Genomic DNA, 54,565 nt, shown 5'->3' on the forward strand with positions numbered 1-54,565 from the left:
ACTGCGGTGACATCCGCGCTGCAGGCCAACGCCGATGACTACACCTGGGTCGCGGCAACCATCGGCAGCAACAACGCGGCCGGCCTGCAGCTCGCGACCGAGGAACCGGTGATGCCGATCGGCGGTTTCAACGGCAGTGATCCGTCGCCGACACTCGCGCAGTTCCAGAGCTACGTGAAGGCCGGCAAGATCCACTACTTCCTCGCTGGCGGTGTCGGCGGCGGGAGCCAGATGGGCGGCTCGAACGTCGCGCAGCAGATCACCAACTGGGTGGAAGCGCACTACAAGAAGGTGACGATCGGGGGATCGACCTTCTACGACCTGACCCAGCCGACCAGTTCCTCGTCCGCGAACTGAAAGGCCTGTGATGAAAACCGCGATAACAGAGTGTGATTCAGGGCGGGACCGTGGCCGGTGGGACCCGCGGCACACGGTCCTCGACGTCGTCATACCGGTCCACAACGAGGAGCACGTGCTCGCGGCGAGCGTGCGCACGGTGTTGCACCTGCTGCGCGAGCAGTTCCCCTATCCGTTCCGGATCACGATCGCCGACAGCGGCTCGACCGACGGGACGCTGCGGGTGGCCCGCCGGCTCGCCAGCATGGTGCCGGAGGTGCGGGTGCAGGTCATGAGCCGGAAGGGGCGCGGACTCGCGCTCAAGCAGGCATGGTCGACGTCCGACGCCCTGATCCTGGCCTACATGGACGTCGACCTGTCCACCGATCTCAGCGCGTTGTTCCCGCTGGTGGCGCCACTGATGTCCGGGCATTCGGATCTGGCGATCGGGTCGCGTCTTACCCACGGCTCCCATGTCGTTCGCGGGGCGAAGCGCGAATTCATCTCTCGCAGTTACAACTTCATCCTGCGTCAGTCGCTCCGGGTGCGCTTCACCGATGCACAGTGCGGCTTCAAGGCGATCCGCAGCGACGTGGCACGTGCGTTGCTCCCGCTGGTGCAGGACGACACGTGGTTCTTCGACACCGAGTTGCTGACTCTCGCCGAGCGGGCGCGACTGCGGATCCACGAGGTGCCGGTCGACTGGTATGACGATCCGGACAGCCGAGTGCACATCGCAAGCGCCGCACGCGACGACCTGCTGGGTGTATGGCGCCTGCTCCGATCCCGCTCAGAGGCTGACCCGCAGCTCCAGAGTCTTCGAAAAGACTTGGGGCGACTGGGCATCGACGAGTCAGTACCCACTATGTAGCACCCGGTTTCAGACACGTCCGGCAACGGGCGGCTCAGTCGGGCTCGGGCGGCTCCTCGGCTCCGTCGCGTTCGTCCCGCTCCGCCCACTCCAGCAGGGTGTCCAGCCGGAACGCCTCGTCGTCGATCCCTTCGGTGAGGTCACCGCGCTCGGCATACCGCTGCGGCACCGTCGCAATCGTGCACTCCTGCGGCTCGATGTCGTCGAGTTCGTCCCAGGTGAACGGCGTCGAAACGGTGGCCGAGGCGTTGCCGCGCACGGAGTAGGCCGCCGCGATGGTGTGGTCGCGGGTGTTCTGGTTGTAGTCGACGAAGACCATCCGCGGGTCGCGATCCTTGCGCCACCAGGTCGTTGTGACGTCGTCCGGCATACGTCGCTCGACCTCGCGGGCGAAGGCAAGGGCGGCCCGGCGAACGTCCTGGAAGCCCCACTCCGGCTCGATGCGGACATAGACGTGCAGTCCGGAGCCGCCCGAGGTCTTCGGATAGCCGGTGATGCCCAGTTCGTCGAGCAACTCGTGGGCCACTCGTGCCGTTCGCCGGACCCTTTCGAATGGCGAGTCCGGCATCGGGTCGAGGTCGATCCGCCACTCGTCCGGGCGTTCGACGTCGAACCGCCGCGAGTTCCACGGGTGGAACTCCACGGTGGACATCTGCACCGCCCAGATCACCGAGCCGATCTCGGTGACGCACAACTCGTCGGCCGTGCGGTTCCATCGCGGGAAGTGAATCTCGACTGTTTCCAACCAGTCCGGTGCACCGCGCGGCACCCGCTTCTGGTGCACCTTCTCCCCGCTGACCCCCGTCGGATAGCGGTGCAGCATCGTCGGCCGGTCCCGCAGCGCACGAACGATGCCGTCGCTCACCGACAGGTAGTAGTTGGCCAGATCGAGCTTGGTCTCGCCGCGCTCCGGGAAGTAAACCCGGTCCGGGTTGGAGATCCGGATGGTGTGCTCGCCGGCTTCGACCTCGGCGGCGGGCTTGCTCCGCTTGGCTGCCATCCGCCCAACCTAGTCCGCCCGGTCGTTTTCCGCCGCTGCTCGGAGAGCTTCCAGCCGGTCGTCCCAGGACTCGGCAAGGTCACGCAACCAGGACGAGGCGGCATACAGGGCGTCGGGCACGACGACATACCGTATGGCGCGCCCGGCCCGTTCGCGGCGTACGAGCCCCGAGTCCTCAAGAACGGCAAGGTGTTTCATGACAGCCTGCCGACTGATCGGTAGCGCCTTCGCAATGTCGCTCGCCGACCCGCCTCCGTTGCGGGCGACGAAGGTCAGCACCGAACGCCGACTTGCATCGGTCAGTGCGGTGAAGACCTTCGTCGCGGCCGGTTCCTCGCTCACGCGGCCTCGGACGCCTCGCGCAGGGCGCCCAGTTGGTTCTCCCAGCCGCTGGTGTTGTCGCGGAACCCGGCGGCGCGAGTCTCGTCGTCGACGGCGAGTGCGGCGAAGCCGGTCTCCAGCACCCGCACTGTGACCACGCCTTCGCTCTCGGCGAGGAAGAACTCGATGAGTGTCGAATTCGCTTCGGTGAGAGGTATATCCGGCGTTGTCGGCGCCCACCGGAACGAGCAGTAGTCCTGCGGCTGGTTCTCGACGGCCTGCACCGGATAGCGCTTCTTCGTCGCTTCCGGCGGGTCCTGAATGCCGTCGGGCCCGTCGCCCAGCCACCAGCCGGGCGAACTCACCAGCGTCCACACCCGGGCCAGCGGTGCGTTGATCTCGACGACGTTCTCGATGCGGTCCGGTGTTTGTGTCATGCCGGTCATGGTGGCTCCTCGGATCGTTTGATGTAACCCGATGGTTGCACAACCTTTCGCGATAGAGCAACCAGTGGGTTGCATATCGCTGGGCGGCCGCTCCTTCGCTCAGCCCACGACCTCACCGGCGGCGTGTGTGGCAGCCAGGTCGACATACACCGAACCGTTCAGCTGTATGCCGGCACGCTCCTCGTCGCTCAGCTCGCGGCGCACCTTCGCGGGCACGCCGGCGACCAGCGACCCGGCCGGCACCTGCATGCCCTCGGGCACGACCGCACCTGCCGCGATCAGCGAACCCTCCCCGATCACAGCGCCGTTCAGCACCCGCGAACCCATCCCGACCAGGACGTCGTCGCCGATCGAGCAGCCGTGCAGGGTCGCGTTGTGACCGACCGAGACCCGCTCGCCGATGCGCAGCGGGCTGCCCGGATCGGCGTGCAACGAGCAGTTGTCCTGGATGTTGCTGCGCGCCCCGACCGCGATCGACTCGATGTCGCCGCGGACAACGGCGCCATACCAGATGCCCACCTCCGCGCCGAGTTTCACGTCGCCGATCACGGTGGCGTCCGGCGCGATCCACGCGGAGTCGTCGACGGTGGGTGTCTTGTCCTGGATGCGGATGATCGTCATCCCGACACGGTATCCGCCGGCGACAGGTGCACCCGCTCGTGCGACCAGCGTCGCCGGATCCACCGGTCATGGCTGGCGAGTATGACGGTGACCGGGCTCGCGTCCAGCGCTTGCTCCAGCTCGTCCACGAGTGCCAGGGACAGGTGGTTGGTCGGCTCGTCCAGCAGCAGCAGGTCCGGTTGCCGGGCGATCAGCAACGCCAGCTCGACCCGGCGTTGCTGGCCGAGGCTGAGGTCGCCGACGGGACGCGAATGGTCCCGCGGATGCAGCAAACCCAGTGATGACAACGATATTCGCGCATCCGTGCCCTCGAAGAGCGCGGCTGCCGTCGCCGACGGGTCCGGCAGTGACACGTCCTGCGTGAGCAGTCCGACCTGCCTGGCGCGCACCTGGACATCACCGGTGGCCGGTGTGCACCGCCCGGCGATCACATCGAGCAGTGTCGACTTGCCGGCTCCGTTGATGCCGGTCACCAGCAGGTGCTCACCGGGCGCCACGTCGAGTCGCTCGCACCGCAACCGGCCGGGCACGACCACATCGCGCAACAGCACGTTCGCGATCGGTTGCCGGTCGAAGGACCCCGAGAACTCCATCACCGCAGGAGGTTTCGGGATCCGCTCGCGCTCCAGCAACTCGATGCGCTGCTCAGCGTTCCGCCGCCGGCGACTCACGGTCGCCTGCACCCGATGACCCTTGAAGGCGTAGATGAACTTGTCGTTGTCCCGCGGGCCGCGGTTGTGCGCGATGTCGGTATTCGTCGTGCGAGTGGCCGCGCGCAACGAGTTGAGCTCATCCTGCTGAGCCTCGAACTCCTCCTGCCACCTGTCCCGCGATGCCTGCTTCGCAGCCAGGTAGTCACTGAAGTTGCCGGAGAAGAGCCGCCCGCCGCGACCGTCGGTGCCGAAGTGCGACGGGTCGAGGTCGACGATCGAGGTGCACACACGGTCCAGGAACACTCGGTCGTGCGACGCGACCAGCGTCGCACTGCCTGTCGAATTCAGTTCCTGCTCAAGGAAATCCAGTGCGTCGTCGTCGAGATGGTTGGTCGGTTCGTCGAGCAGCAGCACCTCCGGGCGCCTGGTCAACAACGCAGCCAGCGCCAGCCGAGACCGCTCACCACCGGACATCGACCCGACCGTGCGCTCCCGGTCGAGCGTTCCCAGCCCGAGTCGATGCGCCGCGACCTCTGCGCGCCGGTCGGCGTCCCACGCGTCGTGCAGTATCGCCCAGTCCAGCAAGCGCGCGTAGTCCGCGGCCGCGTCCGGATCGTCGTCGAGTCGAGCGGCGAGTGACTCCAGCCGCTCGATGCCCTGGTGCAGTGGAGCGAGGGCGGCATACATGACCTCGGCGATGGTGGCCGACGGGTCCAGTCCGCTGTCCTGGCTGAAATAGCCCGCGTCCTCCGGGATGCGGACCTCGCCGCCGTCCGCGTCGTGCAACCCGGCGACGACCCGCATCAACGTCGACTTGCCCGAGCCGTTCTCACCGACCAGACCCACGGTCGCACCGGGTATGACGGACAGGCTGACCCCGTCGAGGACGCGACGATCGGCATACGAGACAACAAGGTCGGAGATCTGCAAAGACATGAGGGATCCGTTCCACGAGATGTGGCGAACTCGCCGGGCAGCAGGCCGCGGACGCGAGCGATGACGGATCAGTGCTTCATAGCGGGAACACCCTGACACGTGAGCCGGTAGCGCACAACCGGATTACTTTCGACGGAGAGCCAAACGCATGGTTACTCGTGGGTATCGTGGGTCACAGCCGGGAGCCTGGGAAAGCAACAAGGAGTTCAGATGAGTGCACAGACACGGCAGCGCGTCAGCCTGCTCGACCTCGGCAAGGGGGCGCTCGGCATCCTGCCGGACCTGCCGCTGCTGGCCAAGGAAGCTCCCGGACTGCTGCTGCGCAAGCCGACCGCGAAGAACTCGCTCGGGCTGATCTTCCAGAAGCGCGCGGCGCAACACCCGGAGCGTCCGTTCGTCAAGGGCGAGGGTGACGACGGCGGCGTCCGCACCCTGACGTATGGCGAGGCCAACTCGATCGTCAACCGCTATGCCCACGTGTTGCAGGCGCACGGCGTCCAGCGCGGTGACGTCGTCGGGCTGATGGCGCACAACTGCATCGACAACCTGCTGGTCTCGCTGGCCACGGTCAAGCTCGGTGCCATCTCCGGTCTGATCAACTACAACCAGCGCTCCGATGTGCTCGCCCACAGCCTCGGCATCCTCGATGCCCGTGTGGTCGTTGTCGAGGACGCGTGCACCGACAGCTTCGCGACGGCGGGCGACGCAGCGGACGCCCAACAACTGCTGACTTTCACCGATCTGCAGGCCGAGGCGGAGGCGCAGGCCGACGACAACCCCGCCGCATGCGAGCAGATCGTCGCGCACGAGAAGGCGTTCTACATCTTCACCTCCGGCACCACCGGCATGCCGAAGGCGTCGGTGATGAGCCACTTCCGTTGGCTGAAGTCCTACAGCGGCCTGGGCGCTCTCGGTGTGCGGCTGAAGTCGACCGACACGATGTACTGCCCGCTGCCGCTCTACCACAACAACGCGGTCACGGTTGCGCTCGGCGCCGTGCTGGTCAGCGGCGCATCGATGGCGATCGCGCCGAAGTTCAGCGCGAGCCGTTTCTGGGACGACTGCATCCGGTATGACGCAACGGCATTCGTCTACATCGGCGAACTGTGCCGTTACCTTCTCGCCCAGCCGGAGAAGCCGGTCGACAAGCAGCACAAGGTCCGGGTGATCGTCGGCAACGGCCTGCGCCCGGACATCTGGGACGACTTCCAGAGCCGTTTCGGCATCCCCAGGATCGCGGAGTTCTACGGCGCGAGCGAGTGCAACATCGCGTTCATCAACGCCTACAACCTGGACCAGACCGCCGGCACCTGCCCGCTGCCCTACCGGGTCGTCGGCTACGACATCGAGACCGGCGCGGCGCTGCGCGACGACCGCGGTCGGCTGCGCAAGGTGAAGAAGGGCGAGGTCGGGCTGTTGCTGGCCAAGGTCACCGAGCGCGTGCCGTTCGACGGATACACCGACGACGACGCCAGCGAGGCGAAGCTGCTGCGGAACGGCTTCAAGGACGGCGACGTGTGGTTCAACACCGGTGACCTGGTGCGTGATCAGGGCTTCACCCACGTCGCGTTCGTCGACCGGCTCGGTGACACCTTCCGCTGGAAGGGCGAGAACGTCGCGACCACCGAGGTCGAGGGCGCGATCGACGGGCTGCCCGAGGTCGACGACGTCACCGTCTACGGCGTCGCCGTGCCCGGCACCGATGGCAAGGCCGGTATGGCGGCAGTGGTCCTGCACGACGGCCACGACTTCGACGGGACCGAGTGGGGCTCCCGACTGGCGGGGTTGCTGCCGGCATACGCCATGCCGTTGTTCATCCGGGTCACCGACTCACTGGAGCACACGACGACGTTCAAGAGCCGCAAGATCGAGCTGCGCAACCAGGGCTTCGAGCGACCGGGTGACGACAACGTCTACGTGTTGACCGACGCCGCCGGCGGCTACGTGCCCTACTACGACGGGTATGCCGCCGACGTCGCGTCCGGTAAGTACCCGCGCGTCTGACCGACCCGGCTCGCGTCAGCGGGCGGTGACGAGCTTCGCTTCCGGCAGGTGCCCGATCTCGTTGTAGGTCAGCAGCTGCGGGAGGCCCTCCTTGTCCAGCTGCAGCTTGGTGACGCCGGTGTTGTAACCGGCCATCGAGGTAGCCCGCCAGATGTTCTCGATCGCCTGGTCGTTGGTGTCGGGACGGTCGGGGTCGCGCACGTCGCGGTCCCACGGCTCGCGGACCAGGATGCGGGCGACGATCCAGGAGATCAGCCCGACGCTGGAGATCACCAGGGTGCGCCCGGCTTCGTGCTCCAGCAGGGCCGACATCGCGGTGCGGACGCGATGGTCGAACTCGGAGAACGTCTCGGTGTAGTCCTCGTCGTGCTCGCCGCCGGCCCAGCGCGCGATCGCCTGGGTGAACATGTCCTCGAACGCCGTCCGCGGCCGCAGCGTCCGCACCATGTCGGCCTTGAGCACCAGCATGTTCTTGTATGCCGGCTTGAACTTGTTGATGATCTCGACGTGATCCAGCTCGTTCCAGGCGGCATCGACGTCGGTCGGCGTGAGCCAGCCGGCCGCGACGCACATGCCGGCCGCGGTCTGCCGCTGCCGGTGCAGGCTGCCGCTGACGATGCGGTCCGGGGCGAGCTCGCGGGTGCTGAAGAACTGACCCAGCAGGCGTGCCTGGGTCCGGCCGAGCTCGCTCAGCTGGTCGTAGTCGCTCTTGCCGAACGACGCTTGACCGTGGCGCACCAGGAGGATCGAGCGGGTCATGGCATCAATTTAATGGACCCGCGAGCAGCAGGTGGACGCGCACTGCGCCGCAACTCGGGCTCAGATCAGGCGCGTCAGCCGGCCGTCCTCGCCGACGACGAACCGGGCGGCCGGCGAACGGGATTCGGCAGGCAACGACGTCGGCCCGTTCGCCGGCGCCGAGTGCTGTGCTGTGACCGCGCGCAGGCCGGCAGGTCCTGCCCCGGTGGCGGCGTGCGCGGCCGGAGCGGCACCGGCCCCGACGATGAGGATGGCTGCACTGCCGAGCAGGGTGCGGCCTGCTCGGCGCAGGAACCCGGAGCCGTGGTCTGCCTCTGAGTGCAGGAGTGCGGTGGTGGCGTTCATGAGGACCACTCAACCGTCGCCCGGTATGACGAAGCTGTGCGCGCTTCGTGCCGACCCGATGGGTGTCGGCCGGAGCGCGCACAGCTTGTGGTCAAACGATGCTTGCGATCAGACGGTGCTTCCGGTCAGACGGACCGCTCGACCGGCTTCGGCAGCGCGAGGCGAGCCGCGCGGCGCTTGGCCTTGTTGGGGGAGTAGACCGCCTTGACGGTCTCCCACTTGTTCTCGTCCGGCAGCGCCAGCTGGCAGATCTTCTTCCAGGTCTGGAAGAGCTGCTTGGGCAGCGGGCCCGTGGTGTAGGGCAGGCCGTACTTGCGGCATACCTCACGCAGCTTGGGCGCGACCTCGATGTAGCGGTTGGACGGCAGGTCGGGGAAGCAGTGGTGCTCGATCTGGTGCGACAAGTTGCCCGTCATGATGTGGAACAGCTTGGATCCGGAGAGGTTCGCCGAGCCGAGCATCTGGCGGATGTACCAGTCACCGCGGGTCTCGCCCTCGATCATCTCCTCGGTGAAGACGTCGGCGCCGTCGGGGAAGTGGCCGCAGAAGATGACCGCGTGCGCCCAGACGTTGCGGATGCAGTTGGCTGCGACGGTGCCGACCAGTCCGCGCTTGAAGGAGTTGCCGGCGAGCAGGCCGGCAGCCGGGGTCGCGATGTAGTCCTTGGCGACCATCCGGATCGCCTTCTTCTTCAGGGCGGCGAGGTCGGTGTCGAACTCTTCCTTGGTCTTGAAACCGGCCTTGACCATGTCCCACTCGAGGTCGTACGACGCGATGCCCCACTCGAACAGCGGCGCCAGCGCCGCGTTGACGAGCGGGTTGAAGACGTCGCGCGGCTGCCACGGCTGGTCGTCGCTGACGCGCAGGATGTTGTAGCCGACGTCCCGGTCCTTGCCCAGCACGTTGGTCCAGGTGTGGTGGATGTCGTTGTGCGTGTGCTGCCAGCCGCGAGCGGGCGCCACGAAGTCCCACTCCCAGGTGGTGGAGTGGATGTCGGGGTCGCGCATCCAGTCCCACTGACCGTGCAGCACGTTGTGCCCGATCTCCATGTTCTCCAGGATCTTGCAGAGCGCGATCGCGCCGGTGCCGAGCGACCAGCCGAGCTTGCTCTTGCTGAAGGCGAGGGTGATGCGGCCGCCGGCGTCCAGCCCGCGGGCGATGCGGATGACCCGGCGGATGTATGCCGCGTCCGACGCGCCGCGCTCGGCGATGACCTCGTCACGGATGGCGTCCAGCTCGACACCGAGCTGATGCACCTGTTCGTCCGTCAGGTGTGCTGCCGCGTCGGGCCTGGCCAACGGCGCGCCGGTCGTCGGCAGGACACCGGTGCGCTTCTTCGGTGCCGCGGTGGTGTCGGTGGTTTCGGTCGTCAGTTCGGATGTCACAGTCACGATCTTGGGGATCCTTGATCTCGCGGTCAGATATCGAGGTGGCAGGTCCCGGCGGCTGCCGAGATGCAGGTTTGGATGAGGTCGCCTTCGGTGTCGTTGATCTCGCCGGTGCGCAGGTCGCGCACCCGGCCGGACAGCAGTGGGGTCAGGCAGGTGCGGCAGATGCCCATGCGGCAACCACTCGGCATCAACACACCGGCTTCCTCGCCGACCTCGAGCAACGGGGTGCTCGCGTCGGCCTCGACCTCGCGGTCGGACTTCTCGAAGATCACCGTGCCACCGTCGCCGGAGACCTCGGCGAGCTTCGCCGTCTCGAAACGCTCAACGGTCAAGCTGTCCGGAAGGTTCGCGTCCCGCCAGAGTGTCTCAGCGTCGTCGAGCATGGCGGCAGGTCCGCAGACGTAGGTCTTGCGGCTGCGCCAGTCGGGGCACAACGCGTCGAGCTCGCTCATCGAGCCGAAGTCGATCCGGCCGTCCTCGGCGGTGTAGCGGTGTATGACGTGAAAGCCTTCGTGCCGCTCGCTCAGGTCCGCGAGCTCCTCGCTGAACAACGCGGACTCGCGATCGCGGGCGGAGTGGATGAGGACGACGTCGGCGTCGGACCGCTTCGGCAACAGGGTGCGCACCATCGACATCACCGGGGTGATGCCGCTGCCGCCGGTGAGCATCAGCAGCGGGCGCGGCCCGGTCGGCAGCACGAAGTCACCCTGCGGCGGCGCCAGGAAGAAGATGTCGCCGACGCGGGTCTCGTGCGCGAGGTGCGAGGAGACCTTGCCGCAGGCGGTCACGGTGATCTCCGGGTCGCCCCCGGCCGGGGCGGACAGCGAGTAGGAGCGCCACTGACGCACGCCGTCGATCTCCACGCCGATGCGAGCCCACTGCCCGGCGGCGTGCGGCGACCAGGTGTCGCCCGGCCGGAAGGCGATCGTCGTGGAGTTGGTGGTCTCGGGCCGGACCGCGGTCACGACGCCGCGCAGCTGGCGGGCCGACGACAGCGGGTTGATCAGCGCGAGGAAGTCGTGCGGGGGCGCCGGATGCGTGAACACGGACGCAGCACGCATCGCAGCCGACTTCAAACCCATGCCCCCACTGTAATTGGCTTGCGACGCTGATTCATCCGTCCGCCGCCTACAATGAGACGCACATTTTTATCGCGCCGCGATAGTTCAGAGCAGACAGTAGGTCGAGTATGACGACACCAGCAGGGCCGGCTGAGAGCAAGCTGATCGGTTCGGAGATGCCGTGGTCCGCGTTGCCGCGGGAGGTCAGCACCCTGCTGTCCGACTCCTTGCCCGAGGTCGTGGAGGAGATCGTCTCGCGCATCCCGCAAGAGGTCCCGGAATACTCCCGGCCGCTGGAGGGCGAGTTCGGCGCGGCGGTGCGTCGCGGGGTGGAGATCGCCCTCGCGCGTCTCTTCATGGATCTGCCCGGTCGGGACGAGCCGGCCCTGAAGCCGGACACTCGCGCGGTCTATCGGCAGATCGGTGTCGGGGAGGCCCGCACCGGCCGCTCGCTGGAGGCGCTGCTGTCGGCATACCGGCTGGGCGCGCGGGTGACGTTCCGCGCGGTGTCCGCTATAGCCGACCGGGTCGGACTCGAGCCGCGGCTGATGCTGCCGCTGGGCGAGTCGATCTTCGTCTACATCGACGAGATCTCGGCGGCCAGCATCGAGGGTTTCACCGAGGAGCAGTCGCGTCAGCTGGGCGAGCGCGACCGTCGCCGCGAGTCGCTGCTGCGCCGGATGCTGACCGGCAACCTGCCCGAGGTCGAGGCGCGGCGGCTGGCCGGCCGCGCCGGCTGGACGATCCCTGCTCGGCTGGTCGCCGTGGTCGTGCCCACCGAGTATGCCGAGGGGCTGCGTGCCGCTCTCGGTGACGATGCGCTGATCAGCGGACGCACCGGAGAGGCCGTGGCGCTGCTGCGTGCTCCGGAGACCCGGGCCGAGCGGGACCGGCTGGCCGCGAGGCTGGGACGCCGATCGGCCTGGGTCGGTCCGGTCCGCGACTGGGACAAGGCCGAGGAGTCGCATCGAGCGGCGACGGTCGCGGCAGTGTCTCCGGCGCTCGCGCGCGACGGCGCCGCCGCGGTGCGCTGGGTCGACGATCACCTGACTGCCATTGCGCTGCAAGCGGATCCGCTGGTGATGGCGGACCTCGCGGCACGATGTCTGGCGCCGATGGAGCAGCTGCGCCCCGAGCAGCGGGACCGGCTGGCCGACACCTTGCTGGTGTGGCTGAAGCACCGTGGCGAACGTGGCCGGATCGCCGAGGAGCTGCACGTCCACCCGCAGACGGTGGGCTACCGGCTCGGCCAGTTGCGGGACGTCTTCGCCGACGACCTGGACGACCCCGACCGGCGCTTCGATCTGGAGCTGGTGCTGCGCGCCGGGCACCGTCCCGGTTGAGAGGTGGTTGAGCTTGTCGAAACCTGAGGTCGTTGAGCTTGTCGAAACCTGAGGTCGTTGAGCTTGTCGAAACGACGGTTGTGACCTCGACAGGCTCGGCCATCTCGGGGAACAGGCTCGGCCAGCATGTGGGATCCGGTATCGAATCGTGTCGGGCGCGGGAGCCGCTGAGGGCCGTCGGTCTCGTAGGTTTGGGGTGTGACCACTGCCAAACTCCGTGAACGATATGTCGACCTCGACGGCGTGCGCGTGCACTACGTGACCGAGGACGGCCCGAAGGACGGCCCACGCTTCGTGCTGGTGCACGGACTCGGAGGTTCTTGGGCCAATTGGGCCGACGTGATGCCGCGGCTGGCCGAGCACGGCCGTGTCGTCGCTCTCGACCTCGGCGGGCACGGCCTGACGCGGACGACCCCCGAGCAGTCCACCGTCCCAGCCAACCTGGACCTGTTGGACCGATTCGTGCGCAGCATCGCCGACGACAGTCCGATGATCGTCGTCGGCAACTCGATGGGCGGACTGCTCACCGCACAGCTCGCGGCGCTGGACCCGCGCACGGTCGCCGGGGCGGTGCTGATCGACCCCGCCATACCGCCCACGCCGGTGAGCCGACCGGACCCGCTGGTGATGGCCGGCTTCGGCATCGGCGCGATGCCGGTCGTCGGTCCCCGGGCGTTGGCCGGCCAGGCCAAGCGCGTCGACCTCGAGAAGCAGGTCGACTTCACGATGAAGCTGGTCACGACGAATGTCGACCGGATCAGCCCCGAGCTGCGCAAGCTGCACCTCGATGACGCCATCGCCCGCCGCGAGCGGCTCGGCAACACCGACGCGCAATACCTGGCCGCGACCAAATCCGTTCTGTGGCAACTACTTCGACGCGGCAAGTTTGCTCGGACGATGCATCACATCATCCAGCCGGTGCTGCTCCTGCACGGCGCGCACGATCGGTTGGTGCACGTGCGCACAGCCCGCGCGCTGGCCGAGGCGCACCCGCACTGGTCGTATGTCGAAGGCGCCGACCAGGGCCACGCGCCGATGCTGGACTATCCCGACTGGGTGGCCGACAACGTCCTGTCGTGGGTCGATGCGCACCCGGCGATGACCTCGCGCAGGGCACTGTCCGCCGGCGCGTGACCGGCGTCACGCGATTTGGCGAGTGACAACGGCGACGGGCATTCTGTTCGAATGCGCACTACCCAGGCCCACGTCCGTCGACTGAGCGTCGTCGCGGCTGCTGCATGCAGCCTCGTCGCGCTGAGCGCCTGCTCCGGCGGCAGTTCATCGGACGCAGGATCGTCCGCCACCACCGCCGCGTCGACGACGTCGAGCAGCTCGACCAGTAGCTCGACCAGCAGCTCGGTCTCGAGCAGTGCGAGCTCGTCGGCCTCGAAGGCGTCGAAGTCGAGCTCCGGCAAGTCCAGCTCCGGCAAGTCCAGCGCCGGCAAGTCCAGCAGCAAGTCGAGCTCGGCGACGTCGAGCAAGAGCAAGGCGCCGAAGACCGACCCGGTCGCCGCCTGCAAGACGGCCAACAGCAAGAGCAACGCGGCGATCAGCCAGTGGAACACCGCCGTCAGCGCCGACTCCAAGTCCAAGCGCGACGCCGCCGCGCGCAACATGCGCGACACCGCCACCAGCTTGCGCAAGCTGCCCAAGAAGGCCGGGCAGAAGAGCTTCACCGTGCGGGTCAACGCCGTGGCCAAGGATCTGGAGACGATGGCCGCCAACAGCGCCGCCGGCAAGACTGTCGACCCCAAGGACTACAACACGCACTCGGAAGAGCTGCGGTCCTACTGCCAGAAGGTCCTCACCTCTCAGTAGCCGCCGCCTCGGCAGTGGCGAGCGACTCCTCGGCCGCAGCGCGTGCCGCGGCCGCCTGCTCAGCGCGGGCACGCGTCTGCTCGGCCGTATGCCGCGCCGCCGCCAGCGCACGCTCGGCGAGTTCGGCCGACTGCACGGCAGCGTGTTCGGCATCCTGCGCCGCCGTCAGCGTCGCTCTGGCCTCGTTCAGACGCTGCTGCGCGGCCAGACCCTGCCGCGCAGCCAGTCGCTGCGCCTCGGCTGCCTCGGCTGCCCGGTCCGCTTCGTCCGCGTCCGCTCTCGGAGCCGCCACCGCGTCCTGCAGGTCGACCTCGCCGAATCCGCTGTACCGCAGGCCGGTCACCAACCGGCCGCTGTTGACCGCTCGGGCGGCGTCGGCATCGGCGACGGCTGCGGTGAGGGTGTCCGACAGCTGCTCGCGCAGCTGTCCGGAGACGGGTCCGCCGGACAGCGCCGCGACGTCGGCCAGCAGTGCCGCGATCAGCGAATTGCGTTCGGCGCCGAGGCTTTTCATCGCTGCCGGATCCAGTCTCGACTGGGCATCGCGCAGCCGCTCCCCGAGGTCGAGCAAGGCATCGAGGGCGGTGTGATCCGGGCTCCTGCGCAGCCTGTTGATCAGGACCGCAGCCGCCGTCGGGCGGCGCAACTGCTTGATCCGGGCGGCGAGGTCCTTGTCGCCGTCGGCCCGGGCACTCTTGACCGCGGCGTCCCGGCGCGCGACGAAATCCTCCGGCGCACCGGCATACAACTGCTCGACGGTGGTGTCGAAATCGTCGACTGCCATGGCACCAGTCAACATCAGGCGCGCTCGGCGCGGGGGCGAGCCACACCCGGCATACGCCGGCCGGGGAGTACCGGCTAGTAGGTTGGAGCTTCGCGACTTCGAGAGGTGCACCCATGGACGCTGACGTCATCATTGTCGGGGCCGGACTGGCCGGACTGGTCGCCGCCGGCGAGCTGATCACCGCCGGCAAGAAGGTGGTCATCGTCGACCAGGAGAGCGCCGCCAACCTCGGCGGGCAGGCCTGGTGGTCCTTCGGCGGACTCTTCTTCGTCGACTCGCCGGAGCAGCGCCGGATGGGCATCAAGGACTCGGTCGACCTCGCCTGGCAGGACTGGCAGGGCAGCGCGGGCTTCGACCGACTGGACGACGAGGACAGCTGGGCCGCCAAGTGGGCTCGGGCATATGTCGAGTTCGCGGCCGGGGAGAAACGGTCCTGGCTGAAGCAACGCGGCATGGGCTGGCTGGGCATCGTCGGTTGGGCCGAGCGCGGCGACGGGCGCGCCGGCGGCCACGGCAACTCCGTGCCGCGCTTCCACATCACCTGGGGCACCGGGACCGGTGTCGTCAAACCCTTCGTGGACGCGGCGCTCGCAGCGGTCGAGACCGGCCATGTGCGTTTCCTGCACCGCCACCGCGTCGACGAGCTGATCCGTGACGGTGCCGCCGTCACCGGAGTGCGCGGGCGAATCCTCGCTGATGACAACGCTGCTCGCGGTGAGCAGTCATCGCGGGAGGCGGTCGGAGACTTCGAGCTGAGCGCGCAGGCGGTCATTGTCAGCAGCGGCGGCATCGGCGGCAACCACGACCTGGTCCGCAAGTGGTGGCCGCAGCGACTGGGCACCGCGCCCCGGGAGATGATCACCGGTGTCCCGGCGTATGTCGACGGTCGGATGATCGAGATCAGCGAGCAGGCGGGCGCACGCACGGTCAACCGCGACCGCATGTGGCATTACGTCGAAGGCATCAAGAATTGGGCCCCTGTGTGGCCGCAACACGCGATACGCATCCTGCCCGGGCCGTCGCCCCTGTGGTTCGACGCTCTCGGCCGGCGGCTGCCACATCCCTACCTGCCGGGCTTCGACACGTTGGGCACGCTGCGCTACCTGCGGACGACGCCGGACCTCACGGCATACGACCACTCGTGGTTCGTGGTCACCCAGAAGATGATCGAGAAGGAATTCGCGCTCTCCGGCTCCGAGCAGAACCCCGACATCACCAACAAGGACCTCAAGCTCTTAGCCTCCCGGGTGCGCAAGGGCGCGCCGGGCCCGGTCGAGGCGTTCAAGCAGAAGGGTGCCGATTTCGTTGTCGCAGACGACATTTCGACGCTTGTCGACCGGATGAACGCGCTGACGCCGGAGCCGCTGCTCGATGCCGCAGCGATGGAGCGGCAGATCGTGGAGCGTGACCGCGAGGTCGCCAACCCGTTCAGCAAGGACGCGCAGCTGACCGCCATACAGGGGGCGCGACGCTATCGCGGCGACCGGCTCATCCGCGTCGCCAAGCCGCACCGTGTGCTCGACCCGGCGTCCGGGCCGCTGATCGGTGTCAAGCTGCACGTGCTGACCCGAAAGTCGTTGGGCGGGTTGCAGACCGACCTGCAGTCGCGAGTGCTGGGGCAGACCGGTGAACCCATCGACGGGCTCTTCGCAGCCGGCGAAGCGGCGGGCTTCGGCGGTGGCGGCGTGCACGGCTACAACTCGCTGGAGGGCACCTTCCTCGGCGGCTGCATCTTCTCCGGTCGTGCGGCGGGGCGCGCCGCAGCAGCTCAGGTGCGTTGATGACGCACGAGCGACCCGGACCGCTGCGACGCCTCGGTCTGACGATCTTCCGGCTGACGCCGTCCAAGGTCGTCTGGCCGTTCCTGCGCATCGCCTCGCCCACCTTCACCGTCGGCGCCGTCGCGCTCATCGAGTATGACGGGAAGCTGCTCGCGCTCCGGCAGACCCATCGCAGCGGGGTGAGCCTGCCCGGCGGACTGGTCGAGAAGGGTGAGCACCCGGCACAGAGCGTCGCGCGAGAAGTGATGGAGGAGACCGGGATCCGCATCGATCCGGGTGATGTGGTCGCGACGACCTTCGAGACGAAGCTGCGGCACATCGACGTGCTCTTCCGGGTCGTGTGCGAGAGGGAGCCCGTGGTCCGGGTGGGCAGCGAGGCCACTGGTTACGAGTGGCTGCCGCTGGACGAGTGGGTCGACATCGACCGGGCCACCGCGCGTGTCCTCGACGCGGTGCGCGCGGTCCACCACGACCCCCGCCCCGGGTCGCTCCTCCCCTGACCCCTGCAAGCCTCTCATCGGCCAGTGACGGCTTCCTCGACGAGTGACGGCGCTATGAGACCGTCTCTCGGCGGTTTGACCGTCACTCGGCGGCGAGCTCGTCCCGAAATGCGGCCGGTGCAGGCGGCCAAAGGCCGTGTCGTTCAGGCAGCGTCGGCGAACTGGTGGTCAACGTTCACTCGACCGTCCGCCGACAGGGTCATGCAGTCGTAGCCGGCCATCACTCGCTCGCCCTCGGCGTTGGTCGTGTCCCAATTGACACGCACCGCGCCGCGGTGGTTGGTGACGTTCCGCACCGAGCGGAGCTGCTGCGCGCCGGCGTCGATGCCCTGCGCGTAGGTGTCGGTGATGCGGGCGTAGATCTCGTCATGGCCGACGGACTTGCCTGCCGGGGTGACGTGCTTGGCCTGGTCGGCGAAGACCTTCTCGACCTTCGCGCGACGGGCGGCGTCGTCCGGCTCGTTCCAGACGGAGATGTACATATCAACAAGCGTGTTGAAGTCAGTCATTTAATTTCCTCTGTTGTCTTGCGGTGTTCACTCGCATTTAATGTTTCTCTGCGGTGAAAAGGTTTTGGGTTAATTCGGGATGTAGGACGGTGTGCTTTCGCTCATCTCCACCAGATGTGGGTGGGCGTTTGATTACCTGGACCGGACGCTGAGACCCTCGTCACAAACTGCGTGGTCGGACAGGATGTCCTGTGAACTCAGCGCTGCATCGGCTCTCGTGATGTATGCACGGTGCGGATGAACATGTTCAAACTCGCCTTGATACTTGGGTTTTCACCGATTGCCATCAACTACACGTAAAGAGTATCCGGAGGAAAGGTCTTGCTCAAAGCGGAAACGGTGTGATTTGTGCCATGGGTGCGGGTGCGGGAACGCAATTGTGTGCCAGGTCACTAATGGCGTCGAAACATTCTTCGGCGCCTGATCCGAGCAACTGAGCCCGACGTGCTCCGGCCGGGCCGGCGGAAATACGGTTGCCCGCGAGCGGCACAGGTCGCGATAGTCGTCGGCATCACCGGACGGGCGCTCAGCTTCGGAGCGACAGCAGCGCGCTGGAGGAGTTGCCCCCGATCGGACCGTTCGACCTGGTCTACGTCGCGGCCGCGCTGCACTGGACCGAGCCGACCGGTCGCTGGGACCGGATCGCCGGCTTGCTGTCGCCCCAAGGTGTTTTCGCTTGTTTCGGGGGCGCACCATACCTCGCGGATGCGGGGCTGGACGCCGCGGTGCAGACGGCACAGCGCCCCTGGCTCGTCGCTGACGACCCGGCCGGTCCGACCGAGGTCGCTGCCGGCCTGCACTGGCCGGCCACCGAGATCGTGCGCGACCCGCGGTTCACCGATGTGCGCGAGACCACGCTGGAGCAGCGGTTGACGCTGACCGCGGACGATTGGGTCGGCTACCTGTCGACCGTGTCGGCATACCTCGTGCTGGGTGAGGCTGACCGGGCGGCCGCGCTCACAGCGATCCGTGACGTCCTGCCGGCGACGGTCGAGGTGACCGCCGATGTCACGGTGCACCTCGCGCGCCTGGCCGGCACAGGTCAGATCGCGTAGGGGTAGATCCCGAGCATGTAGGCGCCGAACCACGCACTGGTAACCGTCGTCGCGACCCCGACGGTGATCTGCGTGGTGCGTGACTGGCGGACGAGCGCGAGCGCGACCGGGGTCAGCAGCACGAAGGCCGGCAGCAGCAGCCGCGCCCGGGAGTTCATCAGGCCTGTAGACAGCAGCACCGTCGAGGCGGCCAGGGTGCCGTAAACGCTGACCTGCCAAGGCAATCGGGTCACGAATGCCAGCACGATCAACACCATGGTCGCCAGGATCACCCATGCGGTGATGACGTCGCCCGCCGTCTGATTCAGCGACAGCGTGTCAACCAGGTAGCGCAGCGTCGCGGCCCCGGCGTCGAAGCGGGTGTCCCAGCCGTTGCTCTGCACCTGGAACCACCCCGTCGGTGAGCCGACCCGGACACCGACGAAGACGATCCAGGCCAGCCACCCGAGCGGCGCGATTGCGGCGCCGACCCACGGACGCCATCCGTCGCGCCGGTGCAGGAAGGCCGCAATGAGCACGACGGCGATGAGTCCGACAGCCGTCGTGCGGGTCAGCCCGGCGCACAACGCGAGCGAACCCGCTTCCACCCAACGCTTTTCGAGTGTCATCCACAACGCCCAACCGGCGAACGCGCAGTAGATCGCCTCGGTGTAGGCCATCGTCAGGACGACGCTCATCGGTGTCGCCGCGAACAGCACCGCCATGATCAGGCCGGCACGATCACCGCGCGCCTCGTCGGCCGGCCACCTGCGCAGCGCACACCACTGGCCGATCCGGTATGCCGCCACCGTCGCCGCAGCACCGGCGACCAGACTGGTCGCGATCGCCGCGGCATACGTACTGAACCCCGGGAGCACGTCGACCGCCCGGACCACCATCGGATAGCCGGGGAAGAAGGCGTATGCCGTGTCGACCGAGTGCTGCCCGTGCGCGTCGGTGAGGTGCGCCGGGATGTCGTCATACCCGCGACCGGCGAGCGCCAGCATCCACTGTCCGTCCCAGGACGCGAGCATGTTGTGCAGCGTCCGGTGGTTGCGGTTGCCGACATACAGCAGCCACCACGCACCGACCGTGCGCACCACGACGAAGACCGCGATGCCGGTCATCCACGACCGAGCCGCCGCCGTCCGGGCCCAGTCGGAGCGCTGGGTCAGTGCCGTCACACTCAGAGGTACTGCCCGGTCGGCGTGGCCGGACCGTCGTTGCCCGGCATGCCGGGGTGACCGCCCTGCCCGGGTGGCAAGCCGCGGCGCATCGCCTGCAGCTGTGCCTGCGCGGCCATCTGCTGCGCCACGATCGCCGTCTGTATGCCGTGGAAGAGGCCTTCGAGCCAGCCGACCAGCTGCGCCTGGGCGATGCGCAACTCGGCATCGCTGGGCGCCTCGTCGGTGAACGGCAGCGCGATGCGCTCCAGCTCCTCGACGAGCTCGGGCGCGAGGCCTTCCTTGAGCTCACCGATCGACCGGTGATGTATGTCGGCGAGCCGCCGTCGACCCGCGTCGTCGAGCGGGGCGTTGCGGACTTCTTCGAGCAACTGCTTGATCATCGAGCCGATCCGCATGACCTTCGCGGGCTGCTCGACCAGGTCGGCGGGGTTCTCCTCGGCGGGAGCTTCCGTCTCCTGCTCGCCGTCGGCGTCATCACCGCTCGGCGGCGACGCCACCCCCATGCCGTCCTGGGTCACGACGACGATCCGTTGCTGATCGTCCTTGTTCTCCTGTTGAGACTCGTCAGGCGTCATACGGTCCATCCTGCCAAACGGGTGTCGGCGAGGTCCTCGATATGCGGCGGGGTCGGGTGGCTAGGTGGTGAGCAGCAGCTTGCCGATGTGCTGGGACTCCGCCAGCGCACGGTGCGCATCCGCGACCTGCTCCAGCGGCAGCGTCTCCTGCACGATCGGCCGGACGGTGCCGTTGTCGAGCAGCGGCCAGACGTGCTCGCGGACGCCGGCGACCACGCGTGCCTTGTCGGCCCGGTCACGGCCGCGCAGTCCGAGCGCGATGATCGTGCCGCGCTTGGCCAGCAGTGCGGAGATGTCGAGCTCACCCTTGCGGCCGCCCTGCATGCCGATGATGTCCAGCCGGCCGTCCATGGCCAGTGCGGCGATGTTGCGGGAGAGGTATTTCGCGCCGACGACGTCCAGGATGACGTCGGCGCCGCCCTCGGCCGAGATGACCTCGACGAAGTCCTGCTCGCGATAGTTGATGAGTATGTCGGCGCCCAGCTCGGCGCAGCGTTCGAGCTTGGCGGCGGACCCTGCGGTGACCGCGACCCTGGAGTGGAATGCCTTCGCCAGCTGGATCGCCATCGTGCCGATGCCGCTCGAGCCGCCGTGCGCGAGCAAAAGCTCACCCGGATGCAGCCGCGCGGTCATGAAGATGTTGGACCAGACCGTGCACACCACCTCGGGGAGCGCCGCGGCCGCAATCAGGTCGACGCCTTCGGGGACCGGCAGGAGATGGCCGACGGGCACCGCGACCTGCTCGGCATACCCACCGCCGGCGAGGAGTGCGCACACCTGGTCGCCGACCGACCAGCCGGTGACGGCGGAGCCGACGGCGCTGATGGTGCCGCTCACCTCGAGCCCGGGGATCTCCGACTCGCCCTTCGGTGGCGGGTAAAACCCTTGGCGTTGCATCAGATCCGCCCGGTTGATCCCGGCGGCAGCGACGTCGACGAGCACCTCGTCGGCGCCGATCGTCGGGGCAGGTATGTCGGAGAGCGTCAGCACGGACTCGTCGCCGAAGCTCGGCAGGGTGATCGCACGCATGGGGACGACGTTACTTCCCGCGTCGACTGACGCAATTGACGCCGACTGACGCAGGTGCAAATGCGTCACTCGGGAGCAATTGCGTCAGTCAGGGTGGCCGGGGAAATGAACGGATGCAGCCTGTTGTTCCAGCTTGTATGACGCACCTCGACGCACCGCTCACGCAGCGCGATGTCGTCGTCATCGGGGCCGGGCAGGCCGGCCTGTCGGCGGCGCACTTCCTGCGCAAGGGTGGCCTCGAACCCGGTGTCGACCTTGAGGTGCTCGACGCCAACCCGACACCGGGCGGCGCGTGGAGCCACCGATGGGACGCGCTGACGTTGGGCGATGCCCACGGCATACACGATTTGCCGGACTTCCCTCTGGGACAACCGGATTCGAGCGAGCCGGCGCGTGAGGTCGTCAAGCGTTACTACGGCGCGTATGAGCAGCATGAGGGGCTGCGGGTGCAGCGCCCGTGGCGGGTGACGGAGGTCGAGGACAGCGGGCACGGACCGCTGCTCGTGCACGCGACCGACGGCGACGCGAGGCGCGACTACCTCGCCGACGCGCTGATCAGCGCAACCGGCACCTGGGACCGGCCCTACGTGCCGCACTACCCCGGCCGCTTCGCCGGACAACAGCTGCACACCCGCGACTTCCGCGCACCGGAGGACTTCCGCGGCAAGCGAGTGCTCGTGGTCGGCGGCGGGACATCGGCGGTGCAGTTCCTCCTGCTGCTCGAGCAGCATGACGTCGCCACCGTGTGGACCACCAGACGTCCGCCGCAGTGGATCGACCGCACCGTCGATCGGCAGTGGGGTATCGAAGTGGAGCGGCGCGTCGCGAGTAAGACGCGCGCCGGACTGACCGCCGGGTCGGTCGTGTCCAACACCGGTTTGCCGCGTCGGCCAGAGTATGACGCCGCGATCGCTCGCGGCACGCTCGTCAGCCGCGGCCGGATCGCCCGATTGACCGAGCACGGCGTCGATTTCGCCGACGGCAGCCACGAAGAGGTCGACGTCATTCTCTGGGCGACCGGATTCCGCGCATCGCTGGGGCATCTGACGCCGTTGAAGTTGCGCGAGCCCGGCGGTGGGCTGCTCGTGGCGAAGGACGATGTGTCGTTGGTCAAGGAGCCGCGGCTGTTCGTGGTGGGCTACGGGCCGAGCGCTTCCACGCTGGGTGCGACCCGCGCCGGGCGGCGTGCTGCCCGGGGCGCGCTGCGCCTGGTCAACGATCGGGCGGTGGCCTGAGCGGTGCCGTCCCCGGATCGAGCGGACACCTTATGCACCGAGCGGACACGAAAATACACGCCAGCAAGGTGTCCGCTCGGTCATTGTGTGTCCGCTCGGTCATTGGGCGGGGGACGGTGGCCGAGTCGCCGGCTGAGGTCGGCGGCAGCCGAGCGGACTGTTGCGACCAGTGGCTCCGCCGGTGGCGGGTCGTCGGCCGGATAGGTCACCGCGATGCCTGCGGCCGGCCCGCCATTGTGGTCGAGTGCAGCGACCGCCACCGATGCGAATCCCGGTGACACAGAGCCACTTTCGACGGCATACCCGTGCCGGCGCACTTGGGCCAACTCGGACTGCAGGATGGTCAGCGACGTCGGACCGCGCCCGTTGCGCTGCACGAACGAGTCGCGGTCGGGATAGAGCGCACGCACCTGCGGGCGCGGCAGTGATGCCAGCATCGCCAGACCGGAGGCAGTCACCGCGGCGGGCAGCCGCACTCCGACGTCGGTGACCAGCGACGGCCGTCGCGGCGCGCGTTCCTCAATCACATAGAACACGTCGCGGCCGTGCAACACCGCCAGGTGCGCGTTGTGCGTGGTCGCATCCACCAGTCGGCTCAGCACCGGCCGGGCGATGCGTTGCAGCGGCGCCTGTCGCACGTATGCCGTGCCCAGCTCGAAGGCCGCTACGCCCAGGCCCCACCGGCGTTCGTCGGTCAGGTGCGTGACGAAACCGGCGTCGGACAGCACCGACAGCAGGTGATAGGTCGAGGAGCGGGGCAGGCCGAGCTCGCGCGCGATGGCGATCGCCGGCATCGGCTCGGCATGCCTGGCCAGGAGCTGCAGCAACGCAACGGCCGAGGCGGCTGCGGGGGCGTTCGCCATACGCCTTAGTGTCTCAGATCCGAGACACTAAGGCGTCGCGGACGCTATCCACGCGGCGCTCGCGGGTATGCAATGGGTCACATGACCGAATCGATTGTTGTCGGAGTTGGGCCGCTCTCCATCGCAGACGTCGTCGCCGTCGCACGCGGCGGAGCGCGGGTGGAGATCTCCGAGGAGTCCCTGGCCGAGGTCGCACGCAGCCGCGCCACGATTGAGAAGCTCGCTGACGACCCCATCCCGCACTACGGCGTGTCCACCGGATTCGGGGCACTGGCGACCAAGCACATCCCGGTCGAGTCGCGCGCGCAGCTGCAGCGCTCCCTGGTCCGCTCGCACGCGGCCGGCTCCGGCCCGGAGGTTGAGCGTGAGGTCGTCCGGGCGTTGATGCTGCTGCGCATCAGCACCCTGGCCACGGGCCGCACCGGCGTGCGCCCCGTGGTGCTCGAGACGTATGTCGGAATGCTCAACGCAGGCATCACCCCGGTCGTCCACGAATACGGCTCACTCGGCTGCTCGGGTGACCTCGCGCCGCTGGCACACTGCGCGCTCGCGCTGATGGGGGAGGGCGAGGTGCGCAATGCCGACGGCGAATTGTGCGAGACCGCAGACGCTTTCGCCGCTGCAGGGCTGACCGAGGTCGAGCTGCGGGAGAAGGAAGGCCTGGCGCTGATCAACGGCACCGACGGCATGCTCGGCATGCTGTGCCTCGCCATCACCGACCTCACCGCGCTGACCAAGGTCGCAGACATCACCGCCGCGATGTCGATCGAGGGGCTGCTCGGCACCGACGACGTCTTCGCTGCCGACCTGCACGAGCTGCGACCGCAGCGCGGACAAGGGGACAGCGCCGCAAATCTGCGGAACCTGTTGAAGGACAGCGAGATCCGCGAGAGCCATCGCGACCCCGCAGCATGCACGCGCGTGCAGGACGCCTACTCGCTACGTTGCTCCCCGCAGGTCGCCGGCGGTGCGCGCGACACCATCGCCCACGCGACCGCGGTCGCCGACGCCGAGCTGGCAGCTGCCGTGGACAACCCCGTCGTCACCAAGGACGGCCGCGTCGAGTCCAACGGCAACTTCCACGGCGCTCCGGTCGCCTACGTTCTGGACTTCCTCGCGATCGTCACCGCAGACCTGGCCAGCATCAGTGAGCGACGAACCGACCGCTTCCTGGACGTCGCTCGCAACAACGGACTGCCGCCCTTCCTGGCCGACGACCCCGGCGTCGACTCCGGGCACATGATCGCCCAATACACCCAGGCCGCAATCGTTTCCGAGCTCAAGCGGCTCGCCAGCCCAGCATCCGTCGACTCGATCCCGTCCAGCGCCATGCAGGAGGACCACGTGTCGATGGGCTGGTCGGCGGCACGCAAGCTCCGGCGCTCCGTGGACGGTCTGCGGCGGGTGCTGTCCGTGGAGTTGCTCACCGCGGCTCGTGGCATCCGACTGCGGGAGCCGCTGTGCCCCGGGCCGGCGACGGGTGCGGTCATCGCCGCGCTGCCGGGCATCGGCGAGCCCGGTCCCGACCGTTTCCTGGCCCCGGAGATCGAGCAGGCCGTGCAGTTCGTTGCCGACGGTTCCGCAATTGCTGCCGCTGAGGGCGTCACCGGCGAGTTGCGCTGACGCTGGTCTCGATACGGGCTCGGCTAGCGCCTCGCCCTACTCGACCGGCGTGGGTGCGGCTACTCGATCGGCGAAATCTGAAACTGACTGAAACAGAAAGGATCTGACGATCATGGAAGGTGCACGACCCGTCCGCGCCCCGCGCGGGACGACGCTCACCGCCCAGTCCTGGGCGACCGAAGCGCCGATGCGCATGCTGATGAACAACCTCGACCCGGAAGTGGCCGAGCACCCCGACGATCTCGTCGTGTATGGCGGCACTGGTCGCGCGGCCCGTGACTGGCGCTCCTTCGACGCGATGGTGCGCACGCTGGAGAAGTTGAAGGTCGACGAGACGATGCTGGTGCAGTCCGGCCGTCCGGTCGGTGTCATGCAGACCCACGAGTGGGCACCGCGCGTGCTGATCGCCAACTCCAATCTCGTTCCGGACTGGGCGAATTGGCCCGAGTTCCGGCGCCTGGAGCAGCTCGGCCTGACGATGTACGGCCAGATGACCGCCGGGTCGTGGATCTACATCGGCACGCAGGGCATCGTGCAGGGCACCTACGAGACATTTGCAGCGGTCGCCGAGAAGCGGTTCAACGGAACCCTCGCCGGCACGCTGACCCTCACCGCCGGCTGCGGTGGCATGGGCGGGGCACAGCCGCTCGCCGTGACGCTCAACGACGGCGCCTGCCTGATCGTCGACGTCGACGAGTCCCGGCTGCGTCGCCGCGTCGACCACCGCTACCTCGACGAGGTCGCCGACAACCTTGACGACGCGATCGAGAAGGTCGTCGCCGCCAAGAACGATCGCCGCGCGTGGTCCGTCGGCGTCGTCGGCAACGCCGCCGAGATATTCCCCGAGCTGCTGCGCCGCGGTGTCCCGATCGACATCGTCACCGACCAGACCAGCGCGCACGACCCGCTTTCGTATCTGCCGGAAGACATTTCGCCGGACGACTGGCACGACTACGCGGCCAAGAAGCCGGAGGAGTTCACCGACCGGTCGCGCGCATCGATGGCCAAGCACGTGCAGGCAATGGTCGAGTTCCAGGACGCCGGCGCCGAGGTCTTCGACTACGGCAACTCGATCCGCGACGAGGCGCGCAAGGGTGGCTACGAGCGCGCATTCGAGTTCCCCGGCTTCGTGCCGGCATACATCCGCCCGCTGTTCTGCGAGGGCAAGGGCCCCTTCCGGTGGGCAGCACTCTCCGGCGACCCCAAGGACATCTACGCCACCGACAAGGCCGTGATGGACCTCTTCCCGGACAACGACCGCCTGCAGAAGTGGATGCGCGGCGCCAAGGAGAAGATCGCCTTTCAGGGTCTGCCCGCCCGCATCTGCTGGCTGGGCTACGGCGAGCGTGACAAGGCGGGCCTGGCGTTCAACGACCTGGTCGCCCGTGGCGAGATCAGCGCACCGATCGTCATCGGACGCGACCACCTCGACTGCGGTTCGGTCGCCTCGCCATACCGCGAAACCGAAGCAATGGCAGACGGATCCGACGCCATCGCGGACTGGCCGCTGCTCAACGCGCTGGTCAACACCAGCTCCGGGGCCAGCTGGGTGTCGTTGCACCACGGCGGCGGGGTCGGCATCGGCCGGTCCATCCATGCCGGACAGGTCTCGCTGGCCGACGGCAGCCCGCTCGCAGCGCAGAAGCTGGCGCGGGTGCTCACCAATGACCCGGGCATGGGGGTCATTCGGCACGTCGACGCCGGCTACGAGACCGCCGAGCAGGTGGCGGACCAGCGCGGCGTGCGCGTGCCGATGCGCGAAGGCTGATAAGGACGACCATGGCAGTCGGCCGCCGGAGCACACGATCCGGCCGCCCGCTCGAACGGCTCGAGGAGGAGTTCGTATGAATGACAACGGTCTCGATACGGGCTCGCCCAGCGGCTCGCCCTACTCGACCGACTTGGGTTTCGACCGGATGTGGGCCGACCTGGACCCGGTCGGGCGCGCGTCGTCCGGCGGCTACCGGCGCTTCGCGTGGACCGCGGAGGACCACACCCTGCGCGAGTGGTTCGCAGGGGAGTGCGCCGCGCGCGGACTCGACTTGGTCGAGGACCGGATGGGCAATCAGTGGGCATGGTGGGGTGACCCGGACACGGACGGACCCGGTGTGGTCGTCGGATCACATCTGGACTCGGTGCCGGACGGCGGCGCCTATGACGGGCCGCTGGGAGTCGTGTCCGGACTCGCGACCGTCGATGCGTTGCGGGCCACGGGATTTCGGCCGTCGACGCCGATCGCTGTCGTCAACTTCGGTGACGAGGAGGGCGCCCGCTTCGGGGTCGCTTGTGCCGGATCTCGGGTGATCACCGGTGCGATGACCGCCGAGCGCGCGCTCGGGCTGACCGACGTCGACGGTGTGAGCATGGCCGAGGCGCTGCGCGCCGCCGGGCGTGCACCGGACACGATCGGCAGGGACGACGAAACCCTGCGCCGGATAGGCCAATTCGTCGAGCTGCACGTGGAGCAGGGCCGGGCGCTGGCCGACCTTGACCCGGCCACGTCCGCCGTCGCGGTCGGCACCGACATCTGGCCGCACGGCCGCTGGCGGATCGACCTGCCGGGCACCGCCAACCACGCGGGCACCACCGCACTCGCCGACCGGCAGGACGCGATGCTGTCCGCCGCCGAGGTCGTCCTGGCTGCGCGGTCGGCCGCCGCCGAGCACGGATGCGTCGCAACGACCGGCAAGATCGCCGTCGAGCCGGGCGGCGTGAACGCCATACCCTCGCATGTGCGGTTGTGGCTCGATGCCCGCGGAGCCGACCAGAATGCCGTCAAGGCAACGGTTTCCGCGGTCGAAGCGGCGGCCCGACGCTTCGGCGGCACCCTCACCGAGGAGTCCTGGACCGAGACCACCCGCTTCGACGACACCTTGTCCGGTCGGCTGCGTGGCATCCTCGGCGAGCACACACCGATGCTCGGCACCGGCGCCGGCCACGACGCCGGAGTCCTTGCCACGGCAGGTGTTTCGACGTCGATGCTCTTCGTCCGCAACCCGACCGGTGTCTCCCACTCGCCGGAGGAGTTCGCCGAGCGCGACGACTGCCTGCGCGGGGTCGAGGCGCTGACGAAGGTGGTCCGGGAGCTCGCGTCATGAGCTCCTACTGGGCCGAATATGCACTGTTGCCAGATGGATTGGCGCGCGACGTGCTCTTCCGCATCGAGGGCGACGTTTTTGACGCGATCGAGACCGGCCGGCCACAGGGCGGAGCGCAGCGGCTGCCCGGTGTGGTGCTGCCGGGGCTGGCCAACACGCACAGCCACGCCTTCCACCGCGCACTGCGCGGACGCACCCACGCCGACGGCGGGACCTTCTGGACCTGGCGCGAGGTGATGTATGACGCCGCACGCCGCCTCGACCCCGACAACTACCTCGCGTTGGCGAGAGCGACCTACGCCGAGATGGCACTGTCCGGGGTCACCAGTGTCGGCGAGTTCCACTACGTCCATCACCAGGCCGAGGGGTCGCCATACGCCGATCCGAACGCCATGGGGGAGGCGTTGCAGCAGGCTGCCCGGGAGGCCGGGGTCCGCCTGACGCTGCTCGACACCTGTTATCTCGCAGGCGGTTTGACCGCCGACGGCCACCAACCGCTCGCTGCGGAGCAGCGACGTTTCGGTGACGCGGATGTGTCCGCCTGGGCGGACCGGGTCGCGTGCTTGCAGGACGACGCGACCAACCGGGTCGGCACGGCGATCCACTCGGTGCGGGCGGTGCAGCGCGAGCAACTGCGCGAGGTCGCGGCCTGCAAGCAGCTCGGCCGGATCGGGCGGACGATGCACGCGCACGTCTCGGAACAACCGGCCGAGAACGAAGCCTGCCAGGCGTTCTACGGCATGACTCCCGTGCAGTTGCTCGCCGATGCCGGTGCGGTTGACCGGGACTTCAGCGCCGTGCACGCGACACACCTGACGCGCGACGACATCGACACGCTCGGGCACGCCGGTGCCACGGCCGCCTTCTGCCCGACGACCGAGCGCGACCTGGCCGACGGCATCGGCCCGTCGCGTGAATTGCTCGACGCCGGAGCTCGATTGAGCCTCGGGTCCGACCAGCACGCGATCATCGACATGTTCGAGGAAGCCCGCGGCCTGGAGTCGCACGAGCGCCTGCGCACCCTGCACCGCGGCCGGATCCTGCCGTCGGAGCTACTGACGGCAGCCACGGCCCACGACACCATCGGTTGGCCGGAGGCCGGGTCGTTGCGCGCCGGAGCCAAGGCCGACCTGGTCGCCATCGACCTGGAGTCGCCCCGAACGTCAGGTGTCCCAGCCGAATTCGTGCTGACCGCCGCGACGTCGGCGGACGTCACCGACGTGATCCGGGACGGCGACGTGATTGTCGCCGACCGGCATCACCGCGTCGGTGACGTGGGCCGCCTGCTGACCGAAGCCATCGACAACCTGTGGGAGGACCGATCATGACCACTGTCGCGCTGACCGGCATCGGCGAGCTGGTGACCAACGATCCGACACACCCGGACGGTGACAGCTCGCCGCTCGGCCTGATCCACGACGCCGCGATCGTCACCGACGGCGACCGCATTGCCTGGGTCGGGCCCGCGTCGGCCCTCCCGGACGCGGACGAGCGGCGAGACATTGCCAGGCACGCGGTGATCCCGTCCTTCGTCGACAGCCACAGTCACCTGGTCTTCGCCGGTGACCGGTCTGCCGAGTTCGCGGCCCGGATGACCGGTGAGCCGTATGACGGCGGCGGCATCGCCGTCTCGATGGAGGCGACCCGCGCGGCGAGCGACGACGAGCTGCGCCGCATGGTCGGAGCACGAGTCGCCGAGATGCACGCCCAGGGCACGGGTGTCGTGGAGATCAAGAGCGGCTATGGCCTGGACGTCGACAATGAGGCGCGCGCACTGCGCATCGCTCGCGAATTCACCGACGAGACAACGTTTCTCGGGGCACACGTCGTGCCGCCGGACTTCCGCAACCGCGACTCAGGGCGCAGCGACTACCTCGATCTGGTCTGCGGCGAGATGCTCGCCGCGTGTGCGCCATACGCCCGCTGGATCGACGTCTTCTGCGAGCCGAACAGCGCGTTCGCGTTCACCGGTGAGGAGTCGGAGCGGGTGCTCCGAGCCGGCCTGGCGGCCGGTCTCGAGGCACGGGTGCACGGCAACCAGCTCGGCCACGGACCGGGTGCGCAGCTCGCGGTCGAGGTGGGCGCTGCGAGTGTCGACCACTGCACCTTCCTCAGTGACGCCGATGTGGATGCACTGGCCGGATCATCAACAGTGGCAACGCTGTTGCCCGGCGTGGAGTTCTCGACCAGGTCGCCATACCCGGACGCCCGCCGGCTGATCGACGCGGGTGTGAGCGTGGCGCTGGCCAGTGACTGCAACCCGGGCACCTGCTACTCCAGCTCGATCCCCTTCGCCATCGCAGTTGCCGTGCGCGACATGGGTATGACGCCCGCCGAGGCGCTCCACGCCGCGACAGCCGGTGCGGCAAAGTCGTTGCGCCGCAACGACATCGGCGTGATCCAGGCAGGTGCCCGGGCCGACCTCACGCTGCTCGACGCGCCGTCGTACCTGCATCTCGCCTACCGGCCGGGCGTTCCGATCGCGCAGGCTCTCCCGCTCGGATAACGGCTGTGCTCAGTAGCGGGTGCGTGCCTGGAGCTTGTCGATGAAGGGGTCGATCTCCGACTTCGATGCGCTGCTGAATGTCTTGGCGTCGCCGCAGATGCTCTGCGCGGTCAGCGCGAAGTCACCCTTGCGGTAGGCGACGATCCGGGAGCGGGCCTTGCCGTAGTCGACCAGGGACTGCGCCATCTGCACCTTCGCGCTCCCGTTGAAGCCGACGATGACGTTGGGCACCATGCGCGTCTTGCGGTCGTGATATTTCGGCGCGGACGCGGAGAGAGCCGAAGCAGTCTGCTCGGCGGTGTGCTCGAGAACCTGCTCGGAGGTGGGAGTGCGCTTCGTGCCGAGTCCGGCCGGCTGATCGAGGGTGACGACGCAGGTGTCCTCGACCCGCCATTGCAGGGTGCCGGCGCCGTCGGTCTTCAGCTTCTGCCACGAGGACGGCGTCTTCGGGTGGAGCCATGTCAGGTCCTTGGGCGGGGCGCCGGCGACGATCTTCGCCTGGACCTCGTCGGCGCTGAGCGTCGAAGCCGATCCACTCGTCGGCGCGGACGCGGAGCCACTCGTCGAGGTGCCTGCGGTCCGGCCAGCGGCAGATGAGTCCGGCGCCTCGGTCCCGCTCGTGCTGGGTCCGCTTGAACCCGACCCGCTTGAATCCGACCCGGACCCGAGCGACGTGACGGCGCCACCAGACGATCCGCCATCGCACGCGGCCAGGGCCACGGCCAGCAGCCCTGCGGCGGCGACGAAGGCCGCCCTGCTTCCTCCCCTTGTTCTCATGCAGACAGACCCTACTGGGTCGTTCGGGACCTGACGTCAAGTCACCGGCGAGGCACTCCCGTGTCGATCCCGCGGCGGACGTCAGAGCCAGTTCTTGCGGCGGAAGACGACATACAGCACCGCGGCGACCACCAGCATCAGCACGGTGCTGAACCAGAAACCCCAGTGCGCGCCGAACCCGGGGTAGGGGACGTTCTGGCCGTACCAGCCGGTGATCAGCGTCGGCACCGCGATGATCGCGGCCCACGACGTCAGCTTCTTCATGATGTTGTTCAACGCGGCATCACCGAGCGCGAGGTTGGTGTCCTGGACCGTCTCGAGGGTCTCCCGCAATGACTCCGACCACTCGGCGACACGCATCGTGTGGTCGTAGAGGTCCTGGTAGAACGGCAGCAGCTCGTGTTGCTCGTCCTCGCCCGTGACACGCCGGACGAGTGTGGTGGCGACCTCGCGCATCGGCAGCACCACCCGCCGCATGCGACCGACGCGCTTGTGCAGGGTGAACGCCTCGCGGGCGATTGACGGACCCGCGTGCTGCTCGGCGAAGAGCCGGTCCTCCAGGTCGCCGACCGTGTCGTCGATGCGCGTGGCGGCGTCGAAGTAGCCGTCGACCGTCGTGTCCAGGATCGCGTGCAACAGCGCCTTCGCGCCCAGCCTCGCCAGGTGCGGGTCGTCCTGCAGGGCGGAGTCGACGTCGTCGACCGGGAAGTTGCCGCCGAGGCGCACCGTCACGACGGCTCGGGGGAGCACGATGATCGACATACGGTGGAGGTCGTCGTCCGCGGCGAGGCCCGACACGGTGAAACAGGTGATGAACGAATATGCCTGGAAACGCACAGCTTTGGGCCGCTCGTGCATCGTGAGCGCGTCCTCGATCGTGTGCTCGTCGAGGTCGAGCGTCTCAGCGAGCTGCCGGATGTCCGCGTGCTCCGGGTCGAGCAGGTCGACCCAGGTCAGCGTGTCGTCCTGGGACAACAGGTCACGCACGTCGTGCAGCGAGACCTCGCGGTCGTCGAGTTCGCCGGACCGCCAGCGGCGGATCCGGCGCTCACAGGTCATCCCTTGCGGTTGATGCTGTAGCTCACCTTGTCGCCGTCGACCGTCTTGACCACGGCGGTCACCGTCTGCTTCTTGCCGTCGATCTCGACGGTGCAGTCGGTGGAGGCCTTGACCTTGGCCTTCAGATTGTCGTCGCACTTGACGTCGCCGACCTTGGAGCCGGTGGCGGCTGCGGCGACCTTCTCCTTGATCTGCGACTCCAGGTCACCCTTCTTCACGACCTTGTCACCACACCCGGCGAGCAGCCCGACGACTGCGACACCTGCTGCGAGACCGGCCACGCCACGGCGGACAGAGCTCTTCATGGAACCTCCAGCTGTCATGCTCATCACGGGCGTGAGTTTACGTGGTGGAGGTTGCCGCGGCGCGTCATACATCCCCGAGCAGCTGGAGCGGCCGCTCGACGGCGTCGGCGACGAAGCGCAGGAAGCCGCCCGCGACCCCGCCGTCACACACCCGGTGATCGAAGGTGAGGCCGAGCTGGGCGACCTTGCGCACAGCCAACTCGCCGTCGACCACCCAGGGGCGCTCGAAGATGCGGCCGACGCCCAGCATCGCCGCCTCCGGGTGGTTGATGATCGGCGTGCTGCCGTCGACGCCGAAGACGCCGTAGTTGTTCAGCGTGAACGTGCCGCCGGTCAGATCGGCGGGCGCCAGCGTGCCGTCGCGGGCCGCGTCGACCATCTGCACCATGCGCTCGGCGAGCTGCCGGGTCGTCAGTTGGTCGGCGTCATGCACGACCGGCACCACCAGCCCGCGCGGCGAGTCCGCCGCGAACCCCAGGTGTATGGCGCCGTGCCGCACGATCTCCTGCCGGTCGGTGTCGACGGAGGCGTTCAGCTCCGGGTGCCGGCGCAGCGCCGCGACGCAGATGCGGCCGAGCAGCGCGAGCAGCCCGCCGCGCTCGAGACCGATGACCCGGCGCGCCTCGACCAGCCCGGTCGCGTCGGCATCGACCCACGTCGTCGCGTCCGGGATCTCCCGGCGCGAGGTGGCCAGCTTGTCGGCGACCGCCCGGCGGATGCCGGTGAGCGGCACACGTGTGTCGCCGCTCGAAGCTGCTCGAGCGCCGGACAGACCAAGCTGGTCGAGTGGCCGGGGGAGCGCAGCGGAGGAGGGCGTATCGAGACCAGCTTGAGCGGCCGCTTCCACATCACTGCGGCGGATGACGCCGTCCGGCCCGGGCGTGATCGCGCGCAGGTCGAGTCCCTGGTCGGCGGCGAGCTTGCGCACGATCGGCGAGATGACCTTGGGTGCGGTGTGCGCGGTCGTTCCTTCGCCATTGACGGTCGAAACCGTGATTGACGGCGTTGCTGCAGCGTCAGTGGCGGTTTGAGCCGTCAACGGCGAGGCAGACGCAGGGGTATGACGACGCCGGCGTGCCGCGCGACGACCTGCCGAACCGCTCGCGCCGGTGTCGGTCGTGCCGTAGCCGACCAGCACCGCGCCGGACCCGTCGCCTTCCGCGCCGGAGGGGTCTGCGCCGGCATCGGCCGGCGATCCGCCCACGGAATCGACTGTCAGCAAAGCGGATCCGACGGTGATGGTGTCGCCCTCGGCGCCGTGGCGGGTGTGCACGCGACCGGCATACGGGCAGGGCACCTCGACGCTGGCCTTGGCGGTCTCGACCACGACGACGTGCTGGTCCACGACGACCTCATCGCCGTCGGCGACCAGCCACTCGATGATGTCGGCCTCGGTGAGGCCCTCGCCGAGGTCCGGGAGCTTGAAGGTCTGCTCAGCCACGGGCGCCCACTCCCGCGTAGGTCAGGTCCGGCTGGTCGTCCCACTGCAGCCGCGAGATCGCATCGAGGATGCGCTCGACGCCGGGCAGGTAGGTCTTCTCCAGCATCGGCGCAGGGTATGGCGTCGGCAGCCCGCTGACCCGCGCGACCGGCGCGGCCAGCGAGTGGAAGCACCGCTCGGTGACGCGCGCGGCGATCTCACCGGCGACGCCGGCGAAACCCTGGGCCTCGGAGACGACCACGCAGCGACCGGTGCGGCGCACGGAGGCGACCACGGCCTCGTCATCGAAGGGCACGATCGTGCGCAGGTCGATGACCTCGACGCTCCAGCCCTCCTCGCGGGCGGCTTCTGCGGCCTTGAGCGCGGTCGGCACCGACGGCCCGTAGGTGACGATCGTGACGTCATCACCGTCGCGGCGGACCTTGGCCTTACCGAAAGCCGTTTGTTTGCAAGGGAGCTCGATGTCCTGCTTGGACCAGTAGAGTGCCTTCGGCTCCATGAAGATGACCGGGTCCGGGTCGTCGATCGCCTCGCGCAGCAGGCTGTAGGCATCGGCCGCATCGGAGGGCGTGACGACCTTCAAGCCCGGAGTGTGCGCGTAGTAGCCCTCGCTGGAGTCGCAGTGGTGCTCGACGCCGCCGATGCCGCCGGCATAGGGGACCCGGATGACCATCGGCAGCCCGACCCGGCCGGACGTGCGGTTGCGCATCTTGGCGACGTGCGAGGTGATCTGCTCGAACGCGGGGTAGGCGAACGCGTCGAACTGCATCTCCACGACCGGCCGAAAACCGGTGAGGCACATGCCGATTGCGAATCCCACGATGCCCGACTCGGCCAGTGGGGTGTCGAAGCAGCGCTCCTCACCGAACTCGCTGGTGAGTCCGTCGGTGATCCGGAAGACGCCGCCGAGCGTGCCGACATCCTCGCCGAAGACCAGCACGTCGTCGTCGGTCTTCAGCGCATCGCGCAGTGCGGTGTTGAGCGCCCCGCCCAGGGTGACCGTCATCAGTTGGCCTCCGCCTCGATCTCTGCCGCGACCATCGCGCGGGCTTCTTCCAGCTGCGCCGTCGACGCCGCAAAAACGTTGTCGAACAACGACATCGGGTCGACGGTCGGGTCGGTGTTCATCCGGTCGCGCAACTCGGCCGCAGCCGCTTCGGCTTCCGCGTTGGTTGCGGCGACCACGTCGTCATTGAGCTCGCCACGCGCTCGCAGCCACGCTTCGACCCGGGCGATCGGGTCGCGCTCCAGCCATGCGGTCACCTCGTCGGAGGAGCGATAACGCGTGGCGTCATCGGCGTTGGTGTGCGCGTCGAGCCGGTAGGTGTGCGCCTCGATGAGGAAGGGACCCTTGCCGCTGCGGCAGTGCTCCAGCGCGACGTCCATGACCGCGAGCACCGCAGCCGGGTCGTTGCCATCGACCTGCTCAGCCGGGACGCCATACCCAATTCCCTTGTAGGCCAACGACGGCGCCTTGGTCTGCTTGGAGAGCGGGACGCTGATCGCGTATTTGTTGTTCTGGACGAAGAAGATCGTCGGCGCCTCGAAGACGGCGGCGAAGTTGAGCGCCTCGTGGAAGTCGCCCTCGCTGGTCGCGCCGTCACCGATGAAGGCCAGCGCGACGTTGTCGGTGCCGTGTCGCTTCTCGCCGTATGCCGCACCCGCCGCGTGGATCAGCTGCGTCGACAGCGGAGTGCACTGTGCCGAGGTCTTGGTCTTGATCGGGTCGTAGCCGCAGTGGCTGTCGCCGCGCAGCAGCGAGAGCACCTCGATCGGGTCGATCCCACGGGTGACCAGGGCCATCGACTCGCGGTAGGTCGGGAACAGCCAGTCGTTGCCGGTGATCGACATGGTGGCGCCGACCTGGCAGGCCTCCTGGCCGCGCGAGCTCGGATAGACAGCGAGGCGGCCCTGCTTGGTGAGCGCGGTCGCCTGCACGTCGAAGCGCCGGCCCAGGACCATCGCGTGCCAGATGTCGCGCAGCCGCGCTGCGCTCGGCATGGCGTAGTCGCGGCGGGCGCCCGCCTGCTCGACCGCCGCTCCGGTCGGATCGATCAGTTGCACCGGGTTGGGCGACGGCAGCAACGCAGCCGTCATCGCCTCGGCTGTGGTCTCCATCACACCAGTGTCGCGCGGACCGGGCATATTGCCACGAATGGTCGGGCATCGCGAGACGATTGGCGTCATACTTGCTGTATGTCGGAAGAAGTGTCAACCAAACGAGGCAGGAAGTCGGCCACGACTGGACGATCTGCGGAGCATCGGACCCTGGACGAGGTCGACCTGCAGATCGTCGGCGCCCTGGAGCGCGATGCCCGACTCTCGGTGCGTGCGCTGGCCGAGCGGCTGCACCTGTCCCGCGCGGCGACCTACGCCCGGCTGCAGCGACTGCTCGACGAGGGCGTGATCGAGGGCTTCTCCGCGCGGGTCGTGCCGCATCTGGCGGGGTTGCAGACGACGGCATACATCGCCTTGCAGATCGAGCAGAACACCTGGCGGTCGGTGTCCGCCGCGCTCGCCGAGCTGGACTACATCGACTCGATCTCGTTGTTGGGGTCCGAATTCGACGTGCTCGCGCTCGCGCACGCGCCGGACAACCAGGCGCTGCGGTCGCTGGTGCTCGAGCGGATCCAGGCGATCCCCGGCGTCATCGGCACGCGGACCTGGCTGTCGTTCGAGGAGATCCGCGGCGCCGGCGCACCGTGGGCGCGTTGAGGTGTCTTGAGTGCGGAATGGCGAGAGGCAATGACGACCGAGCAGAACGAACAGCCGACGCCCGCGAGACGACGACCAGCCCAGGCACGCCGTAGCGCGAGCTTGCGAGCGTGCGGCGGGACTGGGGTGCGAGGAGTCGAACGAGAAAACTCAGCGCAACAGGTCGCCGCGGCCGAAGAGCTCAGCCGTCGCAGCGGCCGACGGCGAGCCGGCATCGACGTCGGCTCCCGCCTCGAGCAGCAACCAGACGATGGTGTCCTCACCCTTGAAAACCGCTCCGGCCAGAGGTGATTGGCCACGGTCGTTGAGTCGGTTGACGTCGGCGTGCCGCTCGAGCAACGCCGACACGACGCCGGCCCTGCCGTGGTAGGCCGCGAGCATCAGCAGCGTGTTGCCGCTGGTGTCGGTCAGGTCCACAGGCATGCCCGCGTCCAGGTGCGCCACGAGGCCGTCGACGTCACCCTCGCGTGCGAGATCGGTGCGGGGGTCGACGTTGCCGGCCGAAGCAGCCACGCCCGTTGTCGCATCGCTCATAAGGCGACCCTAACTCACCGTGGCCGAGATCATAAGTGGGCGAAATCGCCCGGGCAGCTCAGCCGCGCTTGACCTTCTTGTCGGCCTTCTGCTGGGCCTCGGCCTTCTGCTTGGCCTTCTCGACCGGCGGCGGCACGTGGCCCGCGGTCCGGGTGTAGTAGTCGGAGGCCTTGCGCTGGGCGTAGGCCCGGAAGCCGCCCGCGACGGCGGAGGAGAGGATGGCGAAGATCGCGACCTGTGCCGCGGAGTAGTTCGGGTCGTGCTTGTCGACCGGCGGGGTGCCGCCGGTCGCGGTCTTCCACGTCGTCGTGGTCGCCTTCTTGGCGACCTTGCCCGCGGCGATCCCGGACACCGTGAGCAACACCTTGTATGCCATCCCAGCCATCTGGCTCATTCTCCGTTCCGTCGGCGGCGCGGTCGTCCGCACGCCACGCAGTGGGCCTCGACAAGCTCGGCCGTCTCGACGACAAGCTCGGCCGTCTCAACCCCGAGCCTGCCACACACCCGGCCCCCGCGGCGAGACGTGGCCCCCGTCAGGGGCGGCATACCCGCTTGTCAGGAGCAGGCGGAGATTCGTTCAGCCGTTGTTTACTATGTGTTGAATGGTCGCCTCGGGGGAGAAGAACGTCCCCACGTCGTTCTCCTCCCGCCTGTCCTGGGACACGGTCCGCTGGGGGGCGATCGGGCTGTATGCCGTCACGCTCGCCGTCTTCTGCGCGACGCTGGGCGTGCCGATGGACCGTGTCGGACTGACGCTGTGGATCATCGCCGGGCTGAGCACCGTCTGCATCGGCAAGGGCTGGCGCGCCTGGGGCCGGATGATGCTGGACTGGCTGCCGTTCCAGGGGATCCTGCTCGCCTACGACTACAGCTACGGCGCGGCGTCATACTTCAGCGGCAGCTTCGTCAACGGCTTCCCCGGTGAAGGTGCGCTCAACCGCATCAACATGCCGCTGCACGTGAACTTCCCGGTCGACCTGGACAAGTGGATGTTCGGCGGGCACCTGCCCAACCAGTGGTTGCAGGAGCACCTGACCGGCGCCGTCCACCAGGCGCCGTGGTGGACGATCTTCATCACGCTCTGCTACTGCAGCCACTTCATGGTCTCGCCGATCGTCGCGGCGGTGCTCTGGGTCAGGAAGCGCACGATGTTCCGGGCCTGGGCGGCACTGCTGGTCGCGCTCGCGGTGGCGGGCATCGCGACCTACTTCCTCTTCCCGATGAGCCCCCCGTGGCTTGCCTCCCAGCAGGGCTACATCGACGGCCCGGAGGTGCTGCGCCTGTCCGGGCAGGGCTGGGCGTGGCTCGACTTCCACGGTGCCGCGCAGGTGCTGGGTGACGCCCAGAACCGCTCCAACCCGGTGGCGGCGATGCCGTCGCTGCACATGGCAACGGCCACCCTGGTCGTCGGCTTCTTCTGGTTCAGCGCGCGCCGTTGGGTGCGTCCGCTGCTGCTGCTCTACCCGGCGCTGATGGCGTTCACCCTCGTCTATGCCGGTGAGCACTACGTCACCGACGAGATCGCCGGCGTCCTGTATGCCGTGGTGCTGCTCGCCGCCTGGCGGGTGCTGCACCGCCGGCCGCTGCACCTGCCGCGCAAGCTCGGCGGTGAAGGGGTGCTAGCGAGTTGGAAAGTTGCGGACCGTCAGACACTGCTCGACCCGGCCGACCGGCCCGTGGACGTCGTTCAGCACTGACGAGGTGAGTCCGAGGCCGGTGGGCCCGAAGGTCACACCCGTGTCGAGGCCGATCGCCGTCGGGTCCGGCTCGCGCACAAAGTGCAGCGTCAGATCGACATTCGGGAACATCAGCTCGGTCGGCCGCACCCGCGTCGCGATGCCGTTGGCTGTGTCGACCAGCATCGTGTATGCCGCGATCGGCTCCGCCGGCACGCCGTCGATCAGCTCGCAGTCGGTCCGCAGCCACACCTGGCGCCGCCCGTCGCGACCGCCCGGGACCGCCTGCGCCTGCAACGAGCGGATGTAGCCGCCCGGCCACTCCAGCGTGTTGTCCAGCTTCTCGGTGTCGTCCGGGCCCGGCATCGCGGGCAGTTCATTGCCCTCGACGGCGGACATGTCGGACTTCGCCAGGCGCCAGGCACGCGCCCGGATGATGGTCCGCCCGCCGATCGTCAGCGTCGCCTCGAGCAACTCGATGGTGCGGCCCGGGCGGATCGTCTCGACGTGAATCGTGCTCTCCTGCAACGGGATCATGCCGAGGATCTCGAAGCAGATGCGACCGATCTGCATGTCGTCGCGGCGCTCGTGCATCGCCAGTTCATGGGTGATCAGGCCGCTGATCGGAGCCATGTGCTGCTCGGTCTCCTGCCACGCACCCTGCACGTGGATCGTCGGGCGGTAGACGCCGGGGGAGACGGGCACGTAATAGGCGAGCGGGTCTTCGTCATACACGTCGGTCACGGGACAGCAGCGTAGGTGGCCGCCGACCTGTGTCGCGCCTCCGGTCACTCCGCCGGGGCTTGAACAGCCAGACCCAGCGCATCGACCAGCGCGGGCAGCCCGGACTCCCACCCGGCCGAGACGTTGCGGACCTTCCAGGAGTCGCCCCTGCGGTAGATGCGCGCCAGCACAGCCGCCCGCTCCCCGCCGAGTCCGGCCGGCAACCGGAAGACCTCGCGCTGGTCGTCGCCCTCGGCATACAACGTGGTGCGCAGGTCGGTCAGCTCACCCAGCGTCGCAGGCTCGTCGACGGCGACACCGAGCACGACGGCATGCACGTGCCCGCCGAGCTCGGACGTGTCGAACTCGATACGGCCGGAGTCGGACAGCCGCACGACGCCGTCGGCGGATCGGCGATTGTTGAAGAAGACCAGGCTGTCGTCACCGAGCGCTCGGTCGTCCGAGCCGATCTCGCACGCGATCAGGTCGACGCTGTTGGCGCCCGTCGCTTCGACCCGCAGTGTGACGTGGGCGCCGGACAACGGGGCGTTCTGCCCACGGGTCAGGGTGAATTCGGCCTGCTCCGGCTGCGCGGCGGTCGGCGGGACCGGCGTCGTCGGGGCGTAGTCCGGCAGGTGCGCGACACGGACCGGCGCGATGCCGCGCGCGGTGGGCGGCGCGACCCCGATCGCGGCCTGCAGCCGCTCGGCCAGCTCCACTGCCCCGTGCGGCCGGTCGTCCGGCTCTTTCGCCAGCGTCGCGTGGATGACGGCCCGCAGCGGCTCCGAGACCGAGTCCGGCAGGCTCGGGACCGGTTGTTGCACGTGCGCGAGCGCGAAACCGACCGCCGTGTCGGCCTGGAAGGGCAGGCGCCCGGCGAGCAGCTGGAACGCCACGACACCGAGGGAGTAGAGGTCGGACTGGGCCGTGGCCTCCTTGCCCATGGCGGCCTCCGGCGCCAGGTACTGCGGTGTGCCCATCACCTCGCCCACGCGTGTCATGGACGAGGAGTCCAGTGCCCGCGCGATGCCGAAATCGGTGAGTTTGGCGACGAATTCGTCGTCGACCACGATGTTGGCCGGCTTCACGTCACGGTGCACGATGCCCTTGGCGTGCGCGGCGTGCAGCGCGTTGGCGGCCTGCACCAGCAGGTGCACGGCGTCGGCCTCGGGCAGCGGCGCGGACTGCTGGATCATCGTGGACAGCGGGTCGCCGTCGACGAGCTCCATGACCAGGAACGCCGTGCCGCCGTCCTCGCCGTAGTCGTGGACCTGCGCGATGTTGCCGTGGCTCAGCTGCGCCGCGTTGCGTGCCTCGGTGCGGAAGCGCGCCACGAACTCCGGGTCGTCGGTGAGGTCGGTGCGCAACAGCTTGATCGCGACCGGTCGCGCGAGTACGGAGTCGGTGCCGCGCCATACCTCGCCCATGCCGCCGCCGGCGATCCGCGAGTCGAGCACATAGCGCCCGCCGACCTCGGCGCCATCGGTGCGTTGCATCGCTCGAGTCACCTCCAGAACCCTCCGCGTTTGGTGTGCAGCCTAACGACGTCCGTCAGGCGGTCGTCCGTTCCATCCGGCGGACGGTCCGGCATACATTGGAGGCCGAAATATCGCACGTCATCGAGGAGCAGAGTGAGCGGCCTGCGCGGCATGTTCGCCGACACCCGGCCGCTGCAGGTGCCCGCCTTCCGGCGGCTCTGGAGCGCCAACATCATCACCGTCATCGGTGCCCAACTGACCGTCGTCGCGGTGCCGGCGCAGATCTACGCCGAGACGCACAGCTCGGCATACGTCGGGCTGACCGGTCTCTTCGGCCTGGTGCCGCTGGTGATCTTCGGGCTGTATGGCGGGGCGCTCGCCGACGTCATGGACCGGCGGCGGCTGCTGATGATCTCCACCGTCGGACTGATCGTGTGCAGCGGCCTCTTCTGGGTGCAGGCGATGACACACGTCGACAACGTCTGGGTGATCCTGACGCTCTTCTCGGTGCAGCAGGCGTTCTTCGCGATCAACCAGCCGACGCGGTCCTCGATCCTGCCCCGGCTCATCCCGCTCAGTCAGCTGCCGGCGGCCAACTCGCTGAACATGACCGTCATGCAGTTCGGCGCCATCGCCGGGCCGCTGGTGGGCGGTGCGCTGATCCCGGTGCTCGGTTTCCAATACCTCTATCTGACCGACACGATCTGCCTGTTCGCGACGCTGTGGGCGGTGATCGCGCTGCCGGCGATGCCGCCGCTGCACGACGGCACGTCGAAGGCCGGGCTGCGTTCTGTCATCGACGGATTCATCTATCTGCGCGGTCACAAGGTGCTGATGATGTCGTTCCTGGTCGACATCATCGCGATGACCTTCGGTCTGCCGCGGGCGCTCTTCCCCGAAGTGGCCCACGAGAGTTTCGGCGGTCCCACCGACGGCGGGCTGGTCTTTGCGTTGCTCTTCGCCGCCATACCCGCGGGTGCCGTGTTGGGCGGGATCTTCTCCGGCTGGGTGTCGCGGGTGGAGCGTCAGGGGCTCGCGGTGGTCAGCGCGATCGTCGTGTGGGGCGCCGCGATCGTGCTCTTCGGCGTCGCGGTGGGGCTCGCCGACGGCCGGACCGACCTCTTCCTCGTGCTCGCGCTCGCCGGGCTGATGGTCGGCGGCGCCGCCGACATGGCTTCCGCCGCGTTCCGGTCCACGATGTTGATGGAGTCGGCCAGCGACGACGTGCGCGGTCGGTTGCAGGGTGTTTTCACCGTGGTCGTCTCGGGCGGGCCCCGGGTCGCCGACGTGCTGCACGGCGGCGCCGCGGCGGTCGTCGGGACCTCTGCCGCGGCGGCCGGCGGTGGCGTGCTGGTCATCGTGCTGGTGCTGGTCGCCGCACTCGCCATACCCGTGTTCGTGCGCTATCGCGTGATGCGTGACGCCGACCCGGCGCCCGCCGCCACGCACTGAGACCGGTCAGCGGACTCCGGTCGCGGCCAACTCGTCGGACTGGTCCGTCGGCGGGGCCTCCTCGTCGCCGTGGCCGGGCCACCAGGCCAGGTGGCCGATCAGCGCGGTCAGCGCCGGCGTGAAGATGCTGGCCATCAGGAACGCCGCCATCACGATGCCGCACGCCAGGGCGAAGCCCATCGACGACAACAGCGAGTTGCCGGCCAGCATCAGCGACCCGAACGACCCCGCGAGGATCAGACCCGCCGCGCCGATCGTCGGCCCCGCATGGCGTATGGCGACAGCCGCCGCGTCCCTCGGCGAGAGCCCTCCTTGTGCCTCCTCGCGCAGCCGCGACACCATCAGGATGTTGTAGTCGGTGCCGAGCGCCACCACGAACATGTACATGATCAGCGGCAGCATGAACATCAGGCCGCTCTCGCCCGCAATCCCCTGGAATATCAACGTGGTTGCGCCCAAGGTGGCCAGGAAGCCCAGGCCGACGGAGACCATGAGGTACCACGGCGCGACCAGGCTGCGCAGCAGCAGCCCGAGCACGATCATGATCAGGATCGCCGCGACCGGGAAGACCAGTGCGTAGTCGCGGTTCATCGCGGACTTGATGTCGACGTAGACCGAGGTGATGCCTCCGACATAAGCCTTCGAGCCGTCGGGCGCCGCTTGGTGCGCAACGTCCCGCAGCGGTCCGGCGACGGTGTCCAGAGCCTGGTCCGACTCGGGACTGTCGGCGAGGATCACCGAGAAGTCGGCGGTCTTGCCGTCCTTGGAGAACCGCGGGTCGGCGACCTGGCCGACGCCGTCGACCTTCGCCAGCTTCGTCTTGTATGCCGCCATGGCGGACTTGTCGAGCGTGGAGCTCGACTGGACATACACATCGGTGGGCTCCGTGGCACCGGCCGGCATGTCGCGCTCCAGGTCGTGCAGTGCGACAACGGATTCGGCGTCCTTGGGCATCGACGATCCGGCCAGGTCGAAGGTCGGCTTGAAGCCGAGCGCGCTGATCGCGAGGACCAGCATGACCACGCCGGACACGGCTGCGAAGACCGCGGGGCGCTTGCCGAGAGAACGGCCGACGGCGGCATACCGCGCACCGGTCGGCTCCTTCTGCCACGCCTTGCTCGGCCAGAAGACCTTCGTGCCGAGCAACGACACCACGGCCGGCACCAGGGTGAGGCCCGCGATCAGGGTGACCGCGACGGCGATCGCCAGCGACGGGCCCATCGCGCGCAGCATCCCCAGCGAGGACAGCGCCATGGCCAGGAACGCGATGATCACGACACCGGCCGCGGACGCGATGGCCTCGCCGACCCGGGTCACCGCGGTGACCATCGCTTGCTTCGGATCCTCACCGGCGCGCAGTCGCTCGCGGTAGCGGAACATCAGGAAGAGGATGTAGTCGGTGCCGACGCCGAAGAGCACGACGATCAGCAACTGGTTGATCGAGCTGTCCGCCTTCAGTCCGAAACCCTTGGCAGCAAAGCCGATCAGGCCGTTGGCGACCTGACTGACGATGCCGATCAGCACGATGGGCAGGAAGGCGATGATCGGGCTGCGGAAGATCACCAGCAGCAGCACGATGATCAACAGGATGGTCGCGATGCCGATGATGGCGTCGGAGTTGCCGGACGCCTCCTGCTGATCGAGCGCTTGCGCGATCGACCCCGTCGTGCCGACCGTCAGGTCCGTGCCCTCGACCATCGCATGCAGTTGACTCCGCACGTCCTTGGCGGTGTCGATCAGCTCCTGGTAGTTGCCCTGCGTCGCCTCCGGCGTCTGGAAGAGCAGCGTCTGCACCAGCTTCTTCGGCGACGCCGGCGCCGGGACGACCCGCTGGACGTTCTTGATCTTCTTGGCGGACAGCTCCGCCGCGAACGACTTCACCTTCGCCTGGTCGGCAGCGGTCAGCGGCTTCTCGTCGGTCCGCTGGAAGACCCCGATCATCGTCGGGGTGAACGCTGCCGGGAACGCCTCCTGCTGGATGTTCGCCGCCTGGATCGACTCGTAGTGCCGCGGCAGGAAGTCACTCTCGTCACTGCTGTTGGGCAGCGCGGGCGCGAAGGAAACGATGGCGATCGCGGCGATGATCCAGCCCGCGATGATCTGCCACGGATGTTTGACGACGTAGCGGCCGAGGCTGGCGAACATTGCTCTGCTGAGGTCCTTTGCGCGGTGTGGGGGGCAGGTGCGGGCCGCGACGGACTTCGGTGTGAGCTACGACCCACCATCGATCATGCCTTGCCGGCGGTGCGCCACGCATGCGACTAATGGCTCAACCTTCTCCCCCTTCAGTAGGAGATCACCAAAGCTGGTCGAGTAGCGGCGAGGTACGAGCCGCGGCGCATGCTGGTCGAGTGCCGGAGCGGACGCCGGTCGAGTGCCGGGGGAGCGCAGCGGAGGAGGTGTATCGAGACCCCGTACGTATCGAGACCATGCCCGCGTCGCGACCTGAGACCATGGCGCACGTGGAACCACCTGTGCTCTTCTCCGTCGCGCCCGACTACTACCGCTTCGCCGTCGCCGAGCTGCGCACCGCTTTGGACGTGACCAAGGCACAACGGCTCGGACCGGATGCCGGCGTGGTGCATCTCGGGTCCGGCACACTGCAGGACGTTGCGGACGCCTGCTGGGGTGGTGAGATCCCGCTGGTCCGGCACCTGGCACGTGCGGACGCCCTTCGGGGTGCGGGCAGTTTCGACACCGCGGACGAGCTGGCGGACTGGGCGGCGAGCGTCCTGCTTGCTTCGCTCGACGTCGGGGACACGATCAGCCTGCACACGTGGGACAGCGGCGACGCCGGGTTCGCGCCGGGCAAGGTGCGCCGCCCGTTGCTGGAAGCCCTGATGGACAACGGGATCCGCGTGGTCACCAGCGGAGCCGAGACGATCGGCAGCGTATGCATCGGCACCGAGCGGGTCGCCGCGGGAGTCAACTCCGCCGATGCTGCACTGTGCGACTGGCCCGGCGGCCGCATCCGGCTGGCGACCGTGCCGGAGCAGGTGTCGCGTGCGGAGTTCAAGCTCGAGGAGCTCTTCTCCTACGTCGGCACGCCGGAGGGTGACATCGCCGTCGACTTCGGTGCTAGCCCGGGCGGGTGGACGAGAATCGTGCATTCGCAAGGCTTTCGGACCGTGCACTCCGTGGACCCGGCCGCACTCGACGATGGGGTGTCGGCGCTGCCGGGCGTCATACATCATCGGGAGACCGCTGGCGACTTCGTCAGGGAGTATGACGGCGACCCGGTCGACCTCATCGTCAACGACATGCGCATGGTCCCGCAGCTGACCGCGCACACGATGGTCGAGGCCGCGCCGCTCCTGCGACCCGGCGGTCAGGCCGTCATCACGCTCAAGCTCGGCACCAACAACCCCGAGAAGCAGATCGACGAGGCGCTGGAAATGCTTGCGGCGGTATACGATCCGAGCTTCATGCGGCAGTTGCAGCACAACCGGCACGAGGTGACGCTGGTCGCGACCAGGCGGTGACGATCACCAGTGCAGCGCCTTGCGCGGCACGTCGGTGATGATCACGTCGGCGTGTCGGTTCTTAGCCCGAACGAAGTCCGCCTCGCTGTCGACGGTCCACACCGCGACCTGCATGCCGGCACCGTGGATGTCGCGATCCAGGCCGTCGTGCCAGTTGCTCGCTTTGGATGAAACGTCGTGGCAATGCTGCGTTTTCGCCTCAGCGATCGCCTCCGACGAGACGTCGGATGCCAGGCAGGAGATGCGGATGCCAGGGCTCGCCGCCTGAATGGTCGCTGCCGTGGTGCGCCATTCGAAGTCCTGGACGATCGCCCGGTCGGTCATCTTCGCCGCCACCAATCGGCCGACGAGCAGCCGCGCGGCCGCCCGCTGGTCAGCGGCTGACTCGCCGTGGTGCTTGACCTCGATGCGCAGGACCGCGGACCGGTTCGTTGACTTCCGGAAGGCGTCGAGCACCTCCGACAGCAGCGCAGGGCGCGAACCTACCTCGCACTGCAAGGTTTTCAGCTGCGCCCACGAAGACCCGGTGATGGTCCGGGTCGAGTGACAGTCGGTCAGGGTGTCGTCGTGGTGCATCACTCCCACGTGGTCGGTGGTGAAGTGCACGTCGCCCTCGATGTCCTGCACCCCGTGGGAGAGCGCACCGCGGAAGGCGGCCAGCGAGTTGTCCGCGCCGTAGTCGCCGCCACGGTGCGCGGAGACCGTCACGCGCGACGCGCCGCTGGCCGAGGGGCTGCCGGCTGACGTGCCTGTCGAGTCGGAGCCGCACCCGGCCAGCGCGAGGCAACACGCAGCCACCGCGCCGACCGCCGCCGTGGAGTGGCGCGCCGGGCGTCGCCTGGGTCTGGTCACGGTCACTCCTCCGGTGGGTCAACCCACGGTAGCGACACCGCGCAGGTGGCGACGTTCCAGCAGGCTCCAGGTCGAGCTGGTCAACAGGTAGAGCATCGCCGCGAGCGGCATCAGTGCCGCGAAGACCACCGATCCGAGCGAGAGGTATGGCGCCACCCGCTGCATCTTTTCGGCGGCTGCGGCAACCTCGGCCGGTCGGTCGTCCGGCAGTGTCAGCTCGGGCTGGTGTGTCTTGGCGTCCAGCACGGTCGCCTTCACGCTGACCAGTGTCGCACTTGTCAGTCCCGCCGGGGCGCGACGATCGTCGCGGACCGACACACGACTCCCGCATGTCGGCTCGGAGTGGTTGAGTGGCAGGTATGGCTGAGATGACAGACGTGACGACGGCACTGCTCGTCGATGCATTCACCCGAGTCCGCGACGGATTGCCTTCGCAACTCGACGGATTGACCGGTGATCAGGTGCTGTGGCGGCCGGCTGCGGACGCCAACCCGATCGGCTGGCTCGCCTGGCACCTTGCTCGGGTCCAGGACGATCACCTGGCAGACCTGGGCGGCGTGGAGCAGGTCTGGACGACTGGCTGGTCGCAGCGGTTCGCGCTGCCGTATGACGAGGCCGCGATCGGCTACGGGCAGACCAGCGAGGAGGTGGGCAGTTTCTCGGTCTCGGATCCGGAGTTGTTGCTCGGCTATCACGCAGAGGTCCACGAGATGACCGTTCGCGTGCTGCACACGCTGCAAGGTCCTGCTGACTACGAGCGCGTGGTCGACGAGCACTGGGATCCACCGGTGACTGCGGCGGTGCGCATCATGTCGGTTGTCGGGGACATCACCCAGCACTTCGGCCAACTCGCTTACGTGCGTGGGCTGCTCGCCGAAGCTTGAACCTCCCTTTACCAACCCGACACGCGACGTGCACGTCCTACCAGTGACAGATCGATCGACGAGTGATCGGTCGCGAGCAGGGATGGCAACGATGAAGCGCCTGTCAGCACGGACTGCTCTGACCGCCTCGGGCCTCGGCCTGACGGTCCTTCTCGCCGGATGCGGCGCCGGCGGCTCAAGCTCGGTCGCCGAGTCTGGACCGTCCGAGGCGAGTGCTGTCGAGACGGGGCCGGCGAGCGGCGACTTGACCTCGCAAACACCGCAGAGCGCAACGTCCACCGAGTCGGCGGGGCAGCAGACATCGCCCGACAGCCACGCGCCTGAAAGCAGCGCGTCCGAGCATTCGGCCACCAGCACGAAGGCCGGCACGAAGACGAGCTCGACGGACAGCGCATCGCATCGCAGGAGCGCAACGGCGCAGCCGCCGGCAGCCGGCTCCGGGTCGAAATCCAAGGGTGACAAGCCGGTCCCGCTGTGCACGGTCAAGCAGTTGCGCATCACGGTGGCGGGCGGCAACGCGGACATGCAGGGCTCACACCGGTCGCTGCGCTTCACCAATGCGAGCAATTCGGTGTGCAAACTGACCGGCGCGCCTGGCGTCTCCTACGTCGCCGGGAACGACGGTCACCAGGTCGGTTTGCCGGCCAAGCGGATCGTCGGGCATCAGCCGATCGTGTTGATCCCCAACGCAACTGCGTCCGCCGGACTCTTCATCTCCAGTGCGCCGCGCAAGAGCGGCTGCGCCACGACGACGGCGCGTGGCATCCGCGTCTACCCGCCGGACTCCTACCAGGCCGCGTTCGTGCCGCTGACCGAAGTCACCTGTTCGGCAGCGAAGTCGGGTCCCTACCTCAAGGTCGGCCCGATCCTGCCCGGCCCCAACAACACGGTATGACGCTACGGCCGCCCGCCTGAGGCGGTGCTTGAAGTGATGCTCGAGTCGGTGGCGGGCAGCGCGCACGCCGGTGTGCCGCCGGGCAGTTGGTGCCGGTGGCGCGCGACCCAGCGGTAGGCCGGTCGGGCGACGACTCCGGCGGCCGGGAATGCCAGCAGCCGGCCGAGCATCCGCGCCGGTGCCGGCCCGGTCCGCAGTGCCGCAGCAACGGCTTCGTGGCCGTAGACCACGGTCCCGTCGGCGTCGACGAACGGCATCTCCTCGAACGCACGCTCCTCGGAGACTCCGAGCGCGGCCAGGTCGACCGACTGCAAAGAGTCGACGTCCACGCGCAGGCGCAGTCGCGGCACGAATCCCGCTGCCTTGGTGCAGAATCCGCAGTCGGCGTCATACAGCAGAGTCGGGCGCATCCTTCGACGGTAGGTCGCCGATGATCGCCTGCCAACTGGCGCGCACGTCCGCCGGGGAGAGGTCGCGATAGACCAACCGCAGCACCAGAAAGCCCAGCACTGCGGAGTGCAGCGTCTGCGCCAACTTGAGCGGGTCGGCCTCGGAGTCGAGCAGACCGGCGTCCTGGCGCCGCTCGACGATCGTCACCCACCGGCCGATCAGGCCCTCGATCCGGGGGCGGACCAGGCCGAGAGTCGCACCGCCGCGTGCGGCGTCGGCCATCCCTTGCAGGACCGCGACGGTCAGATCGCCGTTCTCACCGTTGGCCAGCCGGATGATCCCCTCAGCGAATCTACCCAGGACATCAGGGATCTCGGGCACATCCTCCTGCGTGGCCGCGCCCTCCAGCAGCGCCTCCAATGTGCCCAGCGGGACGTCCACGACCGCACTGATCAACTCGGCCTTGCCGCTGAAATAGCCGTAGACCGCGCCGGCGGACAGCCCCGACTCCTCGATCACAGACGCCATCGTCATCCCGTCGAGGCCGGAGCGGATCGCGCACCGCATCGCGGCCGAGACGATCTGCTCGCGGCGTTGGGCGCGGCGTTCATCGGAGATCTTCGGCATGACACCATTTAACAAAACGAGCGTTCGGTTTGACAAGTGCGACGGGAAGAGCGGACCCTCGTAGAGGTTAAAAAGAGCGAACCTTCGGTTTAGGAGTTGTCATGCAGCCTCTCGCTTTGTCGCCGGACACTCGCCGCGGCATCGGACTGATCGCCGCACTCGTCATCGCGTTCAGCGGGGTGCTCGCGCTCTTCGCGTGGCCGGCGGCCAACAGCGGACCCCGCGAGTTGCCCATCGCCGTCGCTGGACCACCGGCGGCGGTCAGCCAACTCAGGGCCGGCCTCGAGCGGCAACAGCCCGGCGCGTTCGACATACAACCGGTCGGTAATCGGGAGCAGGCGGTCGAGCAGATCAAGCACCACGAGGTGTATGGCGCCCTGGTCCTCTCGGGCGGCCAGGTCGAGACGCTCACCGCGTCCGCGCGGTCGGCGGTGGTGGCACAGTTGCTCGGCCGCGTGGGCACGGGTGTCGCGGCGCAGCAGCGCGCCTCGGCGAGCACTGTCGATGTCGTCCCGGCGCCGTCGGCCGACCCCAGCGGCGCCGGTTTCGTGTCGTCGATCCTGCCGCTCGGGATCGGCTCGGTGGCGACGGCCGCGGTGTCGACGCTGGTGCTGCGCCGACGTCGAGCCCGGGCGCTGACGGTCGCGGGGTTCGCCGTCCTCGGCGGGCTGTCTTCCGCTGCGCTGCAACAGTTTTGGCTCGGCACCATCGACGGCAACTACCTCGCCAACTCCGGGATCATGGCTGTCACGGTCACTGCCATCGGTATGACGCTGGTCGGCCTCGACGCACTTGTCGGCAAGATCGGCCTCGGGCTGGGTGCGGTGACGATGTTCCTCGTCGGCAACGCTCTCTCGGGGGCTGCCAGTGCGCCGGAGATGCTGCCCACCGGATGGGGAACGCTGGGTCAGCTGCTGCCGGTCGGGGCGGCCGCCAGTGCGCTGCGCAGCGCGGCGTTCTTCGACGGCAACGGCAGTGCGGGTCCGCTGCTCGTTCTCGGAGCGTGGACCGCGTTCGGCCTGGTGCTGCTCGGCATTGCGCGACTGCGCTCGCGCGGGTCGGTGGAGCCGCGCGAGGAAGGCGCCGACGAGCTCAGCCTGGCTGGAGTTCGTTGAGCTTGTCGAAACGTGGCAGTCGCCGGTCACTTCTACTGGTCCGGATCGCGCACCGAGCGGTCACCAGCGTGCAAAACTCCACGGGTGATCACGATCAAACCGGCCAATCGCGCCGCGTCCTCGGATCTGGTGACCGTCCTCGGTGCGCACGGCTCGGCCGCCGAGTGCCAGTGCCAGCGATACCGGCTGGAACGCGGCGAATCGTTTGCCAACACCCCGGTCGAGGCACGCGCAGAACGGCTGCTGGATCAGGCGGCCTGCGGTGACTCTCGAGCGCCCCGCAGCAGCGGACTGATCGCATTCCTCGACGATGAGCCGGTCGGCTGGTGCGCCGTGGCTCCTCGCGCCGAATACTCCGGTCTGGTGCGCAACTCGAACCAGACCGCATGGCGCGGCCGGCAGGAGGACCGCTCCGACCCAGCCGTGTGGGCGGTCACCTGCGTGTTCACCCGCGTCGGGTACCGAGGACGCGGAGTCGCGACCGCGCTCGCTGCCGCGACACCCGACTTTGCCCGAGCAGGCGGTGCTCGACGCGTGGAGGCATATCCGATCACCGTCGCGGACGCGAGATGGGGCGAAGAGCATCCCGGTCCTCTCGGGATCTACCTGGAGGCGGGCTTCACGGTCATCCACCGGCCATCCAAACGTCGCGCGGTGGTCAGCATCGACGTGTGAGCGGTGTGGCGGTCGTTGGGCTTGCCGAAGCGCGGTGGCGGTGGGAGCCGTCGTCCGCGAGCCAGCTCGTACCTCGCTGCCTCGCGGACTCCTCCCAAATCCCGCTGCATCCAATAAAACGAAGTAGGACCCCGACGAAAACCGTGGCGGGGTCCTACTTCGTTTTGGCGGTGGCGGTGGGATTTGAACCCACGGTGGAGTTGCCCCCACACAACATTTCGAGTGTTGCACCTTCGGCCGCTCGGACACGCCACCGCCGAAGAGGCTACCGGACGGTCGCCGTGACGCCAAAACGAGGTCGGGTGGGTCGGTGAGGTGGCCTCGAGACGGCCTCGAGACGGTCGCTCGTGCCTCACGACCTCCTCGGCCAGCTCAGGTCACGACCTACCCGGCCGGGCAGCCGGCGGGGAGGGACTCGGTGGTCGGCGGGGCCGAGGGCACGTCGGCGAAGTCGGCACCGAGCACCAGGTCGACCGAGTCGTCGGTGCGGCCGTCCTCGACAAGTTTCGAGTTGGGCGCGTACTTCTTGACGTACTCGGTCGCGTTCTCCTTGCCCTTCGGGCCGAAGCGCAGCTCGCCGGCACCGGAGAGCTTCTCCTTGTAGGGGTCGTTGCTGACAGTGCCGACGCGGAAGCCGTGCGACCGCATCGCCAGGCCGGTGTCCTTGGCCTGCCCGCTGTCGGGTGATGCGTTGTAGATGTTGAGCACGAAGACCGACTGCGGCGGCGGCGTCGAGGTGACGTCGCACGAGGAGGTCGGCCCCGAGGTCGACTTGCTGTGCTTGTTCATGTAGCTCACGGCATACACGAACGCACCGAAAACCATCACCGCCGCGACGATGATGACGATCATCGAGCGGCGGTGCTTGCGTCGACGGGCAGCCGCCAGGCCGCCGTCGCCGCGGACGTAACTCACAGCGCTAGAACCCGCGCGTGCAGCACGGGTCGTTGTTGCAGCGCTGCTCGCAGCGCACGGTGCAGTCCGTCTTCAAGATAGAGATCCCCCTGCCAGGACACCACGTGCGCGAAGATGTCGCCGTAGAAGGTCGAGTCCTCCGACAACAAGGTGTCCAGGTCGAGCGTGCGTTTGATCGTGACGAGTTCGTCGAGGCGTACGACGCGCGGGGTGACCGAGCGCCAGTCCTTCGGACTCACCAAACCGTGATCCGGGTAGGGCCGTCCCTCGCCCACCGCCTTGAAGATCACGCCGACAGCTTAATGGCGACGTGGCGCGTTCACTGTCCCCCACCCGCGTGGCGTGACTATTCTCGGGCAGCGTGACGGATTCCACGGCGGGCGGACAGCTCGAAGAGATCAAGAACGGCTACACCTTCGACGGCGCGGTAATCGAGCTCGGCGCTGCGGTGATCGACGACGCGGCGCACGCGGACACCCCGGTGCGGCTGCCGGTGTCGATGATGAACCGGCACGGACTGGTCGCCGGCGCGACCGGCACCGGCAAGACCAAGACGCTGCAGCTGATGGCCGAGCAGCTGTCGACTGCAGGTGTCCCTGTCTTCCTCGCCGACATCAAGGGTGACGTGTCGGGCATCGCCTCCCCGGGTGAGGGCGGCGACAAGATCGACTCCCGCGCCAAGGATGTCGGCCAGGACTGGCAGGCCACCGGCTTCCCGACCGAGTTCCTGTCGCTGGGCGGCAAGGGCAAGGGTGTGCCGATCCGCGCGACGATCACCTCCTTCGGGCCGACGCTGCTGTCCAAGGTCCTCGGACTCAACGACACCCAGGAGTCCTCGCTCGGGCTGGTCTTCCACTACGCCGACAAGCGCGGCCTCAGCCTGCTGGACCTGAAGGACCTGACCGCGGTCATCCAGTTCCTCGTCTCGGACGAAGGCAAGGAGGACCTCAAGGGCCTGGGTGGCCTGTCCTCGTCGACCGCCGGCGTCATACTGCGCAACCTGATCGCGTTCTCCGACCAGGGCGCCGACGCGTTCTTCGGCGAGCCGGAGTTCGACACCGCCGACCTGACCCGCGTCGCCGAGGACGGCCGCGGCGTCGTCACCTGCCTGGAGGTCCCCGGTGTCCAGGACAAGCCCGCGCTCTTCTCCACCTTCCTTATGTGGCTGCTCGCCGACCTCTTCCACGACCTGCCGGAGGTCGGTGACGCCGACAAGCCGAAGCTGGTCTTCTTCTTCGACGAGGCGCACCTGCTCTTCAACGACGCGTCCGACGCGTTCCTGCAGTCGATCGAGCAGACCGTGAAGCTGATCCGCTCCAAGGGCGTCGGCATCTTCTTCGTCACTCAGACACCCAAGGACGTCCCCAACGACGTGCTCTCCCAGCTGGGCAACCGCGTCCAGCACGCGCTGCGCGCCTTCACCCCGGACGACGCCAAGGCGCTCAAGGCGACCGTGCAGACCTTCCCGACCAGCGGCTACGACCTGCAGAAGCTGCTGACCGCGCTCGGCACCGGCGAGGCCGTCATCACCGTGCTGTCCGAGAAGGGCGCACCGACGCCGGTCGCGTGGACACGCATGCGTGCCCCGCTGTCCCTGATGGCGCCGTCCACTGCCGAGACGATGGACAGCATCATCGCCAAATCGCCTCTCGCGCCGAAGTATTCAGAGGCGGTCGACCGCGAGTCGGCATACGAGATGCTCAACAAGAAGCTCTCCGACGCCCCGGTCGCGGACGAGGGTGAGGGCAAGGACGAGAGCAAGGCTGCCCCGGCGGAGAAGAAGGCCGAGAAGCCGGCGAAGAAGGAGAAGGACGAGCCCGGCATGGTCGAGCAGGTCATGAAGTCGTCGGCGTTCAAGTCGGCGCTGCGGTCGGCCGGCACGGTGCTCGGCCGTGAGATCACCCGCGGGATCTTCGGCACGGCGCGGCGCCGGCGCTGAGG

56 protein-coding genes and 1 tRNA gene (1 of these 57 only partly in view) are annotated in these 54,565 nt (G+C 68.3%); 24 read left to right on the forward strand and 33 right to left on the reverse strand.

Going from position 1 to position 54,565, the window contains the following annotated elements; translation table 11 throughout:
* Window positions 1-357, forward strand: partial view of an ArnT family glycosyltransferase gene (locus ACSZL9_RS12835; RefSeq protein WP_446665898.1) — the final stretch only. 1,719 nt of this gene lie to the left of the window's left edge; the window shows 357 of its 2,076 coding nt (coding positions 1,720-2,076); its start codon lies off the left edge, out of view; the stop codon is at window positions 355-357.
* A gap of 10 nt (window positions 358-367) precedes the next feature.
* Entirely contained in the window at window positions 368-1,207 is an 840-nt protein-coding gene (locus tag ACSZL9_RS12840; RefSeq protein WP_446665899.1) for a dolichyl-phosphate beta-glucosyltransferase, read from the forward strand.
* A gap of 34 nt (window positions 1,208-1,241) precedes the next feature.
* Here ACSZL9_RS12840 and ligD read toward each other — a convergent pair whose 3' ends face one another.
* The 5 genes from ligD to ACSZL9_RS12865 form a co-directional block, all read right to left on the reverse strand.
* On the reverse strand, window positions 1,242-2,207 hold the full coding sequence (ligD, locus tag ACSZL9_RS12845; RefSeq protein WP_446665900.1) for a non-homologous end-joining DNA ligase: 966 nt from the start codon (window positions 2,205-2,207) through the stop codon (window positions 1,242-1,244).
* 9 nt (window positions 2,208-2,216) lie between these two features.
* Window positions 2,217-2,549 (reverse strand): ArsR/SmtB family transcription factor, encoded by a 333-nt coding sequence (locus tag ACSZL9_RS12850; protein WP_446665901.1) that lies wholly within the window; start codon window positions 2,547-2,549, stop codon window positions 2,217-2,219.
* Entirely contained in the window at window positions 2,546-2,965 is a 420-nt protein-coding gene (locus ACSZL9_RS12855) for a hypothetical protein (RefSeq protein WP_446665902.1), read from the reverse strand. Before ACSZL9_RS12855 ends, ACSZL9_RS12850 begins: the two co-directional genes overlap by 4 nt.
* Before the next feature lie 108 nt (window positions 2,966-3,073).
* On the reverse strand, window positions 3,074-3,595 hold the full coding sequence (locus tag ACSZL9_RS12860; RefSeq protein WP_446665903.1) for a gamma carbonic anhydrase family protein: 522 nt from the start codon (window positions 3,593-3,595) through the stop codon (window positions 3,074-3,076).
* Window positions 3,592-5,184 carry an ABC-F family ATP-binding cassette domain-containing protein gene (locus ACSZL9_RS12865; protein WP_446665904.1) on the reverse strand — a complete coding sequence of 531 codons (1,593 nt, stop codon included), beginning with the start codon at window positions 5,182-5,184 and terminating at the stop codon, window positions 3,592-3,594. The genes ACSZL9_RS12860 and ACSZL9_RS12865 overlap by 4 nt, the downstream gene beginning before the upstream one ends.
* Window positions 5,185-5,394: 210 nt before the next feature.
* Between ACSZL9_RS12865 and ACSZL9_RS12870 the strand changes: the two genes are divergently transcribed.
* A complete protein-coding gene (locus ACSZL9_RS12870) occupies window positions 5,395-7,188 on the forward strand; it encodes a long-chain-acyl-CoA synthetase (protein ID WP_446665905.1) in 1,794 nt (597 codons plus the stop codon).
* A gap of 15 nt (window positions 7,189-7,203) precedes the next feature.
* On the opposite strand, the gene ACSZL9_RS12875 is transcribed toward ACSZL9_RS12870, so the two are convergent.
* From ACSZL9_RS12875 to ACSZL9_RS12890, 4 genes are all read right to left on the reverse strand, one after another.
* A complete protein-coding gene (locus tag ACSZL9_RS12875) occupies window positions 7,204-7,947 on the reverse strand; it encodes a histidine phosphatase family protein (protein ID WP_446665906.1) in 744 nt (247 codons plus the stop codon).
* A 60-nt stretch (window positions 7,948-8,007) separates the two neighbouring features.
* Window positions 8,008-8,292 (reverse strand): hypothetical protein, encoded by a 285-nt coding sequence (locus ACSZL9_RS12880; RefSeq protein ID WP_446665907.1) that lies wholly within the window; start codon window positions 8,290-8,292, stop codon window positions 8,008-8,010.
* A gap of 125 nt (window positions 8,293-8,417) precedes the next feature.
* Window positions 8,418-9,686, reverse strand: coding sequence for a fatty acid desaturase family protein (locus ACSZL9_RS12885; protein ID WP_446666366.1), 1,269 nt, complete (start codon window positions 9,684-9,686; stop codon window positions 8,418-8,420).
* A 23-nt stretch (window positions 9,687-9,709) separates the two neighbouring features.
* The gene (locus ACSZL9_RS12890; RefSeq protein WP_446665908.1) at window positions 9,710-10,765 is read right to left on the reverse strand and encodes a ferredoxin reductase; all 1,056 of its coding nucleotides are present in this window, start codon (window positions 10,763-10,765) and stop codon (window positions 9,710-9,712) included.
* Between the two features lie 107 nt (window positions 10,766-10,872).
* Between ACSZL9_RS12890 and ACSZL9_RS12895 the strand changes: the two genes are divergently transcribed.
* The 3 genes from ACSZL9_RS12895 to ACSZL9_RS12905 all read left to right on the forward strand — a co-directional run bounded on the left by ACSZL9_RS12895 (window position 10,873) and on the right by ACSZL9_RS12905 (window position 13,905).
* Window positions 10,873-12,087, forward strand: coding sequence for a PucR family transcriptional regulator (locus ACSZL9_RS12895; protein WP_446665909.1), 1,215 nt, complete (start codon window positions 10,873-10,875; stop codon window positions 12,085-12,087).
* A gap of 198 nt (window positions 12,088-12,285) precedes the next feature.
* A complete protein-coding gene (locus ACSZL9_RS12900) occupies window positions 12,286-13,221 on the forward strand; it encodes an alpha/beta fold hydrolase (protein WP_446665910.1) in 936 nt (311 codons plus the stop codon).
* Between the two features lie 51 nt (window positions 13,222-13,272).
* Window positions 13,273-13,905 (forward strand): hypothetical protein, encoded by a 633-nt coding sequence (locus tag ACSZL9_RS12905; RefSeq protein ID WP_446665911.1) that lies wholly within the window; start codon window positions 13,273-13,275, stop codon window positions 13,903-13,905.
* On the opposite strand, the gene ACSZL9_RS12910 is transcribed toward ACSZL9_RS12905, so the two are convergent.
* Window positions 13,892-14,689 carry a hypothetical protein gene (locus ACSZL9_RS12910; protein ID WP_446665912.1) on the reverse strand — a complete coding sequence of 266 codons (798 nt, stop codon included), beginning with the start codon at window positions 14,687-14,689 and terminating at the stop codon, window positions 13,892-13,894. The genes ACSZL9_RS12905 and ACSZL9_RS12910 overlap by 14 nt on opposite strands.
* A gap of 113 nt (window positions 14,690-14,802) precedes the next feature.
* Here ACSZL9_RS12910 and ACSZL9_RS12915 point away from each other — a divergent pair, with 113 nt between their 5' ends.
* Both ACSZL9_RS12915 and ACSZL9_RS12920 read left to right on the forward strand, forming a co-directional pair.
* Window positions 14,803-16,470 carry an FAD-binding dehydrogenase gene (locus tag ACSZL9_RS12915; protein ID WP_446665913.1) on the forward strand — a complete coding sequence of 556 codons (1,668 nt, stop codon included), beginning with the start codon at window positions 14,803-14,805 and terminating at the stop codon, window positions 16,468-16,470.
* Complete coding sequence (locus tag ACSZL9_RS12920; protein ID WP_446665914.1) at window positions 16,470-16,970, forward strand: NUDIX hydrolase; 501 nt, start codon at window positions 16,470-16,472, stop codon at window positions 16,968-16,970. Before ACSZL9_RS12915 ends, ACSZL9_RS12920 begins: the two co-directional genes overlap by 1 nt.
* A gap of 143 nt (window positions 16,971-17,113) precedes the next feature.
* Here ACSZL9_RS12920 and ACSZL9_RS12925 read toward each other — a convergent pair whose 3' ends face one another.
* Window positions 17,114-17,479 (reverse strand): hypothetical protein, encoded by a 366-nt coding sequence (locus tag ACSZL9_RS12925; RefSeq protein WP_446665915.1) that lies wholly within the window; start codon window positions 17,477-17,479, stop codon window positions 17,114-17,116.
* A gap of 560 nt (window positions 17,480-18,039) precedes the next feature.
* Between ACSZL9_RS12925 and ACSZL9_RS12930 the strand changes: the two genes are divergently transcribed.
* On the forward strand, window positions 18,040-18,534 hold the full coding sequence (locus tag ACSZL9_RS12930) for a hypothetical protein (protein ID WP_446665916.1): 495 nt from the start codon (window positions 18,040-18,042) through the stop codon (window positions 18,532-18,534).
* Here ACSZL9_RS12930 and ACSZL9_RS12935 read toward each other — a convergent pair.
* The 3 genes from ACSZL9_RS12935 to ACSZL9_RS12945 are packed head-to-tail and all read right to left on the reverse strand — an operon-like array spanning window position 18,522 to window position 21,304.
* Window positions 18,522-19,697, reverse strand: coding sequence for a hypothetical protein (locus tag ACSZL9_RS12935; protein WP_446665917.1), 1,176 nt, complete (start codon window positions 19,695-19,697; stop codon window positions 18,522-18,524). The genes ACSZL9_RS12930 and ACSZL9_RS12935 overlap by 13 nt on opposite strands.
* Window positions 19,698-19,699: 2 nt before the next feature.
* A complete protein-coding gene (locus ACSZL9_RS12940; protein ID WP_446665918.1) occupies window positions 19,700-20,275 on the reverse strand; it encodes a bacterial proteasome activator family protein in 576 nt (191 codons plus the stop codon).
* Between the two features lie 60 nt (window positions 20,276-20,335).
* Window positions 20,336-21,304 (reverse strand): NAD(P)H-quinone oxidoreductase, encoded by a 969-nt coding sequence (locus ACSZL9_RS12945; protein ID WP_446665919.1) that lies wholly within the window; start codon window positions 21,302-21,304, stop codon window positions 20,336-20,338.
* A gap of 137 nt (window positions 21,305-21,441) precedes the next feature.
* Between ACSZL9_RS12945 and ACSZL9_RS12950 the strand changes: the two genes are divergently transcribed.
* Window positions 21,442-22,539: a flavin-containing monooxygenase gene (locus tag ACSZL9_RS12950; protein ID WP_446665920.1), complete on the forward strand. Its 1,098-nt coding sequence runs from the start codon at window positions 21,442-21,444 to the stop codon at window positions 22,537-22,539.
* Window positions 22,540-22,619: 80 nt separating this feature from the next.
* On the opposite strand, the gene ACSZL9_RS12955 is transcribed toward ACSZL9_RS12950, so the two are convergent.
* The gene (locus ACSZL9_RS12955) at window positions 22,620-23,402 is read right to left on the reverse strand and encodes an IclR family transcriptional regulator (protein WP_446665921.1); all 783 of its coding nucleotides are present in this window, start codon (window positions 23,400-23,402) and stop codon (window positions 22,620-22,622) included.
* Between the two features lie 81 nt (window positions 23,403-23,483).
* On the opposite strand from ACSZL9_RS12955, the gene hutH reads away from it, so the two are divergent.
* The 5 genes from hutH to hutI all read left to right on the forward strand — a co-directional run bounded on the left by hutH (window position 23,484) and on the right by hutI (window position 30,629).
* Window positions 23,484-25,025, forward strand: a complete 1,542-nt coding sequence (gene hutH, locus ACSZL9_RS12960; RefSeq protein ID WP_446665922.1) for a histidine ammonia-lyase — start codon at window positions 23,484-23,486, stop codon at window positions 25,023-25,025.
* A 112-nt stretch (window positions 25,026-25,137) separates the two neighbouring features.
* On the forward strand, window positions 25,138-26,793 hold the full coding sequence (gene hutU / locus ACSZL9_RS12965; RefSeq protein ID WP_446665923.1) for a urocanate hydratase: 1,656 nt from the start codon (window positions 25,138-25,140) through the stop codon (window positions 26,791-26,793).
* Window positions 26,794-26,941: 148 nt separating this feature from the next.
* Window positions 26,942-28,123, forward strand: coding sequence for an allantoate amidohydrolase (locus ACSZL9_RS12970; RefSeq protein ID WP_446666367.1), 1,182 nt, complete (start codon window positions 26,942-26,944; stop codon window positions 28,121-28,123).
* Window positions 28,120-29,451 (forward strand): formimidoylglutamate deiminase, encoded by a 1,332-nt coding sequence (locus ACSZL9_RS12975; RefSeq protein WP_446665924.1) that lies wholly within the window; start codon window positions 28,120-28,122, stop codon window positions 29,449-29,451. The genes ACSZL9_RS12970 and ACSZL9_RS12975 overlap by 4 nt, the downstream gene beginning before the upstream one ends.
* Entirely contained in the window at window positions 29,448-30,629 is a 1,182-nt protein-coding gene (gene hutI / locus ACSZL9_RS12980) for an imidazolonepropionase (RefSeq protein ID WP_446665925.1), read from the forward strand. Before ACSZL9_RS12975 ends, hutI begins: the two co-directional genes overlap by 4 nt.
* A 9-nt stretch (window positions 30,630-30,638) precedes the next feature.
* On the opposite strand, the gene ACSZL9_RS12985 is transcribed toward hutI, so the two are convergent.
* The 6 genes from ACSZL9_RS12985 to ACSZL9_RS13010 form a co-directional block, all read right to left on the reverse strand.
* A complete protein-coding gene (locus ACSZL9_RS12985; RefSeq protein WP_446665926.1) occupies window positions 30,639-31,406 on the reverse strand; it encodes a hypothetical protein in 768 nt (255 codons plus the stop codon).
* An 81-nt stretch (window positions 31,407-31,487) separates the two neighbouring features.
* The gene (locus ACSZL9_RS12990) at window positions 31,488-32,465 is read right to left on the reverse strand and encodes a magnesium transporter CorA family protein (protein WP_446665927.1); all 978 of its coding nucleotides are present in this window, start codon (window positions 32,463-32,465) and stop codon (window positions 31,488-31,490) included.
* Window positions 32,462-32,770: a DUF4333 domain-containing protein gene (locus ACSZL9_RS12995; RefSeq protein ID WP_446665928.1), complete on the reverse strand. Its 309-nt coding sequence runs from the start codon at window positions 32,768-32,770 to the stop codon at window positions 32,462-32,464. The genes ACSZL9_RS12990 and ACSZL9_RS12995 overlap by 4 nt, the downstream gene beginning before the upstream one ends.
* Window positions 32,771-32,834: 64 nt before the next feature.
* Complete coding sequence (locus ACSZL9_RS13000; RefSeq protein WP_446665929.1) at window positions 32,835-34,211, reverse strand: dihydrolipoamide acetyltransferase family protein; 1,377 nt, start codon at window positions 34,209-34,211, stop codon at window positions 32,835-32,837.
* Window positions 34,204-35,217 (reverse strand): alpha-ketoacid dehydrogenase subunit beta, encoded by a 1,014-nt coding sequence (locus ACSZL9_RS13005; RefSeq protein ID WP_446665930.1) that lies wholly within the window; start codon window positions 35,215-35,217, stop codon window positions 34,204-34,206. The genes ACSZL9_RS13000 and ACSZL9_RS13005 overlap by 8 nt, the downstream gene beginning before the upstream one ends.
* Window positions 35,217-36,329 carry a thiamine pyrophosphate-dependent enzyme gene (locus ACSZL9_RS13010; RefSeq protein ID WP_446665931.1) on the reverse strand — a complete coding sequence of 371 codons (1,113 nt, stop codon included), beginning with the start codon at window positions 36,327-36,329 and terminating at the stop codon, window positions 35,217-35,219. The genes ACSZL9_RS13005 and ACSZL9_RS13010 overlap by 1 nt, the downstream gene beginning before the upstream one ends.
* Window positions 36,330-36,407: 78 nt before the next feature.
* Between ACSZL9_RS13010 and ACSZL9_RS13015 the strand changes: the two genes are divergently transcribed.
* Window positions 36,408-36,926 (forward strand): Lrp/AsnC family transcriptional regulator, encoded by a 519-nt coding sequence (locus ACSZL9_RS13015; protein ID WP_446665932.1) that lies wholly within the window; start codon window positions 36,408-36,410, stop codon window positions 36,924-36,926.
* Between the two features lie 150 nt (window positions 36,927-37,076).
* On the opposite strand, the gene ACSZL9_RS13020 is transcribed toward ACSZL9_RS13015, so the two are convergent.
* Both ACSZL9_RS13020 and ACSZL9_RS13025 read right to left on the reverse strand, forming a co-directional pair.
* Entirely contained in the window at window positions 37,077-37,460 is a 384-nt protein-coding gene (locus tag ACSZL9_RS13020) for an ankyrin repeat domain-containing protein (RefSeq protein WP_446665933.1), read from the reverse strand.
* A gap of 58 nt (window positions 37,461-37,518) precedes the next feature.
* On the reverse strand, window positions 37,519-37,854 hold the full coding sequence (locus ACSZL9_RS13025; RefSeq protein ID WP_446665934.1) for a DUF4235 domain-containing protein: 336 nt from the start codon (window positions 37,852-37,854) through the stop codon (window positions 37,519-37,521).
* 208 nt (window positions 37,855-38,062) lie between these two features.
* On the opposite strand from ACSZL9_RS13025, the gene ACSZL9_RS13030 reads away from it, so the two are divergent.
* Window positions 38,063-39,157 (forward strand): phosphatase PAP2 family protein, encoded by a 1,095-nt coding sequence (locus ACSZL9_RS13030; protein WP_446665935.1) that lies wholly within the window; start codon window positions 38,063-38,065, stop codon window positions 39,155-39,157.
* Here ACSZL9_RS13030 and ACSZL9_RS13035 read toward each other — a convergent pair.
* Together ACSZL9_RS13035 and ACSZL9_RS13040 are read right to left on the reverse strand one after the other, a co-directional pair.
* Window positions 39,080-39,880 carry a thioesterase family protein gene (locus ACSZL9_RS13035; protein ID WP_446665936.1) on the reverse strand — a complete coding sequence of 267 codons (801 nt, stop codon included), beginning with the start codon at window positions 39,878-39,880 and terminating at the stop codon, window positions 39,080-39,082. The genes ACSZL9_RS13030 and ACSZL9_RS13035 overlap by 78 nt on opposite strands.
* 44 nt (window positions 39,881-39,924) lie before the next feature.
* On the reverse strand, window positions 39,925-41,355 hold the full coding sequence (locus ACSZL9_RS13040) for a protein kinase domain-containing protein (RefSeq protein ID WP_446665937.1): 1,431 nt from the start codon (window positions 41,353-41,355) through the stop codon (window positions 39,925-39,927).
* Window positions 41,356-41,490: 135 nt separating this feature from the next.
* On the opposite strand from ACSZL9_RS13040, the gene ACSZL9_RS13045 reads away from it, so the two are divergent.
* A complete protein-coding gene (locus ACSZL9_RS13045; protein WP_446665938.1) occupies window positions 41,491-42,789 on the forward strand; it encodes an MFS transporter in 1,299 nt (432 codons plus the stop codon).
* Window positions 42,790-42,795: 6 nt separating this feature from the next.
* On the opposite strand, the gene ACSZL9_RS13050 is transcribed toward ACSZL9_RS13045, so the two are convergent.
* Window positions 42,796-44,934 carry an MMPL family transporter gene (locus ACSZL9_RS13050; RefSeq protein ID WP_446665939.1) on the reverse strand — a complete coding sequence of 713 codons (2,139 nt, stop codon included), beginning with the start codon at window positions 44,932-44,934 and terminating at the stop codon, window positions 42,796-42,798.
* Between the two features lie 308 nt (window positions 44,935-45,242).
* On the opposite strand from ACSZL9_RS13050, the gene ACSZL9_RS13055 reads away from it, so the two are divergent.
* Window positions 45,243-46,271: an SAM-dependent methyltransferase gene (locus tag ACSZL9_RS13055; protein ID WP_446665940.1), complete on the forward strand. Its 1,029-nt coding sequence runs from the start codon at window positions 45,243-45,245 to the stop codon at window positions 46,269-46,271.
* A gap of 3 nt (window positions 46,272-46,274) precedes the next feature.
* On the opposite strand, the gene ACSZL9_RS13060 is transcribed toward ACSZL9_RS13055, so the two are convergent.
* Both ACSZL9_RS13060 and ACSZL9_RS13065 read right to left on the reverse strand, forming a co-directional pair.
* Complete coding sequence (locus tag ACSZL9_RS13060) at window positions 46,275-47,123, reverse strand: glycerophosphodiester phosphodiesterase (protein WP_446665941.1); 849 nt, start codon at window positions 47,121-47,123, stop codon at window positions 46,275-46,277.
* 18 nt (window positions 47,124-47,141) lie between these two features.
* The gene (locus ACSZL9_RS13065; RefSeq protein WP_446665942.1) at window positions 47,142-47,381 is read right to left on the reverse strand and encodes a hypothetical protein; all 240 of its coding nucleotides are present in this window, start codon (window positions 47,379-47,381) and stop codon (window positions 47,142-47,144) included.
* Window positions 47,382-47,482: 101 nt separating this feature from the next.
* Between ACSZL9_RS13065 and ACSZL9_RS13070 the strand changes: the two genes are divergently transcribed.
* Window positions 47,483-48,007, forward strand: a complete 525-nt coding sequence (locus ACSZL9_RS13070; protein ID WP_446665943.1) for a mycothiol transferase — start codon at window positions 47,483-47,485, stop codon at window positions 48,005-48,007.
* A 244-nt stretch (window positions 48,008-48,251) separates the two neighbouring features.
* The gene (locus tag ACSZL9_RS13075) at window positions 48,252-48,902 is read left to right on the forward strand and encodes a DUF4232 domain-containing protein (protein WP_446665944.1); all 651 of its coding nucleotides are present in this window, start codon (window positions 48,252-48,254) and stop codon (window positions 48,900-48,902) included.
* 2 nt (window positions 48,903-48,904) lie between these two features.
* Here the strand turns inward: ACSZL9_RS13075 and ACSZL9_RS13080 are convergent, their stop codons facing one another.
* On the reverse strand, window positions 48,905-49,312 hold the full coding sequence (locus ACSZL9_RS13080) for a thiol-disulfide oxidoreductase DCC family protein (RefSeq protein WP_446665945.1): 408 nt from the start codon (window positions 49,310-49,312) through the stop codon (window positions 48,905-48,907).
* Window positions 49,290-49,919: a TetR/AcrR family transcriptional regulator gene (locus ACSZL9_RS13085; RefSeq protein WP_446665946.1), complete on the reverse strand. Its 630-nt coding sequence runs from the start codon at window positions 49,917-49,919 to the stop codon at window positions 49,290-49,292. Before ACSZL9_RS13085 ends, ACSZL9_RS13080 begins: the two co-directional genes overlap by 23 nt.
* A gap of 101 nt (window positions 49,920-50,020) precedes the next feature.
* On the opposite strand from ACSZL9_RS13085, the gene ACSZL9_RS13090 reads away from it, so the two are divergent.
* Window positions 50,021-51,034 (forward strand): ABC transporter permease, encoded by a 1,014-nt coding sequence (locus ACSZL9_RS13090; protein ID WP_446665947.1) that lies wholly within the window; start codon window positions 50,021-50,023, stop codon window positions 51,032-51,034.
* An 84-nt stretch (window positions 51,035-51,118) separates the two neighbouring features.
* Window positions 51,119-51,709, forward strand: coding sequence for an N-acetyltransferase family protein (locus ACSZL9_RS13095; RefSeq protein ID WP_446665948.1), 591 nt, complete (start codon window positions 51,119-51,121; stop codon window positions 51,707-51,709).
* A gap of 165 nt (window positions 51,710-51,874) precedes the next feature.
* On the opposite strand, the gene ACSZL9_RS13100 is transcribed toward ACSZL9_RS13095, so the two are convergent.
* From ACSZL9_RS13100 to ACSZL9_RS13110, 3 genes are all read right to left on the reverse strand, one after another.
* Window positions 51,875-51,964, reverse strand: a tRNA-Ser gene (locus ACSZL9_RS13100).
* Between the two features lie 129 nt (window positions 51,965-52,093).
* On the reverse strand, window positions 52,094-52,624 hold the full coding sequence (locus tag ACSZL9_RS13105; RefSeq protein WP_446665949.1) for a LytR C-terminal domain-containing protein: 531 nt from the start codon (window positions 52,622-52,624) through the stop codon (window positions 52,094-52,096).
* Window positions 52,621-52,914 carry a type II toxin-antitoxin system VapB family antitoxin gene (locus tag ACSZL9_RS13110; protein ID WP_446665950.1) on the reverse strand — a complete coding sequence of 98 codons (294 nt, stop codon included), beginning with the start codon at window positions 52,912-52,914 and terminating at the stop codon, window positions 52,621-52,623. The genes ACSZL9_RS13105 and ACSZL9_RS13110 overlap by 4 nt, the downstream gene beginning before the upstream one ends.
* A 71-nt stretch (window positions 52,915-52,985) precedes the next feature.
* Between ACSZL9_RS13110 and ACSZL9_RS13115 the strand changes: the two genes are divergently transcribed.
* Entirely contained in the window at window positions 52,986-54,563 is a 1,578-nt protein-coding gene (locus ACSZL9_RS13115) for a helicase HerA-like domain-containing protein (RefSeq protein WP_446665951.1), read from the forward strand.
* Window positions 54,564-54,565 lie beyond the last annotated feature (2 nt).

The organism is Flexivirga sp. B27 (assembly GCF_052905685.1).

What these genes read in the sequence shown, in the direction of transcription:
- ACSZL9_RS12840 (WP_446665899.1), top strand. Translation starts at nt 368, where the DNA reads ATGAAAACCGCGATAACAGAGTGTGATTCAGGGCGGGACCGTGGCCGG.
- ligD (WP_446665900.1), bottom strand. Translation starts at nt 2,207, where the DNA reads ATGGCAGCCAAGCGGAGCAAGCCCGCCGCCGAGGTCGAAGCCGGCGAG.
- ACSZL9_RS12855 (WP_446665902.1), bottom strand. Translation starts at nt 2,965, where the DNA reads ATGACACAAACACCGGACCGCATCGAGAACGTCGTCGAGATCAACGCA.
- ACSZL9_RS12860 (WP_446665903.1), bottom strand. Translation starts at nt 3,595, where the DNA reads ATGACGATCATCCGCATCCAGGACAAGACACCCACCGTCGACGACTCC.
- ACSZL9_RS12865 (WP_446665904.1), bottom strand. Translation starts at nt 5,184, where the DNA reads ATGTCTTTGCAGATCTCCGACCTTGTTGTCTCGTATGCCGATCGTCGC.
- ACSZL9_RS12870 (WP_446665905.1), top strand. Translation starts at nt 5,395, where the DNA reads ATGAGTGCACAGACACGGCAGCGCGTCAGCCTGCTCGACCTCGGCAAG.
- ACSZL9_RS12875 (WP_446665906.1), bottom strand. Translation starts at nt 7,947, where the DNA reads ATGACCCGCTCGATCCTCCTGGTGCGCCACGGTCAAGCGTCGTTCGGC.
- ACSZL9_RS12880 (WP_446665907.1), bottom strand. Translation starts at nt 8,292, where the DNA reads ATGAACGCCACCACCGCACTCCTGCACTCAGAGGCAGACCACGGCTCC.
- ACSZL9_RS12890 (WP_446665908.1), bottom strand. Translation starts at nt 10,765, where the DNA reads ATGGGTTTGAAGTCGGCTGCGATGCGTGCTGCGTCCGTGTTCACGCAT.
- ACSZL9_RS12895 (WP_446665909.1), top strand. Translation starts at nt 10,873, where the DNA reads ATGACGACACCAGCAGGGCCGGCTGAGAGCAAGCTGATCGGTTCGGAG.
- ACSZL9_RS12905 (WP_446665911.1), top strand. Translation starts at nt 13,273, where the DNA reads ATGCGCACTACCCAGGCCCACGTCCGTCGACTGAGCGTCGTCGCGGCT.
- ACSZL9_RS12910 (WP_446665912.1), bottom strand. Translation starts at nt 14,689, where the DNA reads ATGGCAGTCGACGATTTCGACACCACCGTCGAGCAGTTGTATGCCGGT.
- ACSZL9_RS12915 (WP_446665913.1), top strand. Translation starts at nt 14,803, where the DNA reads ATGGACGCTGACGTCATCATTGTCGGGGCCGGACTGGCCGGACTGGTC.
- ACSZL9_RS12920 (WP_446665914.1), top strand. Translation starts at nt 16,470, where the DNA reads ATGACGCACGAGCGACCCGGACCGCTGCGACGCCTCGGTCTGACGATC.
- ACSZL9_RS12925 (WP_446665915.1), bottom strand. Translation starts at nt 17,479, where the DNA reads ATGACTGACTTCAACACGCTTGTTGATATGTACATCTCCGTCTGGAAC.
- ACSZL9_RS12940 (WP_446665918.1), bottom strand. Translation starts at nt 20,275, where the DNA reads ATGACGCCTGACGAGTCTCAACAGGAGAACAAGGACGATCAGCAACGG.
- ACSZL9_RS12945 (WP_446665919.1), bottom strand. Translation starts at nt 21,304, where the DNA reads ATGCGTGCGATCACCCTGCCGAGCTTCGGCGACGAGTCCGTGCTGACG.
- ACSZL9_RS12950 (WP_446665920.1), top strand. Translation starts at nt 21,442, where the DNA reads ATGACGCACCTCGACGCACCGCTCACGCAGCGCGATGTCGTCGTCATC.
- ACSZL9_RS12955 (WP_446665921.1), bottom strand. Translation starts at nt 23,402, where the DNA reads ATGGCGAACGCCCCCGCAGCCGCCTCGGCCGTTGCGTTGCTGCAGCTC.
- hutH (WP_446665922.1), top strand. Translation starts at nt 23,484, where the DNA reads ATGACCGAATCGATTGTTGTCGGAGTTGGGCCGCTCTCCATCGCAGAC.
- hutU (WP_446665923.1), top strand. Translation starts at nt 25,138, where the DNA reads ATGGAAGGTGCACGACCCGTCCGCGCCCCGCGCGGGACGACGCTCACC.
- ACSZL9_RS12970 (WP_446666367.1), top strand. Translation starts at nt 26,942, where the DNA reads ATGTGGGCCGACCTGGACCCGGTCGGGCGCGCGTCGTCCGGCGGCTAC.
- ACSZL9_RS12975 (WP_446665924.1), top strand. Translation starts at nt 28,120, where the DNA reads ATGAGCTCCTACTGGGCCGAATATGCACTGTTGCCAGATGGATTGGCG.
- hutI (WP_446665925.1), top strand. Translation starts at nt 29,448, where the DNA reads ATGACCACTGTCGCGCTGACCGGCATCGGCGAGCTGGTGACCAACGAT.
- ACSZL9_RS12985 (WP_446665926.1), bottom strand. Translation starts at nt 31,406, where the DNA reads ATGAGAACAAGGGGAGGAAGCAGGGCGGCCTTCGTCGCCGCCGCAGGG.
- ACSZL9_RS12990 (WP_446665927.1), bottom strand. Translation starts at nt 32,465, where the DNA reads ATGACCTGTGAGCGCCGGATCCGCCGCTGGCGGTCCGGCGAACTCGAC.
- ACSZL9_RS12995 (WP_446665928.1), bottom strand. Translation starts at nt 32,770, where the DNA reads ATGAAGAGCTCTGTCCGCCGTGGCGTGGCCGGTCTCGCAGCAGGTGTC.
- ACSZL9_RS13005 (WP_446665930.1), bottom strand. Translation starts at nt 35,217, where the DNA reads ATGACGGTCACCCTGGGCGGGGCGCTCAACACCGCACTGCGCGATGCG.
- ACSZL9_RS13010 (WP_446665931.1), bottom strand. Translation starts at nt 36,329, where the DNA reads ATGGAGACCACAGCCGAGGCGATGACGGCTGCGTTGCTGCCGTCGCCC.
- ACSZL9_RS13015 (WP_446665932.1), top strand. Translation starts at nt 36,408, where the DNA reads ATGTCGGAAGAAGTGTCAACCAAACGAGGCAGGAAGTCGGCCACGACT.
- ACSZL9_RS13020 (WP_446665933.1), bottom strand. Translation starts at nt 37,460, where the DNA reads ATGAGCGATGCGACAACGGGCGTGGCTGCTTCGGCCGGCAACGTCGAC.
- ACSZL9_RS13025 (WP_446665934.1), bottom strand. Translation starts at nt 37,854, where the DNA reads ATGAGCCAGATGGCTGGGATGGCATACAAGGTGTTGCTCACGGTGTCC.
- ACSZL9_RS13030 (WP_446665935.1), top strand. Translation starts at nt 38,063, where the DNA reads ATGGTCGCCTCGGGGGAGAAGAACGTCCCCACGTCGTTCTCCTCCCGC.
- ACSZL9_RS13040 (WP_446665937.1), bottom strand. Translation starts at nt 41,355, where the DNA reads ATGCAACGCACCGATGGCGCCGAGGTCGGCGGGCGCTATGTGCTCGAC.
- ACSZL9_RS13050 (WP_446665939.1), bottom strand. Translation starts at nt 44,934, where the DNA reads ATGTTCGCCAGCCTCGGCCGCTACGTCGTCAAACATCCGTGGCAGATC.
- ACSZL9_RS13055 (WP_446665940.1), top strand. Translation starts at nt 45,243, where the DNA reads ATGGCGCACGTGGAACCACCTGTGCTCTTCTCCGTCGCGCCCGACTAC.
- ACSZL9_RS13070 (WP_446665943.1), top strand. Translation starts at nt 47,483, where the DNA reads ATGGCTGAGATGACAGACGTGACGACGGCACTGCTCGTCGATGCATTC.
- ACSZL9_RS13080 (WP_446665945.1), bottom strand. Translation starts at nt 49,312, where the DNA reads ATGCGCCCGACTCTGCTGTATGACGCCGACTGCGGATTCTGCACCAAG.
- ACSZL9_RS13085 (WP_446665946.1), bottom strand. Translation starts at nt 49,919, where the DNA reads ATGCCGAAGATCTCCGATGAACGCCGCGCCCAACGCCGCGAGCAGATC.
- ACSZL9_RS13090 (WP_446665947.1), top strand. Translation starts at nt 50,021, where the DNA reads ATGCAGCCTCTCGCTTTGTCGCCGGACACTCGCCGCGGCATCGGACTG.